At 45.5% G+C, this 57,671-nt stretch carries 50 protein-coding genes, 1 other RNA gene and 1 other annotated feature (1 of these 52 cut by a window edge); of the genes, 41 read left to right on the top strand and 10 right to left on the bottom strand.

Annotated features, from left to right (window positions below):
- From EFA47_RS10945 to EFA47_RS10885, 13 genes are all read left to right on the top strand, one after another.
- Window positions 1–595 carry the 3' portion of a class II fructose-bisphosphate aldolase gene (locus EFA47_RS10945; RefSeq protein ID WP_122644506.1) on the top strand. Its footprint begins 263 nt before the window's first position, so the window shows 595 of its 858 coding nt (coding positions 264–858); its start codon lies off the left edge, out of view; its stop codon occupies window positions 593–595.
- A 50-nt stretch (window positions 596–645) separates the two neighbouring features.
- Window positions 646–1,269, top strand: coding sequence for a YesL family protein (locus EFA47_RS10940; protein ID WP_122643309.1), 624 nt, complete (start codon window positions 646–648; stop codon window positions 1,267–1,269).
- A 235-nt stretch (window positions 1,270–1,504) separates the two neighbouring features.
- Complete coding sequence (gene argH / locus EFA47_RS10935; RefSeq protein ID WP_122643308.1) at window positions 1,505–2,884, top strand: argininosuccinate lyase; 1,380 nt, start codon at window positions 1,505–1,507, stop codon at window positions 2,882–2,884.
- 155 nt (window positions 2,885–3,039) lie between these two features.
- Entirely contained in the window at window positions 3,040–4,125 is a 1,086-nt protein-coding gene (asd, locus tag EFA47_RS10930; protein ID WP_122643307.1) for an aspartate-semialdehyde dehydrogenase, read from the top strand.
- Between the two features lie 139 nt (window positions 4,126–4,264).
- Window positions 4,265–5,539, top strand: coding sequence for a 3-isopropylmalate dehydratase large subunit (gene leuC / locus EFA47_RS10925; protein WP_122643306.1), 1,275 nt, complete (start codon window positions 4,265–4,267; stop codon window positions 5,537–5,539).
- Window positions 5,539–6,033: a 3-isopropylmalate dehydratase small subunit gene (leuD, locus tag EFA47_RS10920; RefSeq protein WP_122643305.1), complete on the top strand. Its 495-nt coding sequence runs from the start codon at window positions 5,539–5,541 to the stop codon at window positions 6,031–6,033. The genes leuC and leuD overlap by 1 nt, the downstream gene beginning before the upstream one ends.
- Before the next feature lie 242 nt (window positions 6,034–6,275).
- Window positions 6,276–7,262 carry an ornithine cyclodeaminase family protein gene (locus EFA47_RS10915; protein WP_122643304.1) on the top strand — a complete coding sequence of 329 codons (987 nt, stop codon included), beginning with the start codon at window positions 6,276–6,278 and terminating at the stop codon, window positions 7,260–7,262.
- Between the two features lie 12 nt (window positions 7,263–7,274).
- The gene (ilvD, locus tag EFA47_RS10910) at window positions 7,275–8,933 is read left to right on the top strand and encodes a dihydroxy-acid dehydratase (RefSeq protein ID WP_122643303.1); all 1,659 of its coding nucleotides are present in this window, start codon (window positions 7,275–7,277) and stop codon (window positions 8,931–8,933) included.
- Between the two features lie 42 nt (window positions 8,934–8,975).
- On the top strand, window positions 8,976–9,791 hold the full coding sequence (locus EFA47_RS10905; protein WP_122643302.1) for a TrmB family transcriptional regulator: 816 nt from the start codon (window positions 8,976–8,978) through the stop codon (window positions 9,789–9,791).
- Window positions 9,791–11,089, top strand: coding sequence for a Na+/H+ antiporter NhaC family protein (locus EFA47_RS10900; protein WP_122643301.1), 1,299 nt, complete (start codon window positions 9,791–9,793; stop codon window positions 11,087–11,089). Before EFA47_RS10905 ends, EFA47_RS10900 begins: the two co-directional genes overlap by 1 nt.
- Before the next feature lie 68 nt (window positions 11,090–11,157).
- A complete protein-coding gene (thrC, locus tag EFA47_RS10895) occupies window positions 11,158–12,651 on the top strand; it encodes a threonine synthase (RefSeq protein ID WP_122643300.1) in 1,494 nt (497 codons plus the stop codon).
- A 3-nt stretch (window positions 12,652–12,654) separates the two neighbouring features.
- Window positions 12,655–13,002, top strand: coding sequence for a hypothetical protein (locus tag EFA47_RS10890; protein WP_122643299.1), 348 nt, complete (start codon window positions 12,655–12,657; stop codon window positions 13,000–13,002).
- 62 nt (window positions 13,003–13,064) lie between these two features.
- Window positions 13,065–13,595, top strand: coding sequence for a nitroreductase (locus EFA47_RS10885; protein ID WP_235853251.1), 531 nt, complete (start codon window positions 13,065–13,067; stop codon window positions 13,593–13,595).
- A gap of 148 nt (window positions 13,596–13,743) precedes the next feature.
- Here EFA47_RS10885 and EFA47_RS10880 read toward each other — a convergent pair whose 3' ends face one another.
- Entirely contained in the window at window positions 13,744–14,523 is a 780-nt protein-coding gene (locus EFA47_RS10880; RefSeq protein ID WP_122643297.1) for an EFR1 family ferrodoxin, read from the bottom strand.
- A 173-nt stretch (window positions 14,524–14,696) separates the two neighbouring features.
- Here EFA47_RS10880 and ssrS point away from each other — a divergent pair.
- From ssrS to queA, 5 genes are all read left to right on the top strand, one after another.
- A non-coding RNA gene (ssrS, locus tag EFA47_RS10875) (6S RNA) lies at window positions 14,697–14,875 on the top strand.
- Window positions 14,876–15,018: 143 nt separating this feature from the next.
- Window positions 15,019–15,870: a YihY/virulence factor BrkB family protein gene (locus EFA47_RS10870; RefSeq protein ID WP_122643296.1), complete on the top strand. Its 852-nt coding sequence runs from the start codon at window positions 15,019–15,021 to the stop codon at window positions 15,868–15,870.
- Window positions 15,871–15,945: 75 nt separating this feature from the next.
- Window positions 15,946–16,169 (top strand) — a binding site (T-box leader).
- A gap of 110 nt (window positions 16,170–16,279) precedes the next feature.
- Window positions 16,280–17,299, top strand: a complete 1,020-nt coding sequence (gene pheS / locus EFA47_RS10865; protein ID WP_122643295.1) for a phenylalanine--tRNA ligase subunit alpha — start codon at window positions 16,280–16,282, stop codon at window positions 17,297–17,299.
- Window positions 17,300–17,345: 46 nt separating this feature from the next.
- The gene (pheT, locus tag EFA47_RS10860; protein ID WP_122643294.1) at window positions 17,346–19,763 is read left to right on the top strand and encodes a phenylalanine--tRNA ligase subunit beta; all 2,418 of its coding nucleotides are present in this window, start codon (window positions 17,346–17,348) and stop codon (window positions 19,761–19,763) included.
- A 25-nt stretch (window positions 19,764–19,788) separates the two neighbouring features.
- Window positions 19,789–20,814, top strand: a complete 1,026-nt coding sequence (gene queA / locus EFA47_RS10855) for a tRNA preQ1(34) S-adenosylmethionine ribosyltransferase-isomerase QueA (protein WP_122643293.1) — start codon at window positions 19,789–19,791, stop codon at window positions 20,812–20,814.
- 92 nt (window positions 20,815–20,906) lie between these two features.
- Here queA and EFA47_RS10850 read toward each other — a convergent pair whose 3' ends face one another.
- Window positions 20,907–21,869: a helix-turn-helix domain-containing protein gene (locus EFA47_RS10850; RefSeq protein WP_164689977.1), complete on the bottom strand. Its 963-nt coding sequence runs from the start codon at window positions 21,867–21,869 to the stop codon at window positions 20,907–20,909.
- Window positions 21,870–22,166: 297 nt separating this feature from the next.
- Here EFA47_RS10850 and EFA47_RS10845 point away from each other — a divergent pair, with 297 nt between their 5' ends.
- The 7 genes from EFA47_RS10845 (at window position 22,167) to EFA47_RS10815 (ending at window position 30,968) form a co-directional block, all read left to right on the top strand.
- Window positions 22,167–23,975 (top strand): ABC transporter ATP-binding protein, encoded by a 1,809-nt coding sequence (locus tag EFA47_RS10845; protein WP_122643291.1) that lies wholly within the window; start codon window positions 22,167–22,169, stop codon window positions 23,973–23,975.
- The gene (locus EFA47_RS10840; protein WP_122643290.1) at window positions 23,968–25,710 is read left to right on the top strand and encodes an ABC transporter ATP-binding protein; all 1,743 of its coding nucleotides are present in this window, start codon (window positions 23,968–23,970) and stop codon (window positions 25,708–25,710) included. Before EFA47_RS10845 ends, EFA47_RS10840 begins: the two co-directional genes overlap by 8 nt.
- Before the next feature lie 11 nt (window positions 25,711–25,721).
- Window positions 25,722–26,330 carry an MptD family putative ECF transporter S component gene (locus tag EFA47_RS10835; protein WP_122643289.1) on the top strand — a complete coding sequence of 203 codons (609 nt, stop codon included), beginning with the start codon at window positions 25,722–25,724 and terminating at the stop codon, window positions 26,328–26,330.
- On the top strand, window positions 26,330–27,061 hold the full coding sequence (locus EFA47_RS10830; RefSeq protein ID WP_122643288.1) for an energy-coupling factor transporter transmembrane component T family protein: 732 nt from the start codon (window positions 26,330–26,332) through the stop codon (window positions 27,059–27,061). Before EFA47_RS10835 ends, EFA47_RS10830 begins: the two co-directional genes overlap by 1 nt.
- Window positions 27,058–28,488, top strand: coding sequence for an ABC transporter ATP-binding protein (locus EFA47_RS10825; protein WP_122643287.1), 1,431 nt, complete (start codon window positions 27,058–27,060; stop codon window positions 28,486–28,488). The genes EFA47_RS10830 and EFA47_RS10825 overlap by 4 nt, the downstream gene beginning before the upstream one ends.
- A 196-nt stretch (window positions 28,489–28,684) precedes the next feature.
- A complete protein-coding gene (ahpC, locus tag EFA47_RS10820; protein WP_122643286.1) occupies window positions 28,685–29,248 on the top strand; it encodes an alkyl hydroperoxide reductase subunit C in 564 nt (187 codons plus the stop codon).
- Between the two features lies 1 nt (window position 29,249).
- Window positions 29,250–30,968 carry an FAD-dependent oxidoreductase gene (locus EFA47_RS10815; protein ID WP_122643285.1) on the top strand — a complete coding sequence of 573 codons (1,719 nt, stop codon included), beginning with the start codon at window positions 29,250–29,252 and terminating at the stop codon, window positions 30,966–30,968.
- 116 nt (window positions 30,969–31,084) lie between these two features.
- Here EFA47_RS10815 and EFA47_RS10810 read toward each other — a convergent pair whose 3' ends face one another.
- Window positions 31,085–32,065 carry a helix-turn-helix domain-containing protein gene (locus EFA47_RS10810; protein ID WP_330512189.1) on the bottom strand — a complete coding sequence of 327 codons (981 nt, stop codon included), beginning with the start codon at window positions 32,063–32,065 and terminating at the stop codon, window positions 31,085–31,087.
- Between the two features lie 203 nt (window positions 32,066–32,268).
- Between EFA47_RS10810 and EFA47_RS10805 the strand changes: the two genes are divergently transcribed.
- From EFA47_RS10805 to EFA47_RS10765, 9 genes are all read left to right on the top strand, one after another.
- Entirely contained in the window at window positions 32,269–32,847 is a 579-nt protein-coding gene (locus EFA47_RS10805; protein WP_122643284.1) for an MptD family putative ECF transporter S component, read from the top strand.
- Window positions 32,847–33,584 carry an energy-coupling factor transporter transmembrane component T gene (locus tag EFA47_RS10800; protein WP_122643283.1) on the top strand — a complete coding sequence of 246 codons (738 nt, stop codon included), beginning with the start codon at window positions 32,847–32,849 and terminating at the stop codon, window positions 33,582–33,584. The genes EFA47_RS10805 and EFA47_RS10800 overlap by 1 nt, the downstream gene beginning before the upstream one ends.
- 5 nt (window positions 33,585–33,589) lie before the next feature.
- Window positions 33,590–35,080: an ABC transporter ATP-binding protein gene (locus tag EFA47_RS10795; RefSeq protein WP_122643282.1), complete on the top strand. Its 1,491-nt coding sequence runs from the start codon at window positions 33,590–33,592 to the stop codon at window positions 35,078–35,080.
- A 129-nt stretch (window positions 35,081–35,209) separates the two neighbouring features.
- Window positions 35,210–35,836 (top strand): TetR/AcrR family transcriptional regulator, encoded by a 627-nt coding sequence (locus EFA47_RS10790; protein ID WP_122643281.1) that lies wholly within the window; start codon window positions 35,210–35,212, stop codon window positions 35,834–35,836.
- Between the two features lie 98 nt (window positions 35,837–35,934).
- Window positions 35,935–37,677, top strand: coding sequence for an ABC transporter ATP-binding protein (locus EFA47_RS10785; protein ID WP_122643280.1), 1,743 nt, complete (start codon window positions 35,935–35,937; stop codon window positions 37,675–37,677).
- On the top strand, window positions 37,674–39,419 hold the full coding sequence (locus EFA47_RS10780) for an ABC transporter ATP-binding protein (protein WP_122643279.1): 1,746 nt from the start codon (window positions 37,674–37,676) through the stop codon (window positions 39,417–39,419). The genes EFA47_RS10785 and EFA47_RS10780 overlap by 4 nt, the downstream gene beginning before the upstream one ends.
- Window positions 39,420–39,948: 529 nt before the next feature.
- Complete coding sequence (locus EFA47_RS10775; RefSeq protein ID WP_122643278.1) at window positions 39,949–41,217, top strand: Y-family DNA polymerase; 1,269 nt, start codon at window positions 39,949–39,951, stop codon at window positions 41,215–41,217.
- Between the two features lie 17 nt (window positions 41,218–41,234).
- The gene (locus EFA47_RS10770) at window positions 41,235–41,540 is read left to right on the top strand and encodes a hypothetical protein (protein WP_122644504.1); all 306 of its coding nucleotides are present in this window, start codon (window positions 41,235–41,237) and stop codon (window positions 41,538–41,540) included.
- Window positions 41,541–41,621: 81 nt separating this feature from the next.
- Entirely contained in the window at window positions 41,622–42,206 is a 585-nt protein-coding gene (locus tag EFA47_RS10765) for an SOS response-associated peptidase (protein ID WP_122643277.1), read from the top strand.
- Window positions 42,207–42,236: 30 nt separating this feature from the next.
- Here EFA47_RS10765 and EFA47_RS10760 read toward each other — a convergent pair whose 3' ends face one another.
- Window positions 42,237–43,400: a hypothetical protein gene (locus EFA47_RS10760; RefSeq protein ID WP_122643276.1), complete on the bottom strand. Its 1,164-nt coding sequence runs from the start codon at window positions 43,398–43,400 to the stop codon at window positions 42,237–42,239.
- Window positions 43,401–43,473: 73 nt separating this feature from the next.
- The gene (locus tag EFA47_RS10755) at window positions 43,474–44,673 is read right to left on the bottom strand and encodes a hypothetical protein (RefSeq protein WP_122643275.1); all 1,200 of its coding nucleotides are present in this window, start codon (window positions 44,671–44,673) and stop codon (window positions 43,474–43,476) included.
- Window positions 44,674–44,910: 237 nt separating this feature from the next.
- Between EFA47_RS10755 and EFA47_RS10750 the strand changes: the two genes are divergently transcribed.
- Together EFA47_RS10750 and EFA47_RS10745 are read left to right on the top strand one after the other, a co-directional pair.
- Complete coding sequence (locus EFA47_RS10750; protein ID WP_122643274.1) at window positions 44,911–45,762, top strand: magnesium transporter CorA family protein; 852 nt, start codon at window positions 44,911–44,913, stop codon at window positions 45,760–45,762.
- A gap of 94 nt (window positions 45,763–45,856) precedes the next feature.
- Window positions 45,857–46,354 (top strand): hypothetical protein, encoded by a 498-nt coding sequence (locus EFA47_RS10745; RefSeq protein ID WP_235853249.1) that lies wholly within the window; start codon window positions 45,857–45,859, stop codon window positions 46,352–46,354.
- 4 nt (window positions 46,355–46,358) lie between these two features.
- On the opposite strand, the gene EFA47_RS10740 is transcribed toward EFA47_RS10745, so the two are convergent.
- Entirely contained in the window at window positions 46,359–47,216 is an 858-nt protein-coding gene (locus EFA47_RS10740; RefSeq protein ID WP_122643273.1) for a LysR family transcriptional regulator, read from the bottom strand.
- Window positions 47,217–47,391: 175 nt separating this feature from the next.
- On the opposite strand from EFA47_RS10740, the gene EFA47_RS10735 reads away from it, so the two are divergent.
- Window positions 47,392–48,231: an aldo/keto reductase gene (locus EFA47_RS10735; RefSeq protein ID WP_122643272.1), complete on the top strand. Its 840-nt coding sequence runs from the start codon at window positions 47,392–47,394 to the stop codon at window positions 48,229–48,231.
- Between the two features lie 20 nt (window positions 48,232–48,251).
- Here the strand turns inward: EFA47_RS10735 and EFA47_RS10730 are convergent, their stop codons facing one another.
- Window positions 48,252–48,818, bottom strand: a complete 567-nt coding sequence (locus EFA47_RS10730) for a cadmium resistance transporter (RefSeq protein ID WP_122643271.1) — start codon at window positions 48,816–48,818, stop codon at window positions 48,252–48,254.
- Window positions 48,819–49,282: 464 nt separating this feature from the next.
- Here EFA47_RS10730 and EFA47_RS10725 point away from each other — a divergent pair, with 464 nt between their 5' ends.
- From EFA47_RS10725 to EFA47_RS10715, 3 genes are read left to right on the top strand one after another with little or no spacing between them, the layout of a single operon-like run.
- Complete coding sequence (locus EFA47_RS10725) at window positions 49,283–49,768, top strand: PTS sugar transporter subunit IIA (protein WP_164689976.1); 486 nt, start codon at window positions 49,283–49,285, stop codon at window positions 49,766–49,768.
- 19 nt (window positions 49,769–49,787) lie between these two features.
- Window positions 49,788–51,155 (top strand): melibiose:sodium transporter MelB, encoded by a 1,368-nt coding sequence (gene melB, locus EFA47_RS10720; RefSeq protein WP_122643269.1) that lies wholly within the window; start codon window positions 49,788–49,790, stop codon window positions 51,153–51,155.
- An 11-nt stretch (window positions 51,156–51,166) separates the two neighbouring features.
- Window positions 51,167–53,401 (top strand): alpha-galactosidase, encoded by a 2,235-nt coding sequence (locus EFA47_RS10715; RefSeq protein ID WP_122643268.1) that lies wholly within the window; start codon window positions 51,167–51,169, stop codon window positions 53,399–53,401.
- A gap of 67 nt (window positions 53,402–53,468) precedes the next feature.
- Here the strand turns inward: EFA47_RS10715 and EFA47_RS10710 are convergent, their stop codons facing one another.
- Window positions 53,469–54,359, bottom strand: coding sequence for an AraC family transcriptional regulator (locus EFA47_RS10710; protein ID WP_122643267.1), 891 nt, complete (start codon window positions 54,357–54,359; stop codon window positions 53,469–53,471).
- A gap of 337 nt (window positions 54,360–54,696) precedes the next feature.
- On the opposite strand from EFA47_RS10710, the gene EFA47_RS10705 reads away from it, so the two are divergent.
- A complete protein-coding gene (locus tag EFA47_RS10705; RefSeq protein WP_122643266.1) occupies window positions 54,697–55,182 on the top strand; it encodes a flavodoxin in 486 nt (161 codons plus the stop codon).
- 90 nt (window positions 55,183–55,272) lie between these two features.
- On the opposite strand, the gene EFA47_RS10700 is transcribed toward EFA47_RS10705, so the two are convergent.
- The gene (locus tag EFA47_RS10700; RefSeq protein WP_122643265.1) at window positions 55,273–56,385 is read right to left on the bottom strand and encodes a 5-methyltetrahydropteroyltriglutamate--homocysteine S-methyltransferase; all 1,113 of its coding nucleotides are present in this window, start codon (window positions 56,383–56,385) and stop codon (window positions 55,273–55,275) included.
- A gap of 152 nt (window positions 56,386–56,537) precedes the next feature.
- Window positions 56,538–57,437, bottom strand: coding sequence for a LysR family transcriptional regulator (locus EFA47_RS10695; protein ID WP_122643264.1), 900 nt, complete (start codon window positions 57,435–57,437; stop codon window positions 56,538–56,540).
- Window positions 57,438–57,671 lie beyond the last annotated feature (234 nt).

Genomic DNA, 57,671 nt, shown 5'->3' with positions numbered 1-57,671 from the left:
CCTGTTAAAAGAGGCCGTAGTTGCAGGGTTTACTTCAGTGATGATTGATGCCTCTAAAGAGAACTTTGAGAAAAATATAGAAACCACAAGAAAGGTGGTAGATTATGCCGGGAAATTTGGATGCTCTGTGGAGGCGGAGCTGGGGAAAATCGGCGGAAGGGAGGAACATATTGTTGCGGATAGTGCGGAAAGTGCATTGACAGACCCAGCCATTGTTCCCGAGTTTGTAGAAAAGACAAATGTGGATGCACTGGCTGTGGCTGTTGGGACGGCCCACGGTTTTTATAAGAGCACCCCCAAGCTGGATTTTGGGAGGCTGGAGGACATTGTTGGACTTACAGGATGCCCCCTCGTGCTGCATGGAGGGACCGGTGTGCCAGAAGAGGATTTTAAAAAATGTATCCGCATAGGAATGAGTAAAATCAATGTTGGCACAGAATTTAAGGCAGCCTATGCTGGCGCTATCCGGGATGCAGTAGGCAATTATAAAAAAGATGAACTGGATCCCCGCACTTATTTAAAACATGTGAAGGAAATATGTGAAAAAATAGCAGATAAAAAAATTAAGTTATTTGGGGCAGATGGGAAGGCGTAAGAAAATATTTGCAAAAGTATTAAAATAAGTTTAAGTGAGGAGGGATAGGCATGTCATTTGGCGGGCCGGGCCAGGAAAAATATTTTATGAATGTACTGTACATATTGAGTAATTTATTTCTGCTGAATGTACTATGGATTATATTCAGCCTGCCAGTTGTGACACTGGGAGCCTCTACCACAGCGCTATATTCAGTGACCCTGAAAATGGTGGGAAACAAGGAATCCTATATTTGCCGTTCCTTTGTGAAGGCATTCAGAGAGAACCTAAAACAAGGGACAGCCATATGGATGCTTTACGGGGGATTTGGATGCCTGCTATATTTTAATTTATATGTAGCTGCCTCTGGGTATCTAGCCGGACAGGGATTCTTCCTCACTATATTCGCTGTAATGGCGCTATGCTATATCGCTTCAGGGATCTATCTGTTTCCTGTATTGTCTAGATTCCAAACATCCTGTTTACAGATTTTAAAAATTGCCGCTTTTTTATGTTTTCGGCATATAATATATACAATTTTGATTTTATGTATAATTATACTGCCGCTGGCATTAATTGGAAGATATTTATATTTTCTTCCGGCCTTGCTTATTATTGCGGTTTCCGGGCCTGCTTACATTGCATCGAAAATGTTTGATAAAATATTTGCCCAATATGGGCATGGTAATATCTGAATATTCTGAATATGGAGAGCAAAGGGGACAGACCCTTATGCAGAGGGGACAGGCCCCTCTGCATAAGGGTCTGTCCCCTTTGCTTTTCCATCATTTAATATTGAAAATTCAACAAATACCATATACAATATAAAAGATATTAACACGCAGGTTTGCCATAGTTTTTGTGGACATCACCACGTTACTGTGGTAAACTAATGGGAAAATATGAAACAAGAGAAAAGAGGATGACGAAATGGCGCAGTTATGGGGCGGGCGTTTTACCAAGGAGACAGATAAATTGGTATACAATTTTAACGCTTCTATATCATTTGATAAGAAATTTTATAGCCAGGATATCCGGGGCAGCATTGCACATGTGACTATGCTGGCCAAGCAGGGGATTCTGACAGAGGAGGAAAGAAAACAGATTATAGAGGGCCTGCAGGGGATCCAGAGGGATGTGGAGAGCGGGGCCCTTGAGATTACAGATGAGTATGAGGATATCCATAGTTTTGTGGAGGCTAATCTGATTGAACGCATTGGGGATCCTGGGAAAAAGCTGCATACAGGGAGAAGCCGGAATGACCAGGTGGCCCTGGATATGAAACTTTATACGCGGGATGAAATTCTGGAGCTAGACAGTCTTCTGCGGGATCTTCTTCAAGTTCTTTTAAAACTTATGAAAGAGAATACAGAGACATATATGCCAGGTTTTACGCATCTGCAGAAAGCACAGCCTATTACACTGGCACACCACATGGGGGCATATTTCGAAATGTTTAAACGCGACCGCCAGCGTATGAGGGACATATACAGCCGCATGAACTATTGTCCTCTGGGTTCCGGCGCCTTGGCGGGGACTACCTACCCGCTGGACCGGGAATATACGGCAAAATTGCTGGAGTTTGACGGGCCTACGCTAAACAGTATGGACGCAGTGGCAGACAGGGATTATCTGATAGAACTATTATCGGCAATGTCCACAGTGATGATGCATCTCAGCCGTTTCTCAGAAGAGATTATTATCTGGAATTCAAATGAATATCAGTTTGTAGAGATTGACGATGCATATAGCACCGGAAGCAGTATCATGCCTCAGAAGAAAAACCCAGATATTGCGGAGCTGGTGCGTGGCAAGACAGGCCGCGTCTACGGTGCGCTGATGTCGCTGCTGACCACAATGAAGGGGATCCCCCTTGCTTATAACAAAGATATGCAGGAGGACAAAGAGCTGGTATTTGATGCAATAGATACAACAAAGGGTTGCCTTGCATTGTTTACCGGCATGATACGTACAATCAGGTTTTGCAGCCAGCGTATGGAGGACAGCGCGAAGCATGGCTTTACCAATGCCACAGATGCAGCTGATTATTTGGTAAACCACGGCGTTGCATTTCGGGACGCACATGGGATTGTAGGCCGGCTGGTGCTCTGCTGCATAGAGAAAAACATAGCCCTGGAAGATTTGTCGCTGGAGGAATTTAAGGCAATATCCCCTGTATTTGAAGAGGATATTTATGATGCCATCAGCATGAGGACATGTGTGGAAAAGCGCACTACAACGGGGGCGCCAGGCAAAAAGGCAATGGAAAAGGCAATTGCTGCCGGGGAAGCATATCTGAATATAGAATAAAAAATAGCATTGCCAGCCTGCGGTACCTTAATGGATGGAGTCCCCTGTCCCGAGTACATGAATTACGGGGGACCCCTTGGGTATACATTTTCATAAAATAGTATCTTGCAGGCAGACAATGGATTAGACAATGGATTATAGAAAAGAGGAGAAATATGGAACAGAAATTAAAAGTTGGAATTTTGGGCGCAACAGGCATGGTAGGCCAGAGATTTATATCTCTGCTTGACAGACATCCATGGTTTCAGGTGGTGACAGTGGCGGCAAGCCCCCGTTCTGCAGGAAAAACTTATGAGGAAGCCGTGGGCGGAAGATGGAAAATGGATACGCCTATGCCGGAAGAGGTAAAAAGCCTGGTTGTACTCAATGTCAATGAGGTAGAGAAGGTTGCAGATACAGTGGATTTTGTGTTCAGCGCGGTGGACATGACAAAGGATGAAATTAAAGCCATTGAGGAAGCATATGCTAAGACGGAGACACCAGTTGTTTCTAACAATAGTGCACACCGGTGGACGCCGGACGTGCCGATGGTAGTCCCGGAAATTAATGCAGGGCATTTTGATGTGATTCCGGCCCAAAAGAAGCGCCTGGGAACAGACAGGGGATTCATAGCAGTGAAGCCGAACTGCTCCATTCAGAGTTATGCCCCGTGTCTGGCAGCCTGGGGGGAGTTTGGCCCAAAAGAGGTTGTGGCAACTACTTATCAGGCAATATCGGGCGCCGGAAAGACGTTCCAGGACTGGCCGGAGATGGTAGAGAATATTATCCCTTACATCGGAGGGGAGGAGGAGAAGAGCGAGCAGGAACCCCTGCGTGTGCTGGGAGAGGTAAAGGACGGCGAAATCGTAAAAGCTGCCCTGCCGAAAATAACCTGCCAGTGTATCCGGGTTCCAGTTTTAAACGGACATACGGCCGCGGTATTTATTAATTTTGAAAAGAAGCCGTCTAAGGAAGAACTGATAGACAGGCTGGTCAGCTATCAAGGATTCCCACAGGAGGCAGAGCTTCCCAGTGCGCCAAAGCAGTTTATCCAGTACCTGGAGGACGACAACCGCCCGCAGGTAAAAATGGACGTAGACTTCCAGCGAGGGATGGGAGTATCCATCGGACGGCTGCGCGAGGACAGCTTATTCGACTTTAAGTTTGTAGGGTTGTCCCACAATACTGTCAGGGGCGCGGCAGGAGGCGCTGTCCTCTGTGCGGAAGCATTGACGGCAAAGGGTTACATTAAGGCGAAATAAAGAGCCAGTTACAATCTGGAGAATATCCTGCCGCACAAGCTGACGTTATGGGGACTGCCCGTCAGCGCAGGGCGTACAGGGTATCCTCTGGATATAGAGAATGACAGACGGGATTTGTTGAAAAGAGGAGGTTGTGGATATGGGAATGACAATGACGCAGAAGATCCTTGCTGCGCACGCGGGACTGGAGTCGGTGGCTGCGGGGCAGCTGATAGAAGCAAAATTAGATGTGGTGATGGCAAATGATATTACCGGGCCCATGGCTCTGCCTATTTTCAGTGAAATGGCGGACAAGGTTTACGATAAGGATAAAGTGGTTCTGGTCCCAGATCATTTTACACCGAATAAAGATATCAAGTCAGCAGAGAATTCTAAGGCTATCCGTGAGTTTGCCAGGGAGCAGGGACTTAAATGGTATTTTGAACAGGGGAAATCTGGAGTGGAGCATGCAATCCTGCCGGAGGCCGGGGTGGTTGTTGCAGGTGAGTGTATCATTGGGGCGGATTCCCATACATGTACATATGGCGCACTGGGCGCCTTCTCAACAGGGGTGGGCACTACAGATATTGCAACAGGCATGGCTATGGGCGAACTCTGGTTCAAGGTACCCAGCGCCCTGAAGTTTGAACTGACTGGAAAGCCAGGGCCCTATGTAAGCGGCAAGGATATTATCATACATATTATAGGAAAAATCGGAGTGGACGGCGCCCTATACAAATCTATGGAATTTACTGGGGACGGGATAAAAGAACTGTCCATGGATGACCGGTTTACAATGGCAAATATGGCAATCGAAGCAGGGGCCAAAAATGGTATTTTTCCCGTAGATGAAAAAGCGGAGACTTATATGAAGGAGCACTCTGTAAAAGAGTATAAAGTATACGAGGCAGATGCAGACGCAGAGTATGAAGAGGTAATCACAATCGATTTGTCCAAGGTCAGGCCGACAGTGGCCTTCCCTCATCTTCCCGGCAATGCAAAAACCATAGACGAGATTGAATCCATGGAACCTATTCAGATTGAACAGGTCGTAATTGGTTCATGTACAAACGGAAGAATGGAGGATATGCGCCGTGCAGCGGCAATTTTGAAGGGACATCAGGTACACAGGGATGTGCGGGTGATGGTGATACCTGCCACCCAGAATATATATAAGCAATGTATTGCGGAAGGACTTATGGACATTTTTGTAGATGCAGGCTGTGCAGTCAACACTCCAAGCTGCGGCCCCTGTATGGGAGGCCATATGGGAGTTATGGCGGCAGGGGAAAAATGTGTTTCTACCACAAACCGTAATTTTGTAGGAAGAATGGGCCATGTGGATTCCCTGATTTATCTGGCATCCCCGGAGGTGGCCGCTGCCAGTGCGATTGCAGGGTATATTGCGAATCCAGAGAAAGTAGGTGACAGATAATGAAAGCGTTGGGACATGTTTTTAAGTATGGGGATAATGTGGACACAGATGTGATCATTCCGGCCAGGTATCTGAATTCCTTTGACGCCCAGGAGCTTGCAAGCCATGCAATGGCTGATATTGACCCGGAATTTGTCAAAAAGGTACAGCCTGGCGATTTGATCGTGGCAAACAAAAATTTTGGCTGTGGATCTTCCCGTGAGCACGCCCCTCTCTGCCTGAAAACGGCTGGGGTAAGCTGTGTTATAGCAGAGACATTTGCAAGGATTTTTTACCGCAATGCCATTAATATCGGATTGCCCATCATTGAATGTCCGGAGGCGGCGAAGGGCATTGAAGCGGGGGATGAAGTCGAGGTGGATTTTGACAGCGGAAAAATTTATAACAGGACAAAAGGGACGGAATTTCAGGGCCAGCCATTCCCGGAATTTATGCAGAAGCTGATAGCGGCGGGAGGACTTGTGAAATATACCAACAGTAAAAAAGGGAAATAAAGATTTCGGTTTTATAGGGACTGCACACGAGATCCAGGGATGGAGGGTGTGCAGTTCTTTTACTTTATAGGAAATTCTAATGGATTTCTTGTTTTGTGGCAAAGTACTGTCTGTAAAGTAAAAGCACTCCAGGGAAAGTGTATTGACAATGCCCTCCCCTTTGCTATAATTAAATCAATAATAGTTACTAAAGGGGGATACTATATTTTTAGTACAGCCCTGTATTTGGAAGGAGGAAGGATATGCTGTTATTGTCAAAGAAAGATATCAGAGAAGTGTTTTCCATGAAGGAAGCGGTGGAGGCTGTCAAGGAGGCTTTCCGCCTTTTCTCGGAGGGGAAGAGCCAGGTGCCCCTGCGCACCAATATTCAGGCTCCCAGGCATGACGGGGCCATGCTGTTCATGCCCTCTTACGTGGAGGCATTGGATACCGCCTGTTTAAAAGTGGTGAGCGTATTTCCGAAAAATATAGAGAAAGGACTTCCCACAACCCCAGCCCAGGTGCTTTTGCTGGATGCCTCCAATGGGACAGTGGTCAGTGTGCTGGACGGCACTTATGTGACACAGCTAAGGACCGGGGCAGCCACCGGGGCTGCTTTCGATGTGCTGGCGAAAAAGAACTGTGTAAAAGGCGCGCTCATAGGCACAGGAGGGCAGGCGGCTGCACAGCTGGAGGCCATGCTGGCAGTAAGAAATCTAAAGGAGGTCTGGGTATTTGACCTGGATACAGACAGGCTGAACACATTTGTAGAGCAGATGAATCAGGAACTGGCGGGATATGGGGCCAAGGTTCTTGCCGCCAAGAGTTCTGGCGAAGCGGTGGATGGGGCCGATCTTCTTGTCTGCGTGACACCTGCCAGAAAGCCTGTTTTTGACGGCAGCAGGGTGAAAGCCGGCGCGACTGTCAGCTGTGTGGGTTCCTACCAGCCCCATATGCAGGAGATGGACCCAGTTATATTAAGGAGAGCCGCCGGAATCTATTTTGATTCCAGGGAAGCAGTACTTTCAGAAGCAGGGGATATTTTGATACCCCTTCAGGAGGGGATGATTTCAGAGGAGGATTTTACTGGCGATTTGGGAGAGGTGCTGGCAGGGAATTTGGCAGGGCGGCTCAATGACACAGATATTATTGTGTTTAAGACAGTGGGAATCGGAACCCAGGACTTGATGGCGGCTAAGAGGATTTATGATAAGGCCCTCAGTAAGGGCGCAGGGACAGAGTGGAATTAGGAGGTCATGGAGATGGAAGCGTATTGGAATGGCACAGAGGCGGCACACCGCCGTGTTATGATGAAGGCAGCAGGATACACAGATGAAGATATAAGAAAGAAGCCTCATATAGGGGTGCCCAATTCTTATATGGAGGGTTCACCGGGAAGTGCACATTTAAGGCAGATTGCGGAGGCTGTCAAGCAGGGCATCTGGGCGGCAGGGGGCGTACCCGTAGAATTTGGGATCCCGGCAACCTGCGGGAATATAGCAAACGGTGCGGAAGAACTGAAATATGAACAGGTGGGAAGGGATATTGTGGCAATGTCTGTGGAGTTTGTATCAAGGGTACATAATTTTGACGGCCTTGTGATGGTTGCCTCCTGTGATAATATTATCGCAGGCTGTTATCTGGCCGCGGCAAGGATGAACATTCCTTCTATGATAGTAACAGGCGGGTCTATGCAGCCAGGGCAGCATTGCGGTAAGACAGTCGTGGAGGCCGACCTGGATGTGGCCAGGTTCTCAGGCTCTTCAGAGGAGGAACTTATGGAGCTGGAGGAGGCGGTATGCCCTTCTTTTGGGGCCTGCCCGTCTATGGGGACGGCCAACACCATGCAGATGCTGGGGGAAGTCATGAATCTGGTCATGCCTGGAACTTCCACTATACCTGCCTCGGATAACAGGAAGCTTAGGCAGGCCCGGGAGGCAGGCAAGTTTGCAGTCCGTTTGGTGAAAGAAGGGCGCAGGCCTTCTGACCTAATTACAAAAGAAGTCCTGCTGAATTCCATTATGTTTGATATGGCAGTGGCAGGCTCCACCAATGCTGTACTTCATATCCTCACAATGGCTTATGAACTGGGGATTGATATAACGCTGAAAGACTTTGAGAAGTATGCACAGGAGATACCATGCATCAATGCCGTCATCCCAAGCGGGCCATATACAGTCGTGGACTTCCACTATGCAGGGGGTGTTCCGAATGTGATGAAAATGCTGGAGAGCCGCCTGTTTACTGAGGCGCCCATGATGGACGGGGGCAATTGGGGGGAATACCTGTCTCATGTAAAGGCACAGGCAAATGAAGTCATCCATTCCATAGAAAACCCTCTGTTCCAGGAACCTGGCCTGAAAATACTGAGAGGGAATCTTTCACCCAAGGGCGCCATTGTGCGCCCCACCGCGGTTCCTGAACCAGTAAAATATATCCGGGGAAAGGCGAAAGTATTTGAGGGGGACAGAAGTGCTTTTGAGGCCATAGAAGCAGGGGAAATCGTCCCAGGCGATATTATTGTAATCCGTTATGAGGGCTGTAAAGGCGCTCCGGGGATGAAAGAATTAATGCTGAGCATAGACGCACTGATCGGCCATGGCCTGCATACCAGTGTGGGGTTGGTGTCCGATGCCAGGTTTTCCGGTTTTAATTATGGCGCTATTGTGGGACATGTGTCGCCTGAGGCATATGACGGAGGGAACATCGCCCTAGTGGAAGAGGGGGATGAAATCGTGATAGATATCCCTGGAGGGAAAGTGGATTTGCTCGTCCCAGACCAGGAACTGGCGGCCAGAAGGGAGAAGTGGACATGCCCGCCTCTGAAGGAGGAGAAGGGCTGCCTGAACCTGTTTGCAAGAAACTGCAGGCCGGCTGAGGAAGGCGGAGCCATGCAGCCATGGCCGAACAAGAGTATTTAGAAAGAGGAAGGCTTGGGGGATTGAATAGAAAGGAGCTGGGCCATGCTATTAGAAGATACAATTTTTTTACTAAGGAAAATAGGACTTACGGACGCCGAGGCCAAAGTATACCTGACCCTTCTGAAAAAGGGAAGTGCTTCTGGCTATGAGGCCAGCAAATATTCAGCTGTCCCCCGGTCAAAAATTTACAATATCCTGGAATCTCTTGTCATAAAAGGATTTATATTGTATTCTGAGGGGGATACTTCGAACCGCTATGCTGCAGTGCCTATAGAAGAAATTTCCAGCCGGGTCCTGGATGAGACAGAGGCTACTCTCGGCACGCTGAATAAAAATCTGTATAATTATAGGGCTGAGACAGACTTGGAAGAATTTTGGCATATCAAGGAGCATGACAATGTTTTTGCCAAATGCCGGAATATCCTTAAGAATACAAAATCAGAGCTGCTGCTGCAGATATGGGCAGAGGATTTGCCAAAGGTGCTCATGGAGATACATAGCCTGGAGGCCCGGGGCGTCCCTATGGGCATTGTCTACTTCGGTGAAGAGGGGGATATTCCCCTCCGGCATTACTGCCGCCATGGTATGCTGGATGAGAAGCGGCAGGAGATGGGAGGGCGTTTCCTGACCCTGGTTTCTGACGGCCGGGAAGTGGTTTTTGGGCAGATTATTAATGATTCTGTCTCCGAGGTGATCTGGACCAGATCCAGGCCCATGGTGGCTATGGCGGCCGAGTGTGTACGGCATGACATATATTTCTATAAAAATGCAGAGATGTTTGGGGCACAGATGCAAAAGGAGCTGGGCGAAGATTTTCATAAGATACGTGAAATATTTAGGAAGAGAGAGGGTATGTGATGAAACAGGACAATATAGATGTTAGGCAGGCACAGGGCCGGGCATGGGCCCTGCTCCCAATTGCAGTGTTTCTTGTTATTTTTCTGGGATCCGGGATTGTGGCAGGGGATTTTTATGCAATGCCCGCAATCGTAGGGTTTTTAATTGCCCTATTCGTGGCGTTTTTACAGAATAGGAAGTTGAGTTTTGCGGATAAACTGAAGATTATAGCCGGCGGGGTGGGAGATGAGAATATTGTGACTATGAGCCTTATTTTCCTGTGTGCCGGCGGGTTTTCAGGTGCAGTGACAGCAGCCGGGGGCGTAGAGAGCACAGTGAACTTAGGCCTGTCTGTCCTGCCCGCACAGGTTGCTGTTGTAGGTTTATTCGTCATAGGCTGCTTTATTTCTGTTTCTATGGGGACGTCCATGGGGACAATTGCCGCCCTGGCGCCCATTGCCGTTGGGATTCATGAAAAGACAGGCTTTTCCCTGGCAATTTGTATCGGGGCAGTGGTCTGCGGGGCCATGTTTGGAGATAACCTTTCCATGATTTCTGACACCACGATAGCGGCAGTCAAGACCCAGGGGTGTGAGATGAAGGACAAGTTTAAGGCTAATTTCCTGATCGTGCTTCCGGCGGCGGTCATTACAATCGTGATTTTCTGGCTTATAACCCGCAATGCAGAGTTTACGCTGTCCTCGGCCATGGATTATAGCCTGTGGAAGGTGCTGCCCTATATACTTGTCCTAATCGGTGCGCTGGTGGGGATCAATGTATTCCTTGTTCTTATAGGCGGAACAGCCGTATCCCTGGCAGTCGGCGTGGCAGCGGGGAGCATTGCGCCTATGGATATTTTTGCCGTGGTAGGGGACGGTGTGACATCTATGTATGATATCACTGTAATTTCCATTGTGGTGGCCTGTATTGTGGCCCTGGTAAAAGAGTACGGAGGGATTCTGTTCATACTGAACCTGATAAAAAGCAGGATTAAAGGCAGGAAAGGCGGGGAGGTGGGAATCGCCCTGCTGGCCTTATTTGTAGATTTGTGTACCGCAAATAATACGGTAGCCATCGTGATGGCCGGCCCTATCGCAAAAGAAATCAGCGATGAATTTGACATTAGCCCGAAGCGTTCCGCCTCCTTGCTTGATATTTTTACCTCTGTGGGGCAGGGGATGATCCCCTATGGTGCGCAGCTTCTATCAGCGGCCAGCCTGACAGGGCTGACTCCTTTCCATATCATGCCATATTTATTTTATCCGGTATTGATGGCAGTGAGTGGGATTCTGTTTATTCTGTTCCGCAAACAAAATTGATTAAAGTTGAAACATATGGTATAATGCAGTGCAGTAACACAGTGAAGAAAGAAAAAGAGGGTAAAAGGATGGATCTATTATACAGAAGCACCAGGAATGCAGAGAAAACAGTTACAGCCTCGCAGGCCATTCTGAAAGGACTTGCAGAAGATGGCGGGTTGTTTGTGCCTGCTTACATTCCAAAACTGGATGTGGCAATGGACGAATTAAAGGATATGACATATCAGGAAACAGCTTATGTGGTCATGAAGCAGTTCCTGCCTGATTTTACAGAGGAGGAGCTCAAAGAATGTATTGAAAAAGCATACGATGACAAATTTGATACGGAACTGATTGCCCCTCTGGTAAAGGTGGGGGATACCTATCATCTTGAGCTGTTCCACGGCGCCACAATTGCTTTTAAAGATATGGCACTTTCTATCCTCCCCCATCTGCTTACAACTGCAGCGCGGAAAAATAATGTGACAAAGGAGATTGTGATTCTGACTGCCACCTCGGGTGACACAGGGAAAGCCGCCCTGGCTGGGTTTGCCGATGTTTTGGGTACAAAAATCATTGTATTTTACCCGAAAGATGGGGTGAGCAAAGTCCAGGAACTGCAGATGGTAACACAGAAGGGCAAAAATACCTTTGTAGTTGCAATCCATGGGAATTTTGACAATGCGCAGAGCGGAGTGAAGGCATTGTTTGAGGATCAGGCGCTAAAAAGTGCCCTTAATGAGGCTGGATATCAGTTTTCTTCCGCTAATTCTATCAACATCGGGCGCCTAGTCCCCCAGGTTGTGTATTATGTATATGCATATGCAAAACTTCTCCAAAATGGGGAAATTGAAAAAAATGAGAGGATCCATGTGACAGTTCCAACCGGGAATTTTGGGAACATATTAGCTGCTTATTATGCAAAACAGATGGGAGTGCCTATTGACAGATTAATCTGTGCTTCCAATGAAAATAAAGTACTGTATGATTTCTTCAGGACAGGCAAATATGACCGGAACCGTGACTTTGTACTGACCTCCTCCCCCTCTATGGATATTTTGATTTCCAGTAACCTAGAGCGCCTGATTTATACAATCGCGGGCCAGGACGCAGAGGCCAATGCCCAGCTGATGGAACAGCTTGCGCGGGAGGGAGAATACGAAATTACGCCGCAGATGCGGGAAAGGCTGCAAGATTTTACCGGAGGCTATGCAACGGAGGAGGAGACAAGGCAGACAATCCGGGATACATACCGTTCCACCGGGTATGTGATGGACACCCATACAGCAGTTGCCGCCCATGTATGCAGGGATTACAGGGAAAAGACCGGGGATACTACCAAAGTCCTGATTGCTTCCACTGCAAGTCCGTATAAATTTGTGGGGAGTGTAATGGCTGCGATCGGGGATTCAGATGGTTGCGGCGATGAGCTTTCCATGATTGGAGAGCTGGAAAGGCTGTCTAAAGTAGAGGTGCCCAAAGCGATCCGGGAAATTCAGGATGCAGAGATTCTGCATACAAGGGAATGTGATGTGGATAAGATGAAGGACGCCGTAAAAGAAATTTTGAAAGTGGAGGTGTAGTCCATGAACAGTATGTTTGGTGTAATCAGTATTATGGTGCTTTGCTGCGGAATTTATGGACTCTACGCTTATTTCAAAATGAGGAAGGATGGGCGTATCAACGAGGTACTTTTGCTGGGAAAAGGCTACACTGAAAACCAATGTAAAGATAAGGCGGCATTTTTACAGAAAGCCATGCCCGCTGTCCTGGTCTTTGGAATTATAACAACCTTATATGGAGTGATTGACACTGTGAATTATTATGTGACACCTATTACTTATATAGACTTTGGCGCAATGATTGTCTTTCTGATTATGCTGGCCTGGTTTATGGCATATACAACCAAGCTTAAAAATAAGTATTTTAAGTAGCTGGAAGAGAATACAAGAAATATAAGAATAAGATAGTCGTATTTGAAATGGAGGATAAAACTATGGCCAAAAATCAAGAATTACTGGAACTTATGCAAACCAGGAGAAGTATACGGAATTTTAAGCCGGACATGATATCAAAAGAAGTACTGGATCAGATTATCGCTGCGGGGATATCTGCACCTTCTGCCAGGAACAGGCAGTCTGCCGTTATTATTGCAGTCACGGATAAAGAAACCATAGACCGGCTGTCCAGGCTAAATGCGGAAATCATGGGTGTAGAGAGCGACCCATTTTATGGCGCCCCGACAGTCCTAATAGTGCTGGCCGATAAAAATGTGGGCACATATGTATATGACGGAAGCCTTGTCATGGAAAACCTGATGCTGGCAGCACATGCCCTGGGGGTGGGGAGCTGCTGGATTCATAGGGCGAAGGAAGAATTTGAACGCCCAGAAGGAAAGGAAATATTAAAATCACTGGGGATTGAGGGTGAGTATGAGGGGATCGGCCACTGTGTACTTGGATATGTAGATGGCGATTACCCGTCTGCCCCTCCGAAAAAGAAGGATAGGGTATATTACATCGGCTAACTGAGAGCAGTGCGTATCTGATCATTTACAAGCGGCAGATGTTAATACACTCTAAGAAATGCCTGGCTGCTCCTGCAAAGCAGCCGGGCATTTTTTGTACATTACAGCAAGATATTCTGTAATTATATGTATACTTTTAGAGGGGATTTTATAGAAATATCTCTGCGGATTTATCGCTTTGACAGACTTTTAACAGCTTTCTCCGGGCAAAATTCATTTTTATATTGCTGGTGTATCTTGCTTTCTGACGGCAGAGACGGACGCATTTCAGGCAGGAGATACACTGCTTTGACAGCGTTTTTTTAGGGTTGTCCAGGGGGATTGCCCTGGCCGGGCAGGACCTTGCACAGGCGCCGCATTCGGTACAGAGTTTCACATCTGTTTTGGGATGAAGAGGCACCCGGCTGTATTTCCTGTAAGGAACCCTGCCGGGGACCTGAATATCAAAGGAATCAAAGGAATCTGCTTTTAAGCGCCGGTTAAGCTGAACGCCAAAATCGGAAATCTGCTTAAGGTCAGCTTTGTTGGGGCGACCAAGGCCTATGGAGCGTACAATGGAATGCTCCACAGGAAAGGCGGCAGCCCCGATTACTTTGAATCCCCGCTTTTCCACTTCGGTTTTTAATTCCAGAAGGGCATCCTCATATTCCCGGCATCCGTAAGTGGCGATCAGGGCAGCAGGAGTATTGTCCCCTTTTAGCGTCTCGAAATACTCCAAAAATGTCTGGGGTACACGGCCGCTGTATACCGGGATGCCAAAAACTACAAAGTCATTTTTTTTGAACTGGAGGGCCGGTTTTTTCTCTTTGTGGATAGTAAGGTCATAAGAGATAGATTTCAAGTCGATATTCCGGGCAGCCTCCATAACAACTTTCCTGGTAGTTCCTGTGGGACTGAAATAGACAAGTTTTAACTCATTCATTTTCATAACATAAAGTCTCCTTTATCGATTAGGTATGAAAACAACTATACCATATAATGGCGAAAATTGCACTGCCTGCCGATAAAGAAATATAGTTAAATTCCAGTGCGCAGATTCCTGCTAAATCCATTTTAATACGGGTTGTAAATTTTAGATAAATGGGTTATAATACTCCTAGAGAAAACCTGGAATGTTCGATAACCCTGTTATTTTGAACCTACAATACTTTAAACGGGATTCTTATATTTCTGTAATATGTCAAGCCTCCGACTTGCAGTGGAAGACAGAAAAGCAGATGCGGTTGCCCACCTAGCTGTGGCTAGGAGTCAAAATACAGGACCGGCATTTTGGGGAACTTACTAAAGATAAGGACAGCTGTCAGTGTGCAGCTGTCTTTTCTTAAATTCGCAAGGGCAGTCCCACTGTTTGCTGCCCGGCTTGATTATAAAATTGCTTTATGATATGATTTGGAAAGTTTAAAAACTGTGACAGGAGAGTGGGATGATAGAAAATATCAAAAGAGCAGTTAAAAAAATTACAGGGTTTACTTCCACGGTAGGTTCGCACCATACAGGAGCTTATGCCGCACAGGCAGCATACTTTTTTGTGCTGTCCCTGATCCCGATTATTTTGCTGCTTTTAACGATGGTCCAGTTTACCCCCGTGACACAGCAGGATGTTATGTCGGCTGTCACACAAATATTTCCCAGGACAGTGGAAGGGCTGATAGTCTCCATAGTAGACCAGGTATACGCACAGTCCAGCGGCATTATTCCAGTGACCATTATGATTGCTGTGTGGTCTGCGGGAAAGGGAGTTCTTTCTATGACTTCAGGGTTAAACTGTATTTATGACAATACAGAGACACGTAATTATATTTATCTGAGAGTACGCGCTTCGTTTTATACGGTGATTTTTATATTGGCAATCGTGCTGTCCCTGACTCTGTCCGTATTCGGCAACAGTATTAGCGTGATGGTTTACAGGCATGCCCCTATACTGACCCCGATTATGGATTTTATTATACAGATCCGGACGCTGGTGACAATGGCGGTATTGACATTATTCTGGGATTTGGTTTATAAGTTTTTGCCAAACCGTACGAACTTATCTAAAACAACTATGAAGCAGCAGCTTCCAGGGGCAGTATTTACTTCCTGTGCGTGGCTTTTGATATCTTTTGTTTTTTCCGTCTACCTGGATATATTTACGGGATTTTCCAGCATGTACGGAAGCCTGACAACCATCATACTTGTCATGCTGTGGCTGTATTTCTGCATGTATGTTATTCTGCTGGGCGGCGAACTCAATGCACTGCTGGAGGGATATGGAAGCAGGGGCAAAAGACAGTAAAGGCCTTGACATTCAAAAAACCTATGTTACAATAGAAAAGTAAATTCGATAAGATCCGAAGAATTGTATGAATAGAAAAAAGCAATAACCGTGTACAGTAGAGAACCATTTCCTATCAGAGAGAGAAAATCACTGGCTGTAAGTTTTCTTTAGTTCAGATGGCAATCGAAATTCCCACGATAGCTGCATTCTTGAAGTAAAAGTAGAGGATGCCGTCATTTGTACGTTACACAAAGCTAAGGGCCCGCATGAAAAGCGGGAATTAGGGTGGTACCGCGAATATAGACTTCGTCCCTTCAGGGGACGGAGTCTTTTTGAATTTATAAAGTGGGTACAGGTTGAAATGCAATTAGGGACGTAACACTTTTGCATTTTATTACGTCCTAAAAGATGAAAGGAGAGCAGATTTATGAAAGAGAGATTGGAGCAGATTAAGTCGGAAGCTATCGCGCAGATTAAGTCGGCGGATATCCCAGAGAAGCTGAATGATGTGCGTGTCAGGTTTCTTGGCAAGAAGGGGGAACTGACCGCAGTCCTGAAGGGGATGAAGGATGTGCCGCCTGAGGACCGGCCGAAAGTAGGTCAGCTTGTGAATGAGGCCAGGGCAGCCATCGAAGCCGTCCTTGAGGAGTCTAAGGCCAGGATGGAGCGAGTTCTGAGGGAGGAGAAACTCAAGGGGGAAGTGATCGATGTGACACTGCCGTCTAAGAAAAATAAAGTGGGGCACAGACATCCCAATACAATTGCTTTAGAAGAGGTGGAGAGGATTTTTGTGGGCATGGGATATGAGGTGGTGGAAGGCCCGGAAGTGGAGTATGACCTGTATAATTTTGAGAAGCTGAACATACCTGCTGACCACCCGGCAAAGGATGAGCAGGATACGTTTTATATCAATAAAGAGATCGTCCTCAGGACGCAGACATCTCCGGTGCAGGCCCGCGTGATGGAGCAAGGAAAGCTTCCCATCCGTATGATAGCGCCAGGAAGGGTATTCCGCTCAGACGAAGTAGATGCGACACATTCTCCATCCTTCCATCAGATTGAGGGCCTGGTGATTGACAAACATATATCTTTTGCCGATTTGAAGGGCACACTGGAGGTGTTCGCCAAAGAGCTGTTTGGGCCGGATACGAAGACGAAATTCCGTCCCCATCATTTCCCTTTTACAGAGCCAAGTGCGGAGGTGGATGTAAGCTGCTTTAAATGTGGCGGGAAAGGCTGCCGTTTCTGTAAAGGTTCAGGATGGATTGAAATTCTAGGCTGCGGCATGGTGCACCCTCATGTGCTGGAAATGTGCGGGATTGACCCAGAAGAATATTCTGGGTTTGCATTTGGGGTAGGCTTGGAGCGAATTGCTCTTTTGAAATATGAGATCGACGATATGAGGCTGCTTTATGAGAACGATATCCGATTCTTAAAACAGTTCTGAGTTTGAATTATAAGTAATAGACGCGACAGAAAGAGAGGAAATAGGATTGAACACTTCATTATCATGGATAAAAGCATATGTCCCCGATTTGGATGTGACTGCACAAGAGTATACTGATGTAATGACGCTGTCAGGGACAAAGGTAGAGGGATATGAAAAGCTGGATGCAGATTTAGATAAAATAATTATTGGCCAGATAGATAAAATTGACAAGCATCCTGATGCAGATAAATTAATAGTATGCCAGGTGAATATTGGGCAGGGTTCTGTACAGATTGTGACAGGTGCGGACAATGTACAGGAAGGAGATAAAGTTCCAGTTGTACTGGATGGAGGCCGCGTGGCAGGAGGCCACGACGGATCCAAAACACCAGGAGGGATTCAAATTAAAAAGGGAAAACTGCGGGGAGTAGAAAGCTGCGGCATGATGTGCTCAATTGAAGAGCTTGGCTCTACAAAGGAAATGTATCCGGAGTCCCCGGACAATGGAATTTATATTTTCCCTGAGGATGTCCAGATTGGAGCCAGTGCAGTTGAGGCATTGGGACTGGATGATGTTGTATTTGAATATGAAGTGACTTCCAACAGGGTAGATTGTTTTAGTGTAATTGGGATTGCAAGGGAAGCGGCAGCAACGTTCCAAAAGGATTTTGTGCCTCCTCAGGTGAAGGAAACTGGCAATTCTGAGGATGTGAATCAGTATATTAAGGTGACTGTAGAAAATACAGATCTTTGTCCGCGCTACTGTGCAAGGGTTGTAAAAAATATAAAAATCGGCCCTTCTCCCAAGTGGATGCAGAGGAGGCTGGCTTCTGTGGGAATCCGACCTATCAACAATCTGGTAGATATTACCAACTATGTGATGGAGGAATATGGACAGCCCATGCACGCCTATGACTTAGACACAATTAAAGGACACGAGATTGTTGTGAAGACAGCACAGGACGGAGATAAATTTATTACTTTGGATGGCCAGGAGAGGGCGCTGGATGGAGAGGTGCTCATGATCTGCGACGGAGAAAAGTCAATCGGCATCGCAGGGATTATGGGTGGGGAAAATTCCATGATCACAGATAATGTACACACAATGCTTTTTGAGGCAGCCTGCTTTGACGGGGTTAACATACGAAAATCCAGCAAACGTGTGGGACTGCGGACAGATGCATCTGCAAAGTTTGAGAAGGGACTGGATCCCAACAATGCAAAAGCGGCCATCGACCGTGCCTGCCAGCTGGTGGAGGAGATGAAAGCCGGAGAGGTAGTGGGCGGAACAGTGGACGTGTACGGCAAGGTTAAAGAGCCTGTCAGAGTTCCGTTTGATGCTGAGAAAATAAACAGTATGCTTGGGACGGATATTTCTGAAGAAAAAATGCTTGGTTATTTCCAGAAAATCGGACTGGAGTATGATGAGGCTGCGAAAGAGGTGATTGCCCCTACCTTCCGTCATGATCTGTTCAGGTTGGCAGACTTGGCAGAGGAAGTGGCCAGATTCTATGGGTATGATAATATCCCCACGACTTTGCCTAAAGGCGAGTCCACAACCGGCAAATTGTCTTTTAAGCTAAGAATCGAAGAGACAGCAAGGGATATAGCAGAGTTTTGCGGGTTCAGCCAGGGGATGACGTATTCTTTTGAAAGTCCGAAGGTATTCGATAAATTATTGCTGCCCCAGGATTCACCTCTGCGGCGCGCAGTAGAAATTATGAATCCTCTTGGCGAAGATTACAGTATTATGAGAACAACCTCTTTAAATGGAATGCTGACATCATTGGCCGTGAATTATAACCGCAGAAATAAGGATGTGCGCCTCTATGAACTGGGGAACATCTATCTGCCCGGCCAGCTGCCTCTTACAGAGCTTCCCGAGGAACGTATGCAGCTTACGCTGGGAATGTACGGAAACGGGGATTTCTTCAGTATGAAAGGCGTGGTTGAGGAATTTTTTGAGAAAATTGGCATGAAGGACCGGGAGTCATACGACCCCAATGCCGGGAAAACGTATCTTCACCCAGGGCGTCAGGCGAATATTGTATATGATGGGAAAATGATAGGGTATCTTGGTGAAATCCATCCAGAGGTAGCGGATAATTATGGAATCGGAGAGCGGGTCTATATTGCTGTCATTGATATGCCTGAGATTCTGGAATATGCTACGTTTGACAGGAAATACACAGGCATTGCAAAATACCCGGCAGTTACCCGCGACATCAGTATGGTAGTCCCCAAACATGTCCTGGCAGGGCAGATTGAGGATATCATTGAGAAAAAAGGCGGTCCCTGCCTTGAGAGCTATCAGTTGTTTGATTTGTATGAAGGAGTCCAGATAAAGGCCGGTTATAAATCCATCGCCTACTCTATTGTGTTTAGGGCCAAGGATAAAACTTTGGAGGAGGCAGATGTGTCGGCCGCTATGAAAGAAATTCTGAAAGCATTAGAGGAAATGGGAATTGAGCTGAGGCAGTAATCTGGTTAAAAAGAGGGATAGAATATTGAAAACGAGTGATTTTAGTTATGATTTGCCCCAGGAGCTGATAGCCCAGGATCCCCTCGCGGACAGGTCAGCATCCAGGCTCCTAGTTTTGAATAAGCATACAGGGGAGTACAGACATAAGATGTTCCGTGACATAACAGAATATCTGGAGCCTGGAGACTGCCTGGTTATCAATGATACCAAGGTAATACCTGCCAGGCTGATTGGCGAAAAGGCAGATACAGGCGCAAAAATTGAGATATTGCTGCTTAAGAGGAAGGAAAATGACCTGTGGGAAACTTTGGTGAAACCCGGGAAAAAGGCCAGAATAGGTACCAAAATTAACTTTGGCCAAGGAATTCTCATGGGAGAGGTCATGGATGTGGCAGAGGAGGGAAACCGCCTGATTCATTTTGAATATGAAGGGATTTTTGAGGAAATATTGGATCAGCTTGGCCAGATGCCCCTGCCCCCTTATATTACACATCAGCTGAAGGATAAAGACAGATATAATACAGTCTATGCCAAACACGAGGGGTCTGCGGCAGCGCCTACGGCGGGACTTCATTTTACTCCACAGCTCTTGGAAAAGATTGAGGAAATGGGCATAGAAATTGCAAAGGTAACTCTCCATGTGGGACTTGGCACCTTCCGCCCAGTGAAGACAGATGATGTGGCAGGGCACCACATGCATTCTGAATTTTATCAGATAGACGAGGAAGCTGCTGGGAAAATCAATAAGGCCAGGGAATCAGGCGGGCGCGTCATCTGCGTAGGTACTACCAGCTGCAGGACAATTGAATCTGCTGCTGATGCGGATGGCAGGCTTGAGGCTCAGAGCGGCTGGACTGAAATTTTTATATACCCTGGGTATCAATTTAAAATACTGGATGGGTTAATTACGAATTTCCACCTTCCTGAATCCACGCTGATTATGCTGGTATCCGCGCTGGCCGGCAGGGAGCGGGTGTTAAGGGCCTATGAGGAGGCAGTGAAGGAGAAATACAGATTTTTTAGCTTTGGGGATGCCATGCTGATACTATAGAAGTAAACAATATGTGCTACGAGAGAGCTTGAACCCTCGGCAGCCTGGGAGACTGGGCAGCCGGGGGTTTTTATAACAGAGCATATGCATCATCAAATCAATTCTTTTCTGAGCATTTCCCGGATATTCTGTGGTGTGGCGCCAAAGGTCTGATGAAAAATCCGGTAGAAATTGGATGCACTGTGGCATCCGGTCTTCCCAGCAATTTCAGATATGGTCATTGTACTTTTTTCCAGAAGCTCAAGGGCGAGCTCCATCCGCAGTGTCCGCACATATTCTCCAATACTCTTCCCTTCTGTCAACTGGAATGCTTTTTGCAGCTTATTTTTATTCAGGGAAACATTTTTACAAAGTTCAGGGATCATGGGAACATTTTCAAGGTCACGCTGAATGAGTTCTTTAGCTTTCATAACTGCAGAGATATCCTCGTGATTCAAGCTGATGGGAGGGATCTGGGAGCGGCGCTGTACAAGATCCAGCAGGTGCCCGGCTGCGGCAAAACCTTGACCACGCATCCAAATCTGGAATGCATCACCTGTAAGAGGGCACTTTTCTATATGCTGAAAGATGGAGAAGAGTTCAGGAGAGTGGATATCATGGCAGTTAATGGAGTGTCTGGCGTCTTCCCAAAAGCTGTCATATAGACGGATTCCGTTTTCCCGGAAGAAAGATTCCTGAAAGTACATACCGCGAAACCGGAGACGGCGGCCGCCGGGAATCTTCATAAACAGAGGTACCGGGGAATGAAACACATAACAATCAATACCGGTATGTGAATTACGGACTTCTGATTTGCGGTTGTAGGTCGCAACGCTTCCTTCCTCGGTAAAGCTGACACCAATATAGCGTTCATGGAATTGTGACCGTGTAATCATGTCACGGGGAAAAGTGATATCAACGGACGCTACGCAAAAGCCTTTCAGATCTCCCCAGAACCGGACGTAGGAACGCTGATCTTTAAAAGTAAACAAAGGGCCGTTTCCTGTGTTTGTCTGTGCTGCGCCAAGGGACGCATAAAACTGCAGTGTTTCCTCTGCCGTGTGTATTGTGATCATTTCGGTTAACCATGTGCTGAATTGGCACATGCCTTTCTTTTTTGGCACAAGATTTGATTAGTTGAAACTAACTATCCGGGCAAATTATAGCAGAAAAACGGCTGGGAATCAAGGAATCTGCCGAAAAATACTTCTTTCCCCTGCCATATTGAGGCACTGTCTGATGACTTGACGATCAAAATAATTTCTCACATAATAAGCTTGAGTTAGAAAAGACTAACTTAATGATTTTATTTTGAAAAGGATTTTATCCTTCTCTTTTGGGTTTTTGGGCAGAAGAGCAGGGAAAGGGGAATTATGAAAGAGACAAAGAAAAACGTTGTATTCCGGGTATTTCACAGGGCTCGCTGCAGTTCTGCCCGCTATATTCTCGGAGTGACATGTTCGGCAGTGAGTGTAGTGCTGTCGGGAGTTCCGTTTTACGCGGCGTATCAGATTGTAAAAATCTTCCTGGAAGCATCTTTGAATGGAGTGGAGGCAGAGATGCCCATGGTGTGGTTTTGGGCAGGGGTGATTCTGACAAGTATTGCCGTAGGTATTGTACTTTCGGTTATCGGAAGTTTTGTATGCCATGCCTGTGCATTTCGTGCACTTTATGAACTGCGGATGAGAATATTGGATCATATGGGCAAACTGAATTTGGGGTTCTTTACCGGAGGACAGGCAGGGGCAGTGCAAAAAACTATGAATGACAATATGGAAAAAATGGAAAATATCATTGCCCATGATGTGGCAAATCTTGTGGGGGCAGGGGTACTGTTAGCCGCATTGGCAGCCTTGCTGTTTTCCATCAATATACCCTTGACACTCACAGTGTTTGCCGCGCTGCTGCTTGCTTTTGGCATTCAATTTTCAGCATTTGGGGGAAAGCAAGGCCAGAAAATCTGGACAGACCTGAACCGTTCTTCTACGGAACTGGATGCGGCTTTTTCTGAATATATATCCGGCATGGAGGAAGAGAAAATATTCGGCAGGCCTAAGGCTGCGGCCCGGCGTCTGACCGGAATCGTAGAGAAAAACCGCAGGCACTGGCTGGTATATTTGAAAAGAGTGACGCCCATTTACGGAGCCTATAAAACCATTACACTTTCGGTGCTGGCGTTTATCCTTGCCGCAGGCTGTGTGCTGCTGTATCTGCACCCGGGAGACCATGGCCTGATGATGGAAGTTCTGATGTTCTTAATCGTAGGACCTGCAGTGATCAGTCCGCTGATGGAATTGGTGGAGTTCGGGGCCGATCTGCGAAATCTGGATGTGCGGATGAATCAAATAGATGACATTATGAAGATAGAACCCATGGCAGAGGGCACATGTGAGACTTGGCCTGTTACGGCAGACCTGGAATTTCGTGATGTAAGCTTTTCTTATCAAAAAGCGGCGGATCCAATGCGCCGGATGGCGCTGGACCATGTTTCCATGTACATTCCCGCGGGAAGCTTTGTCGCCCTTGTGGGGCCTTCCGGCGGAGGGAAATCTACGGCGGGGCAGCTTCTGGCCCGTTTCTGGGATGTGGAGGGAGGCAGTATTCGGATCGGCGGAAAAGATATCCGGGATTATTCTACAAAGACTCTGTTAGAAAACGTATCTTTTGTTTTTCAGGATACATACATATTTTCAGAAAGTGTTTATGACAACATTGCCATGCATCAAACTGTAAACCGCGGAGACGTGGAGCGTGCTGCAAAGGCTGCGCGGTGCCATGAGTTCATCAGTACCTTTCCAGATGGCTACGACACAAAACTAGGCGACGGCGGACATAAGCTGTCCGGCGGGGAGGCGCAGCGCATTGCAATTGCACGGGCCATTTTGAAAAATGCTCCGGTTGTTGTCCTGGATGAAGCGATGGCGTTTACGGATGCGGAAAATGAACTGGCGCTCAGGGAAGGAATGGCGGAACTGCTGCGGGGCAAAACGATTCTGATGATCGCACACCGGCTGTATTCCATTCAGGATGCAGACTGTATTTTCGTTTTAGACAGGGGACGCCTTATAGAACAGGGGACACACAGAGAACTGCTTAAGCGAAACGGCCAGTATGCAAAGCTCTGGGCGGTTCAAAATGAAACAGAAACATGGAGGCTGAAAGGGGGGAGCATGAATGTTTAAGATGATCCGGCAATTTACTTTCCATAAACCAAGAGAAATTTTTCAGCCTACATTGTGGTTGTTTCTTTCACAGGCATGCAGCATGATTCCCGCTGTTCTGGCGTATATGGCAATTTATACTGTGGGACAGGCCTTTGTCCCGCCGTATACCCTGGAGTTACCGAGACTTGCCGGTCTGGCGGCGGTCAGCCTGGGATACGTATTACTGCAGTATATTGTGGAAATCATCTCCTATTATTTTACCTATGGCCGTGCCTACCGGGATACCGCGGATAAACGTATTGCGTATATCCAGAAGCTGCGGCGCCAGCCCTTGGGATTTTTCTCCTCAAAGGAATCCGGGGAGCTGATCAGTTCTTTTGCCGGCGATTTTGCAAATGTGGAATATACGCTGTGCTACTGGCTGCCTTATCCCATGGGGGTCGGGTTATTGCTTCTTATTTCAGTTGTATGGATCTGCGCTTATGATGTACGGATGGGGATTTCCATGTTCGCCCTGCTGCCGGTCTGCGCCCTTTTGATGCTGCTGGTTTCCCGGATCAAAGAAAGGCACAGCCGCCGGGTGATGGAAGCGAAAACAAAGGCAGCCACACAGCTGAACGAATATCTCCGCGGCATGAAGGACCTGAAAGCTTATCAGCGGACAGGCGGCGGATTTGAATCAATGGAAGCGGCAATGCGGCGTTTGAGGGATGAATCGCTGAAGGAGGAAGGAGTGGCGGGAAGCCTGTCTACTTTATGTGCTTCACTGGTCAAATTCATTGTTCCGGTAACTGCGGCATCCGGGATTTATCTGCTAATCAATGAGCAGATGAACGTACTGGATTTTGCGGGATTTTTAATTCTCGCAACAAAACTTACGGAGCCTGTCCTGATGATTGTAACTAGTATTTCGGCATTGCGGGGGATGGTACCGTCGGCAGAGAGGCTGGATCAGGTTATGACAAGTCCCGGACCATTGGGAGAAGAGAAAATTGTACAGGCGGACAGCTATACATTCGATGATGTTTCGTTTGGATATGAAGAGGGGAAGGACGTGGTCCAAAACATCTCTTTTGAGACAGCCTCCGGTTCACTGACTGCCCTTGTAGGCCCTTCTGGAAGTGGAAAATCCACGCTGCTCCGGCTGATGGCGCGTTTCTGGGACTGTCAGGAGGGGCACATCCGAATGAATGGAACGGATATCAAAGAGGTTTGGCCGGATTCTCTTCTCGCTCATATTTCTATGGTAATGCAGAACACCTATTTGTTCCGTGGCAGCATCCGGGAAAATCTTTGCTTTGGAGATGAATCTGTCACAGAAGAGCGGATGATAGAAGCCTGTAAAAAAGCCCGCTGCCATAGTTTTATTTCTGGCTTGCCTGAAAGATATGAAACCATTGTAGGAGAAGGAGGGGCAACGCTGTCAGGGGGAGAGCGGCAGCGGATTTCACTGGCAAGGGCCTTTTTAAAAGATGTTCCGATTCTGCTTCTGGACGAACCGACCGCATCTCTGGACGCTGACAATGAAGCGATGGTGCAGAAAGCGTTGGATGAAATCTCCAGAGAACGTACCGTTGTGATGATCGCCCATCGTTTAAAGACTGTGCGGGCAGCGGAGCAGATTGTTGTTCTTCGGGATGGGAAAATTGTACAGAAGGGCACTCATAGCCTGCTTGCCCGGCAGGAGGGGCTGTATGCCCGGCTGTGGAAATTACAGAATCAGGCGGAAAGTTATACATTCAAACAATCTTAGGAGGAAATCAAATGAAACAGACTAAATTTTTAAGCTTAAAAGAATTTGTAATCGTGCTGCTGCTGGCCTGCGTGGAAACTGTGATCGGTATTGTAATTGCCATGCCCTTTGCCGCAAATCTGCAGCTTGTGTATTTTCTTGTTCCGGGCCTTGCGGGACTGGTCAATGGCATCATCTATGTACTGCTTGTCAAAAAATGCCCCAAAATCGGAACCCAATTTATGATTCCTTTTGTGTATGGACTGTATTTTCTGTTTTCCGGCAGTGTCTATGTATTTCTGTTTTTTACCATATTGGCAGTGGTCAATGAACTGATTATGCTGGGGGGATATGGAAAAAATGTGCGCCAGGCGATTCCCCATGCCCTTACATGGATGCTGAACTCTATGGGAAGTACATTGACGCTTCTTTTATTCCGGGACAGTATGGTACAGACTTATGTGGATATGGGGATGGATGAGGCGTCCGCAGATGCAGCGCTGGCAGCCATCGAGGGATTCTGGCTGTCGCCGCCGAATATTGCCATTGCACTGTCTATAGCTGCCGTTTTGTCTGTTGCCGGTTATCTGCTGGGTTTAAAAATGCTTGGGAAACATTTCAGGCCTGCAGGGGTTGTGTGATGGATGCAGCGAAGCAGGGACGTTTTTGGCCGGATCCGCGCACATGGATTCTGCTCTGTCTGACGGGAGCGGCTTCTGTTATTTTGATTCACTCTGAAACTGGAGGTTTCTGTGTGCTTTTATGCTGCATTTTAATTCACCTTTTTACAAAAGGAGCGGATCGTGCGGCATTCTGTGCCGTTTATTATCTGCTTTTTACAGGGATTGCCTGGCTGGGGATCAGGATGGTGGAAAGTCAGATTGTTTTTTCCGTCAGTTCCATGCTGTCAAGTATAGGGATTTTGGGGCGGAAAGCGCTGGTTCCTCTTTCCTTTGCAGCCTGCCTGGCACGAAGTTCCACTGGCGCTTTGCTGGCGGCGCTGCAGAAATGGCATTTGCCAAAGGCTGCAGGCATTGCGGTAGCTGTTTTGCTGCGGTTTTTCCCGACTATTTCGGGGGAGTACCAGGCCATCCGCTCTTCCCAGCGGTTCAGGGGAATCGGGACCGGTGTGTTCCATACCCTTTTTCACCTGCCCTCCACAGTAGAATATATCCTGATTCCGTTGATTCTGCGGACAACTAAGGTTGCGGAAGAACTGTCAGCTTCTATGACTGTACGGGGCGTACGTTTTTCGGGAGAAACGGTGAGTTACAGGGAAGTGAGGTTCACCCGGAAAGACGCGGTCCTCTCTGGCGGAATGGCTTTTGCGGCGGGAATCATTTTTAGCTTTGAGCGGGGTGGCATATTATGATTGAATTAAAGGACCTCTCATTTATTTATAATAACAGCAGCGAGGGAAGGGGGCAGCTTTGTCAGGTCAGCCTGAAAGTACAGAAAGGGGAGCTGATTCTCCTGGCAGGTAAAAGCGGCTGCGGGAAAACAACGCTGCTGCGGGTGCTAAATGGACTGTGTCCCCAGTTCTATCCGGGAAAGCTGGAGGGGGAGTATCTTTTGAGCGGACAAAACGCCCTGGAAATGCCAATCCATCAGTTAGGTACGATTGTAGGAAGCGTATTCCAGGATCCAAGGAGCCAGTTTTTCGCCACGGATACTACAGACGAGATTGTGCTTGGGATGGAGAATATTCCCCTGGACCGTGCCGTCATGCACCAGCGTGTGAAATCGGTTTGTGAAAGTATGCATATCGAGAGACTGCTGGACCGGAGGATATTTCCCTTGTCCAGCGGTGAAAAACAGCTTGTTGCCATTGCATCTGTCTGTGCCATGGAACCGAAGGTGATTGTGATGGACGAACCCTCAGCTAATCTGGACAGCGAGGCCATGATGCGCCTTGGAATCCTGCTTTACAGGCTGAAAGAGGCAGGACATACGATTATCCTGTCAGAGCACCGTTTTCACTATGTCAGGGATTCTTTTGACCGGCTGGTGTTTATGGAGAACGGAGAAATTTCTAAGATTTACAGACGCAAAGACGCACTAAAGCTTTGTGACGGGCAGTTGGCAGAGATGGGAATGCGTTTCTTTACCGCGCCTGATTTTCAGGCGGGAGGCGCTTTTGGGCAAAAACCGGAGCATATGCTGCAGGTTTCTGAGATCTCCTGTATGCTGGAGGGACGGCAGATTTTGGAGTCCGTTTCTTTTTCTGCCGCAAATGGGAAAATACTGGCAATTACAGGTCCCAATGGCGCAGGAAAATCGACTCTGTGCAGAAGTATCACAGGATTGTACAAAACTATGGGAACCGTCTGTATGGAGGGGGAATACCTGAAACGAAAGCAGCGCATAAAAAATACTTTTTTTGTGCAGCAGGATTCGGATTATCAGCTATATGCGCCGACTGTTTTTGATGAGTTCTGGATTGGAAGAAGGGAAACTGCCTTTCTTAGAGAAACTGCACTTGACTGGCTGGGAAAGGTGGGAATGGAAAGTTTTCAAAACCGCCATCCTGCCTCGTTATCTGGTGGCCAGAAACAGCGTCTTTTGCTGGCGCTTGCAGCGGCAAGCCAAAAAAGACTGTTGGTATTTGACGAACCTACAAGCGGCCTGGACGGATATCATATGCGCCTCACAGCCAGTCTTTTCAAACATTTGGCAAAAGGGGGCAGGTGTATTCTGCTGATTACGCACGATATGGATTTTATTGCCGAGGCAGCGGATGAAATTGTCTATATGGAGAGGGGAAAGCTGTGTTACCACCGAAGGGTCCTGCCTAAATAGCTGCAGCTATAATATAATAATGATTATTGTTATTGACAAATCCTGGAAGTTAGTGTAAACTAACCTTGTTGTTAGAAAAAACTAACTAATGAGATTCAGAGAATTTAGGGACAGGCAATATTAAAGGGGAAAAGGATCTGACCCCGGCAAAAATATGCAATTCCTAAAAACACAAGAAAGATAGGAGGATTTTAAGATGTCAATGATCAACAAAGAGGTAAATAATTTTGAAGTGCAGGCATTTTGGGGTGGTGAATTTAAGACCGTAAGAAAAGAGGATATTTTAGGGAAATGGAGTGTATTTTTCTTTTATCCAGCGGATTTTACGTTTGTGTGCCCCACAGAATTGGAAGACCTGGCGAATAAGTATGAGGAATTTCAGAAGATAGGCTGCGAAATTTATTCCGTATCTTGTGACAGCCATTTTGTACATAAGGCATGGCATGATGCGTCCAAGACAATTCAGAAAATAAATTATCCGATGCTGGCAGATCCGACAGGCGCTCTTGCAAGGGATTTTGATGTGATGATCGAGTCAGACGGCATGGCTGAAAGAGGAAGCTTTATTGTGAATCCAGAAGGGAAAATCGTGGCTTATGAAGTAATTGCGGGCAACGTGGGAAGAAATGCGGATGAGTTGTTCAGGAGAGTGCAGGCATCCCAGTTCGTAGCGGAGCACGGGGATCAGGTGTGCCCGGCAAAATGGCAGCCGGGAGCAGAAACACTGAAGCCGAGCCTGGATCTGGTGGGACTGCTCTAACATGGGAGGATACGAGAAGTTTTATGACTTAATCATTGTAGGGGCCGGGCCGGCTGGACTTTCCGCCGCAATTTACATGGCCAGGGCAAAGTATAAAGTGCTGGTTCTGGAAAAAGACAAGACCGGAGGACAGATCACCATCACAACAGAGGTGGTGAATTATCCGGGGGTCGAGCTTGCAAGCGGGAAAAGCCTGACAGACAGTATGAGAAGACAGGCGGAAAATTTTGGCGCAGAGTTTGTCATCGCGGAGGTGACGGATATGGAGCTTGCGCAGGATGTAAAAGTTCTTCACACGAACAAGGGGGATTATAAAGCTCTTGGCGTTATTCTTGCAGTGGGGGCAAATCCCAGGAAGCTGGGGTTTCAGGGAGAAGATACTTTTAGAGGCCGGGGGGTTGCCTATTGTGCAACTTGTGACGGAGAATTTTTTACCGGGATGAACGTATTTGTCATAGGCGGGGGATTTGCGGCTGTGGAAGAAGGGCTTTTCCTCACGAAATACGCGAAGCATGTAACGATTATCGTGCGTTCAGAGCAGTTTGGGTGCGCCAGGACGGTGTCTGATAAGCTAAAAGGAAATGAAAAAATATCTGTCCGGTTCTCTACAGAATTAAAGGGTGTTAAGGGCGGCCAGGTGATGGAAAAAGCTGTGTTTTTGGATAAGGCAGCAGGAGAGACATGGGAATATCTTGCAGAGAAGGACGGTGGATTCGGAGTATTTGTATTTGCCGGATATGAACCGAACACCCGGTGGCTGCCGGAAATACTGGAATTGGATGAGCATGGATATATTATAACAGACGCCAATCAGAAAACGAATCTTGCGGGAGTGTATGCGGCAGGAGATGTATGCGTGAAAAATCTCCGGCAGGTGGTCACGGCTGTTGCGGACGGAGCCGTGGCGGCAACCTCGTTGGAAAAGGATGTGACAGAACTGCACAGCAAACTGGAAATCCCGGAATTTGACGTATCTGTTGTAAAAGAAAATAGCTGGAGCGGTGCAGAGGCCGTCCCCAATCATGGGGCAGGCGGTAAGGACAGTGCGGATGCTGCGGGGAATCGCCTGGCAGACAGCCAGAACCCGGCGCAGAATACTGGTGGCGCAAGGTTTTTGGATGAAGCCATCAGAACCCAGCTTATCCCGGTATTTGACAAATTTGCGCATCCGGTGTGCATCCGGGCGTGGCTGGGAGAGGATGGGGTTTCCCGTGAAGTGGAAGTATTTTTGAAGGAGTTCTCCGAGATGACAGACAAAGTGTTCTGGGAAAAAGCAGAAGGAGACAGGCCAGAATATCTTCCGTCTATGGAAATTATTAAGGCAGATGGAACGCCCTCGGGAATGGTGTTCCATGGAGTTCCCGGAGGACATGAGATTAATTCTTTTGTAATCGGACTGTACAATGCAGCCGGTCCCGGAACAGCCGTCACCCAGGAAGAAAAAGAGAGAATTGGGAGAATTTCCAGACAGACAGATATTGAAATCATGGTTTCCCTGTCCTGTACCATGTGCCCGGAACTTGTGATGGCGGCACAGAAGATCGCAGCATTGTCTGACAGGGTGAGGGCGGAAGTGTATGATCTGTCACACTATCCGGAGCTGAAAGAAAAGTATCAGATTATGAGCGTTCCCTGTATGGTAGTGAATAAGGAACAGGTTTTCTTCGGTAAGAAAAATGTAGGAGAGCTGCTGGATATATTGGAGGATCCGAATCAATAGCACAAGCAGATGGCAGACTTAGGCCCTTGTGTCTGTGAATATAGTATTCTGGGTTAGTATACACAGGTAATGTGAACAGTAATATTTTGAGATATAAGCCGGTGAGAGAGGATTCTTCACCGGCTTATTTTATCTAATCTTTTTGACCTCCGGTATTCCAAGGGTGATATCCCAAATTGCCTCTTGAATACAGCGGCGAACTTCCCTTGGTTGGAATACCCCACTTGCTCAGAAACTTCAGCGATTGACTGTTTTGTATGAGAAAGTAGATTTGCAGCAGTGTCCATACGCAATTCACGCAGGTAGACTGAGATATTCTTGCCATATACGCCCCGGAAATAGTTTTTCAGGCTCGTCTCGCTGACCGCAAAACTTTTAGCAATTTGATGTACAGGAATATGCTGCCTGAGATCGCCGGAAAGAATGTGTGCTGTTCGTTTGGCAATCTCTACTTGGGTTTCTGTATAGAATCCGCAAGTTTTGGAAGGGCGGTTTTCCATATATAGAAGCTGATAGAGCAGCTCAAGGGTGTCAATCTGCATGTAAAAGGCAGAGGGGTTCTCTGAGAGCTGCCAAAGCCGCAAAAAAATGTTTTTTAATCTGCAGCCGGCTTCATTGATATAAGTTCTCTTTTTGCCGCAGTAGGCATCCTGCAACCGGGTGAAGTCGATGGAGAAGAGTTCTGTGATTTGAGGGCAGGACTGTAAGAGGAGGGGTAAATCCAAATATATTTTGATTCCCTGGTATCCTCCGGTGGGGAAAATATATTCCTTCTGTGCCGTCTGCCTGCTGATGCAGAAATCGTTTTCCTTCAGGTACATGTAGGTATTGTCATCTAATAACAATTCACTCCTGCCGGAAATGCAGTAGTTTATCTGCAGCAGCTTTAATTCTGAATTTGCGTCAGACTCTGGCCATGCAGACGCCCGCACATATATATAGGCAAGGGTCAGTCCTGGAAAAAGTGTGTGAAAAACCATGCGCCCTTTTCCAGAGCCATGATCTAAAAGTAGTTCCTGGCTGTTTGGGCTGTTTTTGAACGTTACTCCTGAAATAGCATTGCTGTTTTCTAATATGCTGCTTACGATACCGTCCAACTCCTCCACCTCCTTCGCTCCTTACTGATGTAATTATAAAGGTACTTGAATTTCCGGTCAATTGATATTCATGCAGGACAGAAAACTCCTTGCTGTTTGGGCCTAAAATACTGATATGTGCATAGAAGCATGGTTCAAGGTGTGATATTCTTACAGATGGTTAGTTGCAACTAATAAAAATAAGTGCTTCAGGAGGTTTGGCAATGCACAAATTGCAGGGAAAGGATTTAATCAATATTGGTATTTTTACGGCGATTTATTTTATCGTCATTTTTGCGGCGGCATCCATCGGTTTTATTCCGATTTTTATTCCACTGATCAGTGTGATTGTGCCTTTGGCCGGGGGGGTTCCCATGATGCTGTTTTTTTCTAAAATTCGAAAGTTCTGGATGCTTACAATCTGCGGGCTGCTGCTGGGGATCATCATGCTGCTGACGGGCATGGGGTTCTGGTGTATTCCCACCGGACTGGTTTTTGGCCTTATCTCTGATTTTATGATGAAAGCCTGCAGCTACAAGGATGCAAAACGGGAAATCTTGATTCACGGTGTCTTTTCCATGTGGGTAATCGGCGCGTTTGTCCCTATCGTTGTGACACGCGATGCATATTACCAGAGTCTGCTTTCCGGCTATGGCCGGGAATATGCCGATACGCTGATGGCTTATATGCCGGACTGGATTTTACCGGTACTTCTGGCAGCTGCCTTTATCAGCGGGCTTGCAGGCGGCCTGATTGGGCGGAAACTGTTCAGAAAACATTTTGAGCGGGCGGGGATTGTATAATGAAACAGGAGCTCCTTGCAAGCAAGAAAAATAAGGCGGGTATGATGTTAGATCCCCGGACAAAAATGGCGGCGCTGATTACAATTGCTGTCTTTATTTTAGGCGGCTCTTATGAAGGCATTATGCAATATTACATAATTGTACTGGCGGCAATTCCGTTAGTGCTTCTTATGTCGGCAAAAAAATGGAAAGGCTCATTCCTATATATCGCATTGTTTGGAGGGAGTCTGTGTCTGGAAATGTTTGGCCTGCCATACTTAAGTGGCGGGGCGAACTATATGGCGGTAGCCGTTGTGGGTATCCTGCTCAGATTTACCCCAGGTGTGGTCATGGGATATTTTGTCGTTACTACAACCACAGTAAGTGAGTTTATTGCGGCTATGGAGAGGCTTTGTATGCCCCGGCAGATTACCATTCCTATGTCTGTTATGTTTCGTTTTTTTCCTACCGTAGCCGAGGAATGGAATGCCATCGGAGATGCCATGCGGATGCGGGGGATTGGTTTTGGGGGCAAAAGGACAGGAGCTGTCCTTGAGTACCGTATTGTTCCTATGATGATCTGCTCTGTAAAAATTGGGGAGGAACTGTCTGCAGCTGCACTTACCCGGGGATTAGGGGGGCCTGTGAAACGGACAAATATCTGTAAGCTGGGTTTTCACGTGCAGGATATTCTTTTTCTCCTCGTTTGTTTCGGTGCATTTGCGGTGCAGATTTACATACTGGCCGTAAGGAGGTAGGAGGTATGATTGAATGTCGGAATGTATGCTTCTCATATCCGGCCGGCCAACAGTCTGATGGCAGCAGGCCCGGAGGCACCTTAAAAAATATTTCGTGTACCATTGAGAAAGGTTCCTTTGTCCTGCTCTGTGGGGAATCTGGCTGTGGAAAGACAACCATGACACGTCTGCTGAATGGACTGATTCCCCACTATCATGAGGGGAATTTTGAGGGTACCGTCTGTCTGGATGGAAAAGACACAAGAGAATTATCACTGTTTGATATATCGTTGAAGGTGGGTTCTGTGTTTCAAAATCCCCGTTCTCAGTTTTTTAATGTAGACACAACCAGCGAGCTGGCTTTCGGCCCCGAAAATCACGGGATGGAAGAAGGACTTGTGTGGGAACAGGTGAATAAGGCTGCCAGACAGCTGAGGCTGGCCCCTTTGCTTGACAGAAGTATATTTTCCCTTTCGGGCGGTGAAAAGCAAAAGATTGCCTGTGGATCGGCCGCGGCCGTCTCACCGGAGATTTACGTGCTGGATGAACCCTCGTCTAATCTGGATAGTTCTGCCATTGCTGACCTTGGCCAGCTCCTTTCCATTTTAAAATCTCAGGGAAAAACGATTGTTATTTCAGAACATCGTCTCTATTATCTGTCAGGCTTAATTGACCGCGCCCTATATTTAAAAGACGGGGAAATCAAGGGGGACTACACTTGGGAGGAGTTTCAGGGATTAGGCTTTAAGCGGAGGGAGGAAATGGGGCTGCGCCCTCTTGGCCTGGATGGCCTGAAAGATATAGAAGGCCCTGCCGGAGGTGGAAACAGTGGGGAATGGGTGATAAAAAAGCTTTCTTTTGCTTATAAAAGAGGGCCGGAAATTTTACATATTTCCAAAGCCGTTTTCCCGGCAGGCTGTGCCACCGCTGTAATCGGACATAATGGAGCCGGAAAATCCACCTTTTTCCGCTGCCTTGGCGGACTGGAGAAAAGGTGCAGGGGAACAGTGCAAGATCAAACTAAATCATATTCTGGGAAAGACCGTCTCAAATGCTGTTATATAGTTATGCAGGATGTAAACCATCAGCTTTTTACAGAGAGCGTTATGGATGAGATTCTTTTAAGTATGAAGCAGGAAGACAGGCAGAAAGCAGAAAGTATACTGGCTGAAATGGATCTGGCTGCATACAAAGACTGCCATCCCATGGGACTGTCCGGGGGACAGAAACAGCGGGCAGCCATTGCCTCAGCTATGGCCTCAGAGAGGCCTCTGATATTATTCGATGAGCCTACCAGCGGACTTGATTTATTCCACATGAGACAGATTGCAGAGATGGTGAATCGGATGACAGAAGACGGAAAAACTGCTGTTGTCATAACCCATGACCCAGAATTCATCCTGCGGTGCTGCAATTATGTCATTCACTTGGAAAATGGGCAAGTACAGGAAAGTTATTGTATTGAAGAACGTGACGGCAGAGAAAGGCTGCTGGATTTTTTTCTAAAGGCTGTTTGAGCAGCGTCCGTGTACAAGGTACTTGTGCATGGACGCTGCAATACGTTCTTGACAAAATATTTATCTGGGAGTATAATCATAACATCGTTATGAAACGGTGTTATGAATAAATGGGAAGAAGGTGTATGGATGGCAAAGCAGATTGAGGGAGTATATGAAGCTGTACTGGAGCGCGCGAAAAAAGAATTTCTGGAAAAGGGTTATAAGGATGCTTCGATGCGTGTCATTGCACAGGAGGCCGGAACAAGCACGGGTTCCATTTATACTCGTTTTGGAGATAAAGAAGGATTGTTTCAGGCGGTTGTGGAGCCGGCGGCAGTGGAGCTGAAGAATATATTCCTGAAAGTGCAGGAAGACTTTCATTCTTTTGACGAGGATGTCCAAAAAAGTGAGATGGGGCAATATACTTCCCAGCATCAGATGGAGATGCTGGATTATATATACGACCATTTTGAAGAATTCCGGATTTTGCTGGACAGTGCAGAGGGAACCCGGTTTTCCTGTTTTCTGGATGAACTGGTGGATATTGAGGTGGAATACACGTATAAATACATGGAAGTCATTGGATGTGAAAGTGTGAAGTCGGGCCTGGTGACAGAGGAATTTATCCACATGGTTGTGACCGCCTATTTTAACGGAATGTTTGAAGTGGTGCGCCATAATATGAGAAAAGAAGAGGCGGTCAAATATGTGCGTCTGCTCAACCGGTACCATATGCAGGGATTTTCTACGGTGTTCAATCCCGAAACCCCATAAAGTCGATAATCAGGCTGTTTCCTGTCAGGATCCGCAGGTATCAGCCTTTTTATAAAAAGATAGGTTAGCAAAAACTAACTTGGATAGGAGGAATCAATATGCAGAAACAAAGTCCTTTGCTCCGCTTGTGGGAGCTGGGGAAAGACAATCAGGGAGGCTTGATAAGAGCTATTATCTCCGCATCTATTGGTGTACTGTGCGGAATATTGCCCTATTATTCGGCGGCACAGATGATTATCGGATTGCTGGCTGGAAAGACAGACATGAGGTTTTATACCGGGTGGTGCCTGGCGGCGTTTGCCGGATTCGCCATCCGTGGGGTGCTTTATGCATTGGCTCTTGCTATGTCTCATAAAGCAACTTTTTCAATTTTAAAAAGCATACGGGAGTGTATTTTGAAAAAACTGCCCCGGATGCCGCTGGGCACAGTGACGGATACGCCAAGCGGGCAGATGAAACAGATCATCGTTGATCAGGTGGACAGCATGGAGCGCCCTCTGGCACATTTACTGCCCGAGATGACGGCGAATATTCTGGGGCCGGTATGCATTCTGGTATATTTGTTCGTCCTGGACTGGAGAATGGCATTGTTGTCTCTGGTCTCTATCCCTGTAGGCATGGTATTTATGATGGCGGTCATGAAAAATTATGGGGAACAGTATGAGGGATCGGTGAAAGTGACACAGGATATGAATGCGGCCATCGTGGAATATATCGGTGGGATTGAAGTGATTAAGGCGTTTAATCAGGGAAAAAATTCTTATGCAAAGTTTGCAGACCGGGTGAGGGCAAATGCATCTTATTTCTATCATTGGATGAAAGGCTGTCAGCTTCCGGTTTCTATATCAAGAGCGGTTGCACCGACTACACTGCTTACAATCCTGCCTGTAGGATGGCTGATGTACCAGCGTGGAAGTCTTTCTGTGGAGACCTTTATCACCACCATTATTCTTTCTCTTGGTATTGCAGGCCCCTTGCTGGCGGCCATGGATTTTGTGGACAGTCTCGCGAAGGTGGGGACAATCGTGGGGGAAGTGGATTCGATTCTGAACGGGGAAGAGCAGGATCATGGCGGGCGGCAGGTACAATTTTCCTCTATGGATATCCAGGTGGAGCATGTTTCCTTTGGCTATCACGACGACAAAGAAATCCTGCATGATATTTCCCTTACGATTCCCGCAGGCAGTATGACTGCCTTTGTGGGGCCCAGCGGAAGCGGAAAATCAACCATCGCCAAACTCATCGGAGGATTCTGGGACGTAGAAAAAGGAAGGATTCTCCTGGGCGGCCATGATCTGGGGAAGATTCCACTTTCCCAGCTTTATGATCAGATGGCCTTTGTATCTCAGGATAACTATCTGTTTGACGAGACGGTGAGAGAAAATATCCGTATGGGAAAACCAAAGGCAAGTGATGCCGAAGTGGAGGCTGTGGCAAAGGCCGCCGGATGTGATGTATTTATCCGTCAATTAGAAAGTGGGTATGATACCCGGGTAGGAGGGGGCGGTGCACACCTCTCGGGGGGTGAACGCCAGAGAATCGCCATAGCCAGAGCCATGCTAAAAAATGCACCGATTGTAATCCTGGATGAGGCAACCGCTTATATTGATCCGGAAAATGAGGCGGTGATACAGAGGGCAGTGGCAAGCCTTGTATGTGGAAAGACAGTCATTGTAATCGCACACCGTCTTTCTACGATTACAGATGCAGACCAGATTTTTGTGATCCGGGATGGCCGCATAGCAGGAAGCGGCACTCATGAGGAGCTTTTGAAACAAAACAGATTGTATCAGGAGATGTGGGAGGCCCATATCGGTGCAAAGGATGGTGATGTGGCATGATCGGAGTGCTGAAAAAAATCTGGAAGTTTGCGGGGAAAGAACAAAAAAATATCAATAAATCTATTTTCTGGGGATTCTTCTATGCTGTTTTTTATATGTTTCAGGTAAGCGCCATTTATTTTGTGGTGCTGGCGCTTACTGACGGGGATCAGACAAACAGGGCCGCATGGACGTCACTGGGACTGCTTGTCGCCAGTATCCTTGGAAGGGCGGCCATTAACCGTTTTACCCAGTTACAGCAGACCCACGCGGGATACTTCATGGTGGCGAACCGCCGGATTGATATCGGAGATAAGCTGAAGCGGGTTCCCATGGGATATTTCAGTGATAAAAGCCTGGGTGAAATTACCGGTGTTTCCACAACAGTTCTGGAAGTGGTGGAAATGATGGGGCCGGTAGTGTTGGTAGGAATCCTGGGGGGCCTGATTAACTCTGCGGTATTTATGATATTTGTCATTGTGTTTGACTGGAGAGTCGGCCTGCTTACCCTGGCGGGAATGGCGCTCTATCTGCTGTTTACTTCTGCCATGGAGAAAAAGTCTGCCAGCGTGACACCCCACCGTCAGAAGTCGGAGGCACAGCTTGTAGAGGCAGTATTGGAACAATTACAGGGAATGAGTGTCATCAAATCCTTTAACCTTACCGGGAAGGGGGACAGAAGGCTGCGGGAAGCATTGGAATACAACCGGAAGAGTAATCTGGATATCGAAAAAACCTTTACTCCTTACATGATTGCGCAGGAGCTGAGCCTGCACTTGTTTTCTGTTCTGATTATGGGAGCGGCAGTGTTTTTCTTCACCAATGGCACCATGGGTCTGGCAGATGCGCTTATGACAGTGATTATTTCTTTTATGGTGTTTTCTCAGATACAGTCTGCCGGAAGCGCTATGGCAGGCCTGCGGGTGGTGGGAAGTTCCATTGACCATGCGGATCAGATCAACGAAATCCCGGAAATGGATGAAACCGGCCGGAGTATACGGACAAAGAATCATGGAATCACCTTTGAACATGTAGATTTCTCTTATGACAGGAAACCGGTTCTGAAAGATGTCTCGATCACGATTCCGGATAAAACCACAACAGCTGTGGTTGGGCCTTCCGGCTCCGGGAAAACGACTCTTTGTAACTTGATTGCCAGATTTTGGGACGTAGATCAAGGAGTCATCCGCATTGGGGGGACAGATGTCAGGGAGTATACATTAGAATCTCTGATGGATCAGGTCAGCATGGTGTTTCAGAAAGTGTACCTCTTTGCAGATACCATCGAGAATAATATTCGGTTCGGAAAACCCGAGGCTACCCGCGCCCAGGTGATAGAGGCGGCAAAAAAAGCATGCTGCCATGAGTTCATCCAATCATTGCCGGATGGTTATGATACGGTCATAGGAGAAGGCGGCGCCAACCTCTCGGGAGGTGAGCGGCAGCGGATCTCCATAGCCAGAGCCATGTTAAAAGATGCGCCCATTATTATTTTTGATGAGGCAACCGCCAATGTAGATCCGGAAAATGAGGATAAGCTGCAAAGGGCAATGGAAGCGCTGATGAGAGATAAGACAATTATCCTGATCGCACACCGGATGAAAACGGTACAGAAAGCCGACCAGATTCTGGTTCTGGACGGCGGCAGAATCGTGCAGAAAGGAAATCATGAAGAACTTTCTGGGAAGCCGGGATTGTACCGGGACTTTTTGAACGCCCGGAAAGAAGCGTCAGGCTGGAAACTGGCACAGCGAGTAGGATAAAGACTTGAGATTCGCTGTACCAGGATAAGGAATACGCCCTGTCACTGGGGAAGGAGGTGACAGGGCGTGTATTTTACTAAAGGGATTTGATGGCCTACGGGAGGATGTCTGGAAGAAAACAGGACTCAGGGCAGTGGATTTGAACCAGGAAAATTTGGATCTGCCTCTTTTACATACAGGGATGTCTGTTTTAGCGTGAAAAACGTCCCTTTCTTTTCTGAATAAAAAGATGATTTTAGAGAATGTGAACCTAAAAGCCTTGAGGGGAGAGGGGATTACAGTAGTAGAGCACAATGGAACAGGAAAGGTTACTTTTTCCACGGTCAGAAACAGGGGATGGCATCTTAATTCAATATTGTTTTAAAAAGGGCAATTAATTTGATTGCTCTTTTTTTTGCGCAGAAACTATACATGATCCAGAGGAAAGGGTATTGTCCATATGGCTGCTGGAGGCATGGGTAAGCTGGTAAATAATAACGGTTGAATAAAGAACGCTTGTTCTGTATAATTTGATGCAAAGGAGGGGAACATAAGTTTGGAGAATGTGATTTTTCATATTGATGTAAACAGTGCATTTCTAAGCTGGGAAGCAGTATATCGTCTCCAGCATTTAGGCGGAAAAGCCGATCTGCGGGAGCAGGTTTCGGCAGTGGCGGGGGATGTGGCTATGCGCCATGGCATTATATTGGCTAAATCTATCCCAGCAAAGCAATATAGTATTAAAACTGGGGAGACAATCCTCGAGGCAAAGAAAAAGTGTCCGAGGCTGATATTGGTTCCCCCTAATTATGACTTATATGAGCGGTGCTCTGCCGCCTTTGTGAAAATCCTACGCCAATATACGCCTATAGTGGAACAGTATTCTATTGATGAATGTTTTATGGATATGACGGGGACACAAAAGCTCTGGGGAGAACCAGTGACGGCGGCAAACCGGATACGTACCCAGATCCGGGAAGAATTGGGGTTTACTGTAAATATAGGAATCTCTGAGAACAAGCTGCTGGCAAAAATGGCCAGTGATTTTGAAAAACCGGACAGAGTACACACCCTTTGGAAGGAGGAGGTTGGGGAAAAAATGTGGCCTCTCCCAGTTCATGACTTGTTCTTTGTAGGCCGGGCAGCCACAAAAAAGTTATTAAATCTGGGTATTCAGACCATTGGAGAGTTGGCACATACGGAGCCGGAGATTTTAAGGACCCATTTGAAAAAGCATGGGGAGTTGGTCTGGAGATTTGCAAATGGAGAAGACGTATCCAAAGTTCAGGAGGAGCCGCCGCCCAATAAAGGGTATGGAAATTCTGTGACTATTGCCTTTGATGTCTGTGATGCGCCTACAGCTAAACTTGTTCTATTGGCTTTGGCCGAGACAGTGGGAACCCGCCTTCGGAAAGACGGCGTACAGGCAGAAGTTATTGCAGTGGGGATTAAAAGTTATGACTTGCAGTACGCCAGCCATCAAATGACACTGGGCCGCGGAACAGATATTACTTTAGAAATTTATCAGAGTGCCTGCAGGTTATTCCATGAATTGTGGAATGGGATGCCAATCCGGCATCTGGGAATCCATACCAGCAGGGTCAATGACCGGATAGATATGCGGCAGTTGGATTTGTTTGACCAGACAGATTATGAGAGATTAGAAAGATTGGACGAGGTTATTGATAAAATCCGGGAGAGGTATGGAAATGATTCTGTCAGGCGAGCTGCATTTCTGGGGGGAAGGATTGACCATATGTCTGGCGGGATCAGCCGCGAGAAACGGTCGGTAGACTATAAGAAGGTCAGAATTGAGTGAGGAAAGAAGGGAAACCTATGGCGTTTGGAATCGGAATTCCGGCTAAGAAGCCTCAGCAGGCGTTGCCAGCGGGAAGTACAAGTGATGTTGCAGTAAAATGCTGGTTTACTGCAACTGGCAGGTCCATGCCTTTAATGATGAAGCTTCAGTCGGAGGAGGGGGTACTAGAAATCCCTGGAATTCAGGTGTTGACTTCGGAAAAGCAATGCTACGCTGGGATTTTAAACTGGAAATATAGGTGCAGGGCAGAAGTCAACCAGCGGATGGTTGAATTTATCCTGCTTTTTAATTCTGAGGAATGCACATGGAAGTTGGTTGTGTGATTGTGGGAAAAAGCGTATAATTCGGATATACTGTTTATACCCAGGGCAGAGTGAAAGGAAGAATAAGGCAGGTGATAAGATATGTGCGGGCGTTATTATGTGGATGATGAGGCTGCCAGAGAGATTGAGAATATTGTAAAGACACTGGATCAGAAGCTAAAGGCAGAGCGAATGGGAGATGTATGCCCATCTCAGAGTGCACTGGTGCTTGCGGGACAGACACAAGGGATAGTACCAGAAATTATGCAGTGGGGATTTCCGGGATTCCAGGGGAACCGGCTTTTAATCAATGCAAGGTCGGAAGGAGTATTGGAAAAGAAAACCTTCCGGGACAGCGTGCTGCATAGAAGATGCGTGATTCCGGCAAAAGGTTTTTATGAGTGGAATGATAAAAAAGAAAAGTATCAGTTTGAACGTCAGGATGGGCAGCCTGTGCTCTTTATGGCAGGCTGCTTTCAGATATACCAGGGCCAGGAGCGGTTTGTAATCCTGACTACAGGGGCAAACTCCTCTGTCAGTCCAGTCCATGGACGGATGCCTTTGATTTTGGAGCCAGGGGAGTGGGGATCCTGGATCTTGGATGATGGGGCAGTGGAAAACTTTCTACGAAAGACACCAGCTTTTCTAAAGAAAAAATCTGAATACCAGCAGCTGAGCCTATTTTAAGGGAGCCATGCAGTATGGAAGATTTTAAGGCTATCCTGAGATTTCCATAAGGCTTTCGGGGACATACCGGTTTTGTTCATGGAGTTCTGTATTGGATTTATATTTATACTGTGTAAGTCCGTGTTCATTCATGAACTGTGCGATATTCAGGGTGGACATTGACTTATACAGCGGCACATAAAATGTTGTTGTAAAGGGACCTGACATCAATTCTTTGCCGTCCACTTCATAGGTCATGGAATATTTAAGGCGGCAGGATTTATTTGGTATCAGTACAGTATCTGCCGTGGCCCGGTCTTGTATCAGGAAAGTAGCATGGACGGGCAATTTGCTGCCTGAAGAGATTTCATCTACAGGAATATAGACATAATTTAACACCCTGTCATCCCCAGGGCCTGCACCGCCAAGTTCCATAGCCAGACGGCCGTCGATTAATGTGATATTGCCGAGGAATAATTCATTTTCTTCGTCCTTGCTTCCCACGTTTATAAATAGGCGGAATTGGGCGCCCTCTCTCAGCCGCTCCCAGGCCCAGTCACTTAATTCAAAAGAACAGACTTCCAGGCCGTCTCCTCCTTCTATAGAGGGGACGTCAAGAGGCAAACCAGAGACAGAAGGATTTTTTATAAGGTGTTCCCACTTTATGTCACTTCCATTGATATCATCCACACCATCAGTCATTTTGGCATTAAATCCAAGAGAGGAAGGACTGCTGGCCCCATCCCCTGCATTGATGGCATATAGGTATACGGATTCGCCAAAGGCCAGGCAGTGATATTGAAGTTCTGCTTTCTGGTATTCTTCAACTGACAATATATGCAAGGTATTGTCAGTGGCCTGGGCGATAGAAACTTTACTGCAGGAAAAGCAGGTTCTTAATGCACAGGCATAAAGATGCGTGTCGTCAGGTGTACTGGCTGCAGGTGAGTTATAATTGGCTGACTGGGGAGACAATGCATAGATATAAGGCATGACATAAGAGTCAGAAATTTCAGTATTTCCAATATTTTTGCTTATATAAGGGCCCAGGACAAACCCTATTACTGGTATCAGAATAGAGGCAATGACAAACATTAAAAAATTAAGTGAATGCTTAAAAAAAGGGTGCCTGGATTTGGAGTTATTATGTCCAGGTGTGGAATTTCTGGAGTCTGGGTTTGGAAAAGTGATGATCTTATTGTCTTTTTTATCCATAAGTTTACCTCAGGTATTTGGGGAAAGTTTTAAGGTCAGGAATGGCAAGGCTGGTTGGGAGGTCATCGGACAGCTACTCTGTTGAGAGACACTGAAGGATGTTCTGTGGAAAATCTTCATCCAGAAGGCAGAGGGACCATTGGGGCAGGCTGCCGAAAACATTCTGGTATTCCTTAAGCATTTTATCAGTGAATGCTTCACAAATCTTCATAAGTGCATGATGCTGCCTTAAAAAATGATGGATTTGATCCTGGGAAATATCCAAGGTTAAAAGATGTTCAGGGGTGAATGTCCCATCCTCCTTTAAAACAGCAGTATAGTTGCAGAGCAGAGAATATATTTTCTCATCGGTTTCAAAGCCGTATATGATATTGGAATAGTCTATATAAAGTTCGGCAAAGCTGTCAAATTCCTGGATATTTCTGCGGGAAAAGGAATCTCCCTGTGTTCGGGATCTGAGTAAAAAATAAAGACATACAAAGAGAAGGGCAGGAAGTATGCGTACAGTAAATTCCATAGTATGGAGAATGATCCCGGCAGTGCCCTTCTGATAATAGTAGGACATGGATACAGAATCATTATAGATTGCCTGTGCAATCAAATAAAATAACAGCAGCAGGAAAAACAGACAGCTGTTGGCTGCGGGCATTTCAGGAATATAAGATGTGTTCAGGCAAAGGACCAGAACCAGGTAGAATAGCAGCAGGATACTAAACAGCAGCTGTGCGGGATGAAAAAATCCGGTTTCGGCCTGTGTATATAAAAAATCTAAGATTCCGGCCAGGCACAGGGTGGTTATATACATCAGCAGGATAAAAAAGCGGGAACAAAAAATTGCCGCCCGGTACTGTCTGGACAGTCTGGAAAGGTGGCTCCCCATAGGGTGTATTTCCAAAAAAGCCTTGTTGTAATCCATGTAAGAGATATGGCTGTGCTGAGAGGGGGCATATGTGCTGGAGGAAGCCTCTGGGGTATCCCCAGATGAAAAGAACTTCCTGTCAAATAGCTTCCGGACAGGGGTAAAAAAACGGACAAGGCTGCGCTGATAGAAAGATTCAAAAATACAGGCTGCAATGCCTAGCGTAAGCAGGAGATTGGCGGCAATATAAAATACATATTTCGGATGTGAAGGAAGTACTATGAATGGCCGGTAAAATCTCAGAAAAATATTAAATGCGATCAACAGACATAAAAGGGCAGCAGCCATGTAATAGGCCCAAATTCTTTTTATATAGACAGTCCTTATGCCGGGAAGGCAAGATGTACAGTACATAACAATCAGCTCCTGTAAAGTGTAAAATGTGTCGAAGTTATTACCTTATTTTACCAGACAAGCATTAGGAAAGCAACAAAAACAGAACAAATATTCGGATATATTACAGTGGCTTAATAAAACAGCAAAGGCCGTAGGAAAATGTAGGTTTGATTATATAACCAGAACTGTTATAATGAGCAAGAAAATATAGGGTTAGCCATAAGGCCATAGATAGGAAAGGGGTTTTTAATCAGGATGTTTAAAATTACCAGTTTGGATAACGTATCCGCTGCCTTTGATGAAGCAGGCAAAGGAATTGCGGAAAGCGGCCGTCTATATGAATATTTGACAGAGCAGTATACAGCGCCTTTTGAGTCTTATATGAATTTTGACCTCTGCAGTTTTGACTGGTATAACGTCCATAGCGCTGAAAGTAGGACGCACCGGATATTTATTTACTATGACCGGGAGAATTTACTGGTTTTCTGTGAGAACGATTTTACGGCTCAACATATGCAGAAGTTAGCGGCAGATGCGGGGGAAAGCAACGAGAAGATAATGTATAAATTTTTTGGAAGCCTCCTAAAGGATGATATGCAATATATTGATTCCTTTGAAGCGGAAATTACGGATACTGAGGATAGCGCTATTGAAGGAAGCCGGAAGGACTATCTGGACAGCATTATACAATACCGTAAAGAGCTGCTGCGGCTAAAGCGGTATTATACACAGCTGCAAGTTATTTTTGATAATATGTCAGATAATGATAATGGTATTCTCTCAGAGGAGGCCGCGCGTCATTTTAATGTATTAAACAACCGTGTGACCCGCTGTTATTCCGCGGTTTTAAATTTACGGGATTATATTACTCAAATGCGGGAAGCATACCAGGCGCAGATTGATATTGAACAGAATTCATTGATGAAATTTTTTACACTGATTACGGCCCTTTTCTTGCCATTGACTTTGATGGTGGGTTGGTACGGAATGAATTTTAAAAATATGCCTGAACTTCTCGACCCATGGGGATATCCGGTATTCATACTAGCCAGTTTCCTCGTGATTGTTGTTTTAATCATTTATTTTAAAAAGAAAAAATGGCTGTAAATCAATATGCATACTAAGGGTTTGGATTGCGGGATGTCTCCGGGTATACTCATCCCTCAGGTAAGGAAGTGAAGAAGTAACAGAGGAAGTATTTATGAGTAATGATTTGAGTTTCTGTATGATTACTGTCAAAGAACGTGAGAGAAGAAAGCTGATTTATCTTCCATCACGTTATGCACAAGATTATCTTTCATATTGTGAAGAAGTAGGGTGCGAATGGGAAGGATTGTTAAATAGTATAGTGGAAAAGTTTGAATCAGCCGCTTTAGTAGAATTGCCAGATAAATTAATTGAGGCTGGTTTTTCAAAGATAGCAGCAGGTGTTGAAGTGCCGTTAAATTATGACAAGGAACTTCCAGAACCATATAAAACAGTGGAGTTCCCAGAATGTACCATGCTTTATTTTCAAAGTGAGCCATATGAAAATGAAGAGGATTTTTGTAAGGCAATAGAAAGTACATATGCAGCCATAGGAAAATACAATCCTGCCTTATATGGATATAAGTTCGCATATGATATAGCTCCAAGTTTTAATTTTGGCGCAGATACAAGTACAGGAGCAAGGATAGCTGTTCCGGTACTGCCGGACTGAGTATCTATAATAATGTGGCAGTACGAACAACTTGTGAAAAAGTATTCACAAACAACTTATCTTTCTGCGGGAAAACCGCATAAAATGTAATATGTGCGCTTGGGTCTGAGATGGGTATTTCGATTCTGTCTTTTAGCAATCCCCTTCTGTTTCTGGAAAGGTTTGTGGAAAAGCAGGGGAGTGAAGATTCCCGAATCAATTCTTCCAGTGCAAAAGGGTCGGTCTGTACGAGAAATCTTGAAGCAGGCATGCGCTCCCGGCACATATCATCCCAGAAACCGAGCTTTGAGGCAAGTAAAAAATTATGTCCGTTCAGTTCAGAAAATGTAATTTGTAAGCATTGTGCAAGGGGATGGCCAAGGGGAACGCAAGCATACAGATTTTCTTTCAGAAATGGTATACAGCAATATTCTTCTGCGGTCAGTTCTTCTGGCAGAACTGCCAGGGTACAGGCATCGGATTTCAGATCCTCCAGGACGGATGTGTTATTTTTGATGGAAGAGGAGACCGCCATATCTGGGAATCGGGAGGATAACGCCGGGAGCAGATACCATAAAGGCGCGGGAGCGCAGGAACTGACTGTGATGGTATGCAGGCTTTTATCAAATGCACGGACTCCTAGTCTTGCCTGCTCTTCTGACCTTAAAAGCTGTCTTGCATATTCTACAGCCTTCCATCCGGTTTCGTTTAATGAAATATGGTTTTTGCTGCGTTGGAATAGAGAGACGCCAAAGGCATCTTCCAGATGCTGCATAGTTCTTGTGATAGTTGGCTGGGATATGTGCAATATCTCAGCCGCCTTTGATAATCTTCCGCAGTCCGCAAAGGCAACGAGCTGTTCTAATTCTAATAGATTCAACATCTTGTAAAGTCCTTCCACTATTCATTTTAAGAAATCTGGATTCCTGTATTCTTATTGTACTTTCTTTCCCCATAGTTGTAAACTAAAACTGTAAAAGAAATACCCAATATATACTAGCTGTCCTTAAAAAAGAGATGCCTTTTGGGTATAAGATAGCAGAAAGGAGAAAAAAGAGATGGACTATGTGACATTAAATAATGGTGTAAAGATGCCAAAATTAGGATACGGGGTGTATCAGACGCCGCCAGAGGAAACAGAGCGCTGTGTGCTGGAGGCGATTCAGGTTGGATACCGCAGTATTGACACTGCACAGGCATATGGAAATGAGGAGGGTGTAGGCAATGCGTTGGCAAAATGCGGACTTCCGAGAGAGGAGTTTTTTATAACTACAAAAGTATGGATTTCCAATGCTGGGTATGAGAAGGCCAAGGCTTCCATTTTGGAATCTCTGAAAAAACTACAGACCCATTATATCGACCTCCTGCTGATTCATCAGCCTTTTGGCGATTATTATGGAACCTACCGGGCAATGGAAGAGGCATATAAAGCTGGGAAGGTCCGTGCCATCGGTGTATCCAATTTCTATCCCGACAGATTCCTGGACATGCATCATTTTGCGGAGATTAAACCGGCGGTCAACCAGGTAGAAACCCATGTATTCCAGCAGCAGAAGGAAGCGAAGGAATACATGAAGAAAAATGGAACACAGATAATGTCCTGGGGGCCGTTTGCGGAAGGGAAAAATGATTATTTTAATAATCCGGTATTGAAACAGGTGGGTGAAAAGTACGGGAAATCTGCCGCCCAGGTTGCGCTTAGGTTTCTGCTTCAGAGTGATGTGGTGCTGATTCCCAAGTCTGCGCGCAAGAGCCGGATGGAGGAAAATTTCGGAATCTTTGATTTTTCGCTTACAGCAGAGGAGATGAAGCAGATTGAAGCATTAGATACAGGTGAGAGTTTATTCTTTTCCCATTATGATCCGAAAACAGTAGAGTGGTTTATGACCATGGTATAAAAAATATCTGAAAAATACAGTCAAATATAATTTTTAATTAGAATGTAAAGGCCAAGGCCCATAAGTACCAAGGGGACAAGAATATGCTGATAACGGGAAATATATTTCTTGATATAGGGATAATTTGCCAAGGCTAGTCCTAAATAGCACCATAAGGCAGTCATCCCCGCAAATATAACTAAAGTAATGAAAATATCTAAAAGAGTATATCCGCTAAATACAGGGATATATACCCCGATATTGTCAGCGCCATTTGCAATCGTCAGTAAGAAAACACTGAAAAAGCCGATTTGTGTTTCTTGTCCCTGGTCCTCTGGATTGTGTTGGTGTGACATCCATGTCCGAACACCTAAAAATAACGGGAGAAAACCTAAAAGGCCAATGTACTGAGGAGGAAAAATTTGCGTACCCAATGCGCCAAATATGCCAAGAGCAGACAGAGCGCCGATTCCCAGGTATTGTCCAATAATCACCTGTAATATTGCTTTGGAGTCTGTTGCCTGTGCATAGAGCACCATCAATACAAAGATGTCATCAATATTGGTACTTACAAAGGATAAGACTGCTGTTAGAAATGTTGCTGCCATGTTTGCCTCTCCTTTTTGAACATTCACTCTTGGGGCAGATACAGTAGGGGCAGAAGCAATTTTGAGAGCATAAGGCCCAAACCCTATGTTATTATAATTTGTTTGGGTTTCTGGTGCAAGGGAAGAACGAGAAAATTAAGAGGCAAGTATACTCACAGAGCATTCTTTATGTCTGTAAAGCAGAATAGAGATATCACACTTATGAATTTAATATAATGTTACAATTATCTTAATTTTGGAAATAGAATGCGGGTGTCCCGGAAAGGGATACCTGTTTTTGTTTTTATGATAGGAATGAAGAGCTAATTTTAAAATATTAAGCATCAAAAGCATTTCTGTCAAAAGAAAAAACAACATTTGGATATGTTTTGACAACGATATTAGCTTGTGAGAACTTGAAAAATTTTGTAATGTATTATTTAGAAAGAGGGCGCCATGTAAAAGAGAAAGGAGAAAGAGCAGCGATGAAAGCAGAAAAATCAGAGCCTTTGGAGTTTAAAAGTCCTGTAGATGGGAGGGTGACGTTTTTGGCAGAAACCCCTGATGTAAATTTTGCACAGGAAAAAATGGGATGTGGGGTTACTATATTTCCAACAAATAATACTGTTTGCGCCCCTACAGATGGCAGAATAATGATGATATTTCCGGGAAAACATGCAGTGGGTATTGAAACACCAAATGGAGTAGAATATTTGATTCATATAGGAATTGACACTGTACATATGCATGGAGATGGATTTGTCTGTCTCGTTAAAGAAAATCAGGAGATTCACCGGGGAGAGAATTTGCTTATATTTGATAAAAAAAAGATCATATCAGCCGGATATTCAGATGCAATACCGATTGTCTTTACGAATATATCAAAACAGGCAATTAGAGTAACAAAGGGAGGAATCGTGAAAACTGGAGATACGATTCTTGAAATTATAGATAAGCCGGATTATCTATAGATAAAGGAGATAAAGGAAGATGAAATTAACATGGAGAGAAAAATTATCTTATGGCATCGGTGCTACAGGGAAAGACATGGTATGCGGACTGATTTTTACATATGCAATGATCTATTTTACAGATGTCCTTAAGCTTTCTGCTTCTTTCGTCGGAAGTCTGTTTTTTCTGGCGAAGTTCTGGGATGCTATAAATGACCTTGGAATGGGAATGATTGTAGATAATACAGCAAGCCGCTGGGGAAAATTCCGCCCTTGGCTATTAATTGGAACGCTGGTAAATGCGGTTGTGTTTGTGGCTCTTTTTACGGACTGGGGACTGACGGGTATGTCGCTGTATGTGTTCGCTGCAGTAATGTATGTGCTGTGGGGCATGACCTACACTGTTATGGATATACCATATTGGTCTATGCTTCCTAACTTATCTCAGGATAAGAGGGAAAGAGAGAAGATATCTGTGATTCCAAGGATCTTCGCTTCTGTCGGCGGTTCTCTTTTAGTTGGGGGATTAGGACTACAGATTATGGATTTCCTTGGACGGGGGGATGCACAGGCAGGATACACAAAGTTTGCATGGGTTATTGCCATTGTTTTTGTTATTACGATTGTGGTTACGGTTACACAAGTAAAAAGTGCAGACCAAGTTTCAGAGAAATCAGAAAAGAAAGAGAAAACGTCTTTTAAAAAGATGTTTCACATTATTAAACAGAACGATCAGCTTTTAGTTGCAATTGCAGTAATCCTTACATTTAACTTTGCAATGCAGGTAATGAATGGAGTTTCTACCTATTACTTTATCTATGTGGCGGGAAGTAAGGCAATGTTCTCCGTATTTACAATGTTTGCAGCATTTGCAGAAATAGGCGGATTGTTCGTATTCCCTATGATTGTAAGTAAAATTTCACGTCGTCAGGTATATTTTCTGGCAGCTGCATTTCCTGCAGCAGGACTGGCGGTTTTGATGATTATCAGCTATGTGGCGCCGACAAATGTATTGTTGACAGCAGTTGCAGGGATATGTGTAAAGCTTGGCTCCGGTCTACAGTTAGGTACTGTTACAGTGGTTCTGGCAGATGTTGTCGATTATGGAGAATATAAATTCGGCACAAGAAATGAGTCCGTTACATTTTCAATTCAAACATTGCTCGTGAAGTTTACATCAGCTATGGGGGCCCTTCTTACAGGTATGGCATTGGATTTAACTGGATATCGGCCCAATGCAGTCCAAAGTGCGGCTACATTGTTTGGAATCCGTATTGTAATGATTATTGTACCAGTTATTTTTGTTATCATAAGTTATGTGATTTATAAGAAATATTTTAAATTAACAGGTGAGTATTATGAGCACATTATGAATATATTAAAACTTCGCAAAAGAGAAGAAGTATAGGAGGATAGGGGATGTCGATTTTTTACCACGAAGAACAACAGGAGTTTCATCTTACTAACGGAGAAATTAGTTATATTATCACTGTATTGAGAAATGGGCAGTTAGGACAGTTATATTTTGGGAGTGCCATTCGGGATAGGGAGGACTTTTCACATTTTCTGGAGCTTGCCCCAAGACCTATGGCACCATGTGCATATGAGGGGAATTTGGCATTTTCCTTGGAGCATATTAAGCAGGAGTATCCGGCATATGGCTCTGGAGATATGAGAAATCCGGCATTCACCATTGTGATGGAAAACGGAAGCCGTATCTCAGATTTTATTTACAAAGGCCATCGCATTTATGCCGGCAAAGAGGGGATTGAGGCCCTTCCTGCTATTTATGTGGAGAAGCCGGATGAGGCAGATACATTAGAAATTATTTTGGAAGATAGCCTTGCCGGTATGGAGCTGGTCTTGAGCTATACCATTTTTAAAGAGCATTCAGCTATAGCCAGAAATGCCCGTTTTATATGTAAAAATCCTGAGGGTATACTGCTGGATAGGGCGATGAGTATGAATGTGGATTTGCCAGATAAAGAATATGAGATGATTGAACTGACAGGCGCATGGTCGAGAGAGCGGTCTGTGAAAACAAGAAAGCTGGAACATGGGGTGCAGTCTGTATACAGTATGCGGGGGTGCTCCAGCAGTAATTATAATCCGTTTTTAGCGCTGAAACGCCCGCAGACAATGGAAAATGAAGGAGAAGTCTATGGTTTTAGTTTGGTGTACAGCGGGAATTTTCTGGCACAGGTGGAAGTGGATACTTACGATGTGAGCCGGATTATGATGGGAATTCATCCAGAGGGTTTTTCATGGCGGATGAAAGACGGAGATAGTTTCCAGACTCCTGAAGCAGTTATGGTGTATTCAGAAAAAGGGTTAAATGGTATGAGCCAGACATTCCATAAGCTGTACCGCACCCGGCTTGCAAGAGGGGCATGGAGGGATCGGACATGTCCGATTTTGGTAAATAACTGGGAGGCGACATATTTTGAATTCAACGAGGAGAAAATTCTTAAAATTGCTGAAACTGCTAAGAAGCTGGGGATTGAACTGTTTGTACTTGATGATGGCTGGTTTGGTGAACGGGATGATGACACCTCTTCTTTAGGCGACTGGTATCCGGATTTGAGAAAGCTTCCGGAAGGGGTTTCGGGTATTGCAAAGAAAATAGAAAATATGGGATTAAAATTCGGTATATGGTTTGAACCGGAAATGACGAACAAAAATAGTAATCTGTATCGCGCGCATCCAGACTGGATTTTGTCTACACCCGGCAGAAAAGCTTCTCACGGCAGAAATCAATATGTTTTGGATTTTTCAAAAGAGGAGGTTGTAGACTATATTTATAAGCAGATGGAAAAAGTGTTGGAAGAAGCTCCGGTTTCCTATATAAAATGGGATATGAACCGCTGTATGTCTGAAGTCTACTCCCATGGCTATAGTGCTGGGGAGCAGGGAAGGGTAATGCATCAGTACATATTAGGGGTGTATCGGCTTTATGACAGACTGACAAAGAAATTTCCTGAAGTACTTTTTGAATCTTGTGCCAGTGGAGGCGCCCGTTTCGATCCAGGAATGATATATTATGCGCCACAGTGCTGGACTTCGGATGATACAGATGCTGTGGAACGGCTGAAAATCCAGTATGGAACTTCATTTGTTTATCCAATTCGCAGTATGGGCGCTCATGTGTCAGCTGTGCCAAATCATCAGACCCTCCGTAATGTACCACTTTCTACAAGGGCAAATGTAGCCTGCTTTGGAACATTTGGATATGAACTTGATTTGAATAAGCTGACTTTAGAAGAACAAAGCCAAGTAAAGGAGCAGATTGCTTTTATGAAGGAATATCGTGGCGTAATTCAGTACGGAACCTTTTACCGTTTGATCAGTCCTTTTGACGGGGATGGGAATATTACTGCATGGATGGTTGTATCAGAGGATCAGAGAACGGCATTGGTAGGATATTACCGCATTCTGCAGCATGTAAATACTGGGTACACAAGAGTCCGTTTGGAGGGACTGAATCCAGATTTCTGCTATCATACTTCTATTTTGGATAGAGATATTTATGGCGACGAATTAATGAAGGCAGGACTTTTCACCTCAGATGCATCAAGCGGGGAAAATAAAGAAAAATATAATGGGGACAATGGGGATTATCAGTCCCGGATTTATATATTAGAAGCAGTAAACTAAATAGTATATAAATATACTTTTAACATACAATTCTGCTAAATAAAAGGGAAACCCTATCTGGACAAGGTTACTTTGCCCGGATGAGGTTTTCTTTTTCATGTGGATCCTTATTGCGGGAATGTTTTGCCCCTGTAAGTTTATGTTCTTTTCTATATTGGCTGGGACTTACACCAGTAACCTTGCGGAATGCCTTGGAAAAAGAAAAGCTGTTGGAGTACCCGCAGGAATAGGCTATATTCCCGATAGAAAGATTTGTGTCGGTAAGGAATTCTGTTGCTTTGGTCATGCGGAATTTCATTAAAAACTGCTGAGGGGAAAAGTGTACTGTTTTCAGGAAAAGTTCAGTGAGATAACTCCTGTTTAGTGCGAGAAAGTCAGCGATTTCCTGTACTGTAATGGGATTTTGATAGTTTTTGTGTATATAAGAAATTGCTTTATTGATATAAATGTTACTGACCTTTTCATGTTCCTGATACGGAAGTCCGGCTTCTTCAACCAACAGGGAAAAGAAATCCATAAGGCGGGCATGGATGAAAAGTTCATTACTATAGCTCAGAATATTCCTTTCTAAAATGGAAGAAACGATTTCCAAAAGTTTATCCGGCTGTGAACAGCTAAATAATGGATGGGCATGACTCATTCCCGCTAGGTGGAGGTACTTACCTACATCATCTCCGCCCACTGCAATCCAAAGATAGGTCCAGGGTTCATCTTTATCTGCCTGATAAAAGGTAAGCTCATGAGGATAAATAAGAAACCCTTCCCCACGTGAAATATGGTAACGGTAGTCGCCTACATAGAAGTCGCCCTTTCCATTAAGGCAATAATGCATCAAGTGACAGTCACGTACTGCCGGACCAAATGAATACAGCGGCGAACATTCCTGAATGCCACAGAAAAGGGTGTGGATTTCGTTGAACATGCTGTTTGAAATCTCAGAATAAGAATACAGAGACATAGAGCACCTCCTCTGATATGTTTATGCCTGCTTATTTTAAGTATAGCATTAAAAGGATATGGATAAAAGATAAATTCTAAATACTTTGTATGATGTATATAGGTTTGTATGTTACTTCGGCTGCGTTAGGGAAGGAGTAAAATGGTCTTTTATTGTGTGAGGGAGCCGGATGATAAAAAAGGACTGAGAGGACATGTGGCAGATATACCCTTTGGCCATTGGTAATAGATAGATATGCCCCAAATGTATAGCGGACTATATATATGAAGTATTAGACATTTCATGGCGATGGTTTTATACTATATATAGAGAATATACCGAAAGGAGTTATTTGAATATGAAGAAAACATTAGTAGCATATTTCTCAGCAAGTGGTGTAACGGCGAAAGCGGCCAAAATACTGGCCCAGGCTGCAGGGGCAGATTTATATGAAATTAAACCAAAAGTTCCTTATACAAGAGAGGATTTAGACTGGATGGATAAAAACAGCCGGAGTTCTGTGGAGATGAATGATCCGGCTTCGCGCCCTGAAATTGACGGGAAGATGGAGAATATGGAAGAGTATGGGACAATTTTTGTAGGATTTCCAATATGGTGGTATGTGGCGCCAACGATTATCAATACTTTTTTAGAGAGTTATGACCTTTCCGGCAAAACGGTGATTCCCTTTGCAACTTCCGGCAGCAGCGGTATGGGCAAAACCAATGAGAAGCTTTTGCCAAGCTGCCAGGGTGCGGCATTATTAAATGGAAAGATGCTAAACGGAAATTTGTCAGAAGCCAGCCTGAAAAACTGGGTGGAAGATGTGAGAGGGCAAGAATAAATATAAAATAGGCAATGTGATTTAGGGGCGTGCCTGAAGATTATCTATACAAATCTTCAGGCACGCCCCTAAAATTATGGTGAGTGAACTCTACCAGATTTTTTCTGAAATCTGTTTTACATGGGCCAGCTTTGCCCACTGTTCTTCGTCTGTTAATTTATTTCCGATTTCGCAGGAAGCAAATCCGCACTGGGGACTCAAACAGAGGTTATGAAGGGGTACGAATTGTGCAGCTTCATGTACACGTGCAATGATTGTCTGTTCATCTTCCAGGACAGGTGATTTTGAAGTCAGGAGTCCAAGAACGACTTTTTTATCCTTTGGGACAAAACGCAGGGGTTCAAAGCCGCCTGAGCGTTCGTCATCAAATTCTAAATAAAATCCATCTACATTCTCGCCTCCGAAAAGTATTTCTGCAATCGGCTCATATCCCCCTGAAGAAGCCCAGGTGGAGTGGTAATTGCCCCGGCAAACATGGGTGTTAATTACAAGATCTTCGGGCCTGCCTTCCAGGGCAAGATTGTTAAGGCGGAGGGATTTTTCTGCGGTTTCCCTGAGCTCAGCGTCTGCATTTTGCCTTGCAGACCAGTATTTCCTGTCACAGAACATGCCCCATGTACAGTCGTCCAGCTGTATGTTACGGCAGCCAGCGCCGTAGAGATCAGCAATTACTGTCCGGTATGCGGCGGCGATATCCTGAATGAGTTTTTCGTCATCAGGGTAATACTTTACTGTATTTTCGCCGTTCTTTTCCCTGAAGAGTTCTGCATAAAGCTGGGCGGGGGCCGGAATTGTCTGTCTTGCTACGGTGTTTTCATCCTCAAACTGTTTTACAAATTTGAAATGTCCTACAAATGGATGGTTCTCTCCACTTATGCCGCCGGATAGGGCAATAGAACCATGAGTTGTTTCTTCACCGTGGAAAAAATATCCATGATCAAGCTCTACATGCTCAATGCCATTGAATCCCCACATAAAATCAAGATGCCAGTAGCTGCGCCTGAATTCCCCATCTGTAATAACATGGTAGCCAGACTCTTTTTGTCTGGATATCAGCTTTGTGATCTCTTCATTTTCAATTTTTGTCAGTGTGTCAAGGGGAATATTTCCTTCTGTATAATCGGCCCTTGCCTTTTTCAATGTATCAGGTCTTAAGAAGCTGCCTACAAAATCATATTTAAATGGTGCATTTTCTTTATACATGCATATGTCCTCGCTTTCCTTTTATCTTGTGCCATTATTACACCATAATATAGTCAGGTTGTAAAATAGTTAAAAAAGCGGGTTTTCTATAACTTTTAGTTATAACAAGGCATCTATAGCAAGACAGGCATAACAACAGGATCTCGTGATTGTTAAGCCGTATATTTTTTCAACGCCTCGATATAATAGGTTCCCAGCCTGCTTAATACAGCTTTCTTGTGTGTAATCACGCCGATATGCATTTCACCTTCAGCATTCAGGGGTACGGCGACTATATTTTCGCCGTTTAGCCCTTTGTCTATTACACCGCTGCACACAGTATAGCCGTTGAGGCCGATAAGCAGGTTAAAAAGTGTGGCCCTGTCCATGACACGGATATTTTTGGAGCGGACAGCAGTACTGAAAATTTCTTCAGAAAAATAAAAGGAATTGTGTTCTCCCTGCTCGTAAGAGAGGTAAGGATATGGGGCCAGATCATCCATTGTAACCGATTTTTTTTTAGACAGGGGGTTTCCTGAACTTACAAATATATGTGGCTTGGCAGTGAATAGTTCTGTGAATCTGAGATCATGGACTTTGAGAAGTTTTTCAATTACCATCTGGTTGAATTCATTGTAATATAAAATGCCGATCTCACTCTTCATTCGGGAAACGTCATCAATAATCACATAAGTCTGGGTTTCACGCAGGCTAAAATCATACTCATCTGATCCGTATTCCTTTATCAGATCCACAAAAGCATTGACAGCAAAGGAGTAATGCTGTGTGGATACACAGAATTCTTGCTTCCCGCCTCCATGGACTTTATACTTTTCTTCAAGCAGTGCGGCCTGTTCCAATACTTGCCTCGCATAGCCAAGAAAAATTTCACCTTCCTTTGAAACGGAAGTCCCTTTGTTTGTCCGGTCAAAAATAGTAACTCCCATTTCCTTTTCCAGTTCTTTTATGGATTTTGTGAGACTTGGCTGTGAAAGATATAATACCCTCGCGGCTTCGCTGAAAGTGCCAGTTTCAGCCACAGTTACGATGTATTTTAATTGCTGTAATGTCATGATATCCTCCCTGATTTTTTGAGGTATTTGTCAGGAATCCTTCTCCCTGCACTATTTTAGTAGGAATTATACCACAAAAAACCCCAAATGAACTATGATTTCTAATATAGATGAGGATGCCTTTTATTTGTAGTCCAAAAGTATGTAATTTCAAAACTCCTAGAATATCCGTAAATTGGAAGGCTGTCAAAGGCGGCATACAAATTTGGGGATTTACATTCAAAGTTTAAAAAC

The organism is Luxibacter massiliensis (genome assembly GCF_900604355.1).
GTDB classification, from domain to species: Bacteria; Bacillota; Clostridia; order Lachnospirales; family Lachnospiraceae; genus Luxibacter; species Luxibacter massiliensis.
This window is presented reverse-complemented; position numbering and strand designations above follow the sequence as displayed.

Bases quoted from the DNA above. Each gene is read 5' to 3' on its own strand.
- EFA47_RS10710 (WP_122643267.1), bottom strand. From the start codon at position 54,359: ATGTCTCTGTATTCTTATTCTGAGATTTCAAACAGCATGTTCAACGAA.
- EFA47_RS10730 (WP_122643271.1), bottom strand. From the start codon at position 48,818: ATGGCAGCAACATTTCTAACAGCAGTCTTATCCTTTGTAAGTACCAAT.
- leuD (WP_122643305.1), top strand. From the start codon at position 5,539: ATGAAAGCGTTGGGACATGTTTTTAAGTATGGGGATAATGTGGACACA.
- EFA47_RS10900 (WP_122643301.1), top strand. From the start codon at position 9,791: ATGAAACAGGACAATATAGATGTTAGGCAGGCACAGGGCCGGGCATGG.
- EFA47_RS10725 (WP_164689976.1), top strand. From the start codon at position 49,283: ATGAAAGCAGAAAAATCAGAGCCTTTGGAGTTTAAAAGTCCTGTAGAT.
- EFA47_RS10870 (WP_122643296.1), top strand. From the start codon at position 15,019: ATGATAGAAAATATCAAAAGAGCAGTTAAAAAAATTACAGGGTTTACT.
- EFA47_RS10845 (WP_122643291.1), top strand. From the start codon at position 22,167: ATGAAAGAGACAAAGAAAAACGTTGTATTCCGGGTATTTCACAGGGCT.
- EFA47_RS10940 (WP_122643309.1), top strand. From the start codon at position 646: ATGTCATTTGGCGGGCCGGGCCAGGAAAAATATTTTATGAATGTACTG.
- EFA47_RS10815 (WP_122643285.1), top strand. From the start codon at position 29,250: ATGGGAGGATACGAGAAGTTTTATGACTTAATCATTGTAGGGGCCGGG.
- EFA47_RS10805 (WP_122643284.1), top strand. From the start codon at position 32,269: ATGCACAAATTGCAGGGAAAGGATTTAATCAATATTGGTATTTTTACG.
- EFA47_RS10745 (WP_235853249.1), top strand. From the start codon at position 45,857: ATGAGTAATGATTTGAGTTTCTGTATGATTACTGTCAAAGAACGTGAG.
- EFA47_RS10735 (WP_122643272.1), top strand. From the start codon at position 47,392: ATGGACTATGTGACATTAAATAATGGTGTAAAGATGCCAAAATTAGGA.
- EFA47_RS10765 (WP_122643277.1), top strand. From the start codon at position 41,622: ATGTGCGGGCGTTATTATGTGGATGATGAGGCTGCCAGAGAGATTGAG.
- EFA47_RS10800 (WP_122643283.1), top strand. From the start codon at position 32,847: ATGAAACAGGAGCTCCTTGCAAGCAAGAAAAATAAGGCGGGTATGATG.
- EFA47_RS10695 (WP_122643264.1), bottom strand. From the start codon at position 57,437: ATGACATTACAGCAATTAAAATACATCGTAACTGTGGCTGAAACTGGC.
- leuC (WP_122643306.1), top strand. From the start codon at position 4,265: ATGGGAATGACAATGACGCAGAAGATCCTTGCTGCGCACGCGGGACTG.
- EFA47_RS10905 (WP_122643302.1), top strand. From the start codon at position 8,976: ATGCTATTAGAAGATACAATTTTTTTACTAAGGAAAATAGGACTTACG.
- EFA47_RS10850 (WP_164689977.1), bottom strand. From the start codon at position 21,869: ATGATCACAATACACACGGCAGAGGAAACACTGCAGTTTTATGCGTCC.
- EFA47_RS10890 (WP_122643299.1), top strand. From the start codon at position 12,655: ATGAACAGTATGTTTGGTGTAATCAGTATTATGGTGCTTTGCTGCGGA.
- EFA47_RS10840 (WP_122643290.1), top strand. From the start codon at position 23,968: ATGTTTAAGATGATCCGGCAATTTACTTTCCATAAACCAAGAGAAATT.
- EFA47_RS10760 (WP_122643276.1), bottom strand. From the start codon at position 43,400: ATGGATAAAAAAGACAATAAGATCATCACTTTTCCAAACCCAGACTCC.
- EFA47_RS10825 (WP_122643287.1), top strand. From the start codon at position 27,058: ATGATTGAATTAAAGGACCTCTCATTTATTTATAATAACAGCAGCGAG.
- EFA47_RS10795 (WP_122643282.1), top strand. From the start codon at position 33,590: ATGATTGAATGTCGGAATGTATGCTTCTCATATCCGGCCGGCCAACAG.
- EFA47_RS10740 (WP_122643273.1), bottom strand. From the start codon at position 47,216: ATGTTGAATCTATTAGAATTAGAACAGCTCGTTGCCTTTGCGGACTGC.
- EFA47_RS10750 (WP_122643274.1), top strand. From the start codon at position 44,911: ATGTTTAAAATTACCAGTTTGGATAACGTATCCGCTGCCTTTGATGAA.
- thrC (WP_122643300.1), top strand. From the start codon at position 11,158: ATGGATCTATTATACAGAAGCACCAGGAATGCAGAGAAAACAGTTACA.
- EFA47_RS10785 (WP_122643280.1), top strand. From the start codon at position 35,935: ATGCAGAAACAAAGTCCTTTGCTCCGCTTGTGGGAGCTGGGGAAAGAC.
- EFA47_RS10770 (WP_122644504.1), top strand. From the start codon at position 41,235: ATGGCGTTTGGAATCGGAATTCCGGCTAAGAAGCCTCAGCAGGCGTTG.
- argH (WP_122643308.1), top strand. From the start codon at position 1,505: ATGGCGCAGTTATGGGGCGGGCGTTTTACCAAGGAGACAGATAAATTG.
- ilvD (WP_122643303.1), top strand. From the start codon at position 7,275: ATGGAAGCGTATTGGAATGGCACAGAGGCGGCACACCGCCGTGTTATG.
- EFA47_RS10715 (WP_122643268.1), top strand. From the start codon at position 51,167: ATGTCGATTTTTTACCACGAAGAACAACAGGAGTTTCATCTTACTAAC.
- EFA47_RS10880 (WP_122643297.1), bottom strand. From the start codon at position 14,523: ATGAAAATGAATGAGTTAAAACTTGTCTATTTCAGTCCCACAGGAACT.
- EFA47_RS10915 (WP_122643304.1), top strand. From the start codon at position 6,276: ATGCTGTTATTGTCAAAGAAAGATATCAGAGAAGTGTTTTCCATGAAG.
- EFA47_RS10700 (WP_122643265.1), bottom strand. From the start codon at position 56,385: ATGTATAAAGAAAATGCACCATTTAAATATGATTTTGTAGGCAGCTTC.
- pheS (WP_122643295.1), top strand. From the start codon at position 16,280: ATGAAAGAGAGATTGGAGCAGATTAAGTCGGAAGCTATCGCGCAGATT.
- ahpC (WP_122643286.1), top strand. From the start codon at position 28,685: ATGTCAATGATCAACAAAGAGGTAAATAATTTTGAAGTGCAGGCATTT.
- EFA47_RS10885 (WP_235853251.1), top strand. From the start codon at position 13,065: ATGGCCAAAAATCAAGAATTACTGGAACTTATGCAAACCAGGAGAAGT.
- EFA47_RS10705 (WP_122643266.1), top strand. From the start codon at position 54,697: ATGAAGAAAACATTAGTAGCATATTTCTCAGCAAGTGGTGTAACGGCG.
- EFA47_RS10755 (WP_122643275.1), bottom strand. From the start codon at position 44,673: ATGTACTGTACATCTTGCCTTCCCGGCATAAGGACTGTCTATATAAAA.
- melB (WP_122643269.1), top strand. From the start codon at position 49,788: ATGAAATTAACATGGAGAGAAAAATTATCTTATGGCATCGGTGCTACA.
- EFA47_RS10790 (WP_122643281.1), top strand. From the start codon at position 35,210: ATGGCAAAGCAGATTGAGGGAGTATATGAAGCTGTACTGGAGCGCGCG.
- EFA47_RS10830 (WP_122643288.1), top strand. From the start codon at position 26,330: ATGGATGCAGCGAAGCAGGGACGTTTTTGGCCGGATCCGCGCACATGG.
- EFA47_RS10835 (WP_122643289.1), top strand. From the start codon at position 25,722: ATGAAACAGACTAAATTTTTAAGCTTAAAAGAATTTGTAATCGTGCTG.
- EFA47_RS10780 (WP_122643279.1), top strand. From the start codon at position 37,674: ATGATCGGAGTGCTGAAAAAAATCTGGAAGTTTGCGGGGAAAGAACAA.
- asd (WP_122643307.1), top strand. From the start codon at position 3,040: ATGGAACAGAAATTAAAAGTTGGAATTTTGGGCGCAACAGGCATGGTA.